Raw genomic sequence first — 57,671 nt, 5'->3', positions numbered from 1 at the left:
GGTGCAGGCGGTGGACGCGTCGGGGAACGCCTCTCAGATGTCGGCCACGGCGAGCACGGCCATCCCGGCGTCGGCAGGTCAAGCCATCCGCATCAACGCGGGCGGCGGAGCGGTGACGACCGGCGGTGTGAACTGGCTGGCCGACACGTATTTCGCGGGCGGCAAGACCTACACCAACCCGTCGGTCACGCAGATCGCCGGCACCGACAGCGATGCGCTCTACTTCTCGGAGCGCAGCGCAACCACCGGTCCGGGAGCGTTCGGGTACAACATCCCGGTGCCTGCCGGGAACTACACGGTCAGGCTGCACTTCGCGGAGATCTACCACGGTGCAACCGGCGGTGGAGCCGGCGGAACCGGCAAGCGTGTCTTCGGCGTCAACCTCGAGGGAGGACCGCAGGAGATCAACAACCTCGATCTCAACGCGGTCGTCAGCCCGATGACGGCCCACATCGTGAGCCAGACCCTGGGTGTCACGGACGGGAACCTCGATATCGACTTCGCGTCGACCGTGGATCAGCCGAAGATCTCCGCGATCGAGGTGATCCGCAACCCCTAGGTAGGAGATCGCGCCTTCCCCGTCCGAGTGTCGGATCGGGAACGTAGATACCGCGAAGGGGGAGGTCCTGGATGGTTCCAGGGCCTCCCCCTTCGCTTGCGGTCAGCGTGGCTAGGCGGACGGGAGGGCAAGCGCTCGGAGGGCCGGGACGATCTGAGCGACCATCTGTTGGTACACCTCGTCGCTGCGTCGGTAGGGGTCGACGACGTCGTCCTGTCCGGGCGCCGCGTGGGCTGACCTCGCGCGAAGTGCCCGGGGGAGGGCTGCTCGCCAGCGGTCAGCCGGCGGCAATGCCTCATCGAGCGTCAGGTGCGGAAGAATCCTCGCGAACTCGCGCAGGGTGAAGGTCTTCCTCAGCATGGACGGTGCCATTTCGACGATACGGCTGCGGTGCTCCCGGGTGAGGGCGAGTGCCAGGTCCGCATCGTGAAGGAGCTCCGGGGTGAGTTGTCTGGAAGAGAAGTTCTCCGCCGAGCCGCCGAACACACGGATAAGTCCCGCTACCTGCGGATCGATCGGATTGCCGACCAGCGCGCCGGTGCCGGCGCTCTCGACGACGAACTCCTCGGGGTAGCGTTCGTCCAGCCCCGCCTGCAGTAGCCGCTCCGCCATGGGGGACCGGCAGATGTTGCCGGTGCAGACCGTGAGGATGCGGAACGGTGTATCGGTTGTCATGGCCTCAAGTCCTGAAAGGTAGTGCCGAGCGGTTAACCGGCGTCACCAGCACGGGAAGCTGCCTACTGAGCCTACCTGCCACGCGTCACCGAACCGGTTGTCCGCGCAGGAGGAGAGGCTACATCGGGTGGCAGGAGAACTCAGGGCTTTCCGATCCCCTTGTAACTCCATCCCGCTGCGCGCCAGGTACTGCCGTCGAGGACGTTGCGCCCGTCGAGGATGTTTTTGGTGCGCACGAGCTGCGCCGAGCGCTCCGGGGTGATGGCCCTGTACTCCTCCCACTCGGTCAGCAGGAGGAGTGCGTCGGCGTCGGACATCGCCTCGTCCAGGTCCCGCTCATAGGCAAGCTCCGGGAAGCGATGCCGGGCCCCGTCGATCGCCTGCGGGTCGGTCACCGTCACGGCTGCGCCTTGCAGTTGCAGCTGGGCTGCGATGTTGAGCGCGGGGGAGTCGCGGACATCGTCACTGTCGGGTTTGAATGCAGCTCCGAGGACAGTGATGCGCTTGCCGAGGAGCGAGCCCCCGAGCAGGCCGCGGGTCAGCTCGACGGCCCTCATGCGGCGTCGCACGTTGATGTCATCCACCTCGCGCAGGAAGGTCAGCGCCTGGTCAGCGCCCAGTTCCCCCGCGCGGGCCATGAAGGCCCGGATGTCCTTGGGGAGGCAGCCTCCGCCGAACCCGATGCCGGCGTTCAGGAACTTGCGGCCGATGCGCTCGTCCAGACCGATGGCGTCGGCGAGGACCGTCACGTCGGCGCCGGTCACCTCGCACACCTCGGCCATGGCATTGATGAAGGAGATTTTTGTGGCGAGGAACGAGTTCGCCGCGGCTTTGACCAACTCCGCGGTGGCGTAGTCCGCAACGAGGCGGTGGGTACCCAGGGAGAGGGGCGTGCTGTATACCTCGTCGAGGGCGGCCGTCGCTCGCGCACCGGGCTCGCCGTCGGGCACTCCGTAGACGAAGCGGTCGGGTGAGAGCGTGTCCTTCACGGCGAAGCCCTCGCGGAGGAACTCAGGGTTCCAGGCGACGATGGAGTCGGGGTGGTGATCGGCCAGGAGCTCGGCAAGTCGTGCAGCGGTTCCCACAGGCACAGTGGACTTCCCAACCACGACGTTGCCTGGTTCGAGGGAGCCGAGAAGGGCGGTGAAGGCGCCGTCGACGTGGCGCATATCCGCTGCGTACTCGCCTTTCCGCTGGGGCGTCCCGACACACAGGAAGTGGACCTGCGCACCCTTGGCATCGGCCATGTTGGGGCTGAACTTCAACCGACCGGTCGCCAGGACCTCACCGAGGAGTTCGGGCAGGCCGGGTTCAAAGAAGGGAACACGACCTGCCTGGAGTTCGCCGATCTTCCACGAGTCCGTGTCGATGCCGACGACGTCGTGCCCGAGCTTCGCCATGCACGCCGCGTGGACCGCACCCAGATAACCGCAACCGATGATCGAAATGCGCATGCTGATGCTCCTCACGACACGGACTGATCCGCGGCCGACGCTAGCGGGACCCGAAAGATTCCCCGTAGGCGCAGGTGGGGAGGAGCTGAATTGCGGGTGAACCTATGGAGTCCGCGACCGGTACCGGTGGAGGGGAGCGGCTCGGTGGTCAGCGAGTGATCCTTCGGGACAGGGCGGGACGGACGGCAGCGCCCGGTCCTGTAGGATGGATCGCGATGCCTAGGCGAGGGAGCGGGCCGGATTGCACGACGTCCGGTCGAACTCCGTGATCGACGGTGGCTAGCGACTTGACTGGTTTCTAGACGACTGCCCCACTCGCGTGTTCCTTCCGCCCCGGCTTGCGTCCCAGTGCTCGCGCATCCACGCGACGAGCCGCAATCGTTCCAGGAGAAGCCATGTCCGAGCAGAAGCTCGCAGCACACGTCCGCACCGAGTTCGGCAAGGGCTCGGCCCGCCAGGCCCGCCGCGCCAACATGATCCCCGCCGTCATCTACGGGCACGGCGCCGATCCCATCCACGTCCTGCTGCCGGCCAAGGCCACCACCCTGGCCGTCCGCACGCCCAACGCCCTGCTGTCGCTGGACATCGCGGGCGAGGACCACCTGGCCCTCGTCAAGGACATCCAGCGCAATCAGCTCAAGCGGATCGTCGAGCACCTCGACCTCCTGACCGTCCGTCGCGGCGAGAAGGTCCAGGTGGACGTCGCCATCCACGTCGAAGGCGAGCCCGTCCCTGACGTCGTCTTCAACCTCGAGGCCACCACGGTCCTCGTCGAGGCCGAAGCCACCCACCTGCCCGAGACCCTCACCGTCAGCATCGACGGCCACGACGTCGGCGAGCACGTCCACGCCTCGGACATCGTGCTGCCTCAGGGCGTCACCCTCCTCACCGACCCCGAGACCCTCGTGGTCAACCTCATGGCCCCCACGGTCCAGGACCTGGGCGAGACCGAGGAGACCGACGTCGACACCGAGGCCACCGCCGAAGGCGCGACCGCCGGCGATGCCGATGCTGACGCCGTCGTTACCGACGCCGACGAGAAGTAAGCAAGAATCGGTGTCCTCTGACACCTGGCTCGTAGTCGGGCTCGGGAATCCCGGGCCCGGCTACGCAGGCAATCGCCACAACGTGGGCCAGATGGTCCTCGACCTGCTCGCCTCCCGGCTGAGCGGTCGCTTCACCTCCTCCAAGGCGCAGGCCGTCACCCTCGAGGCGCGCCTCGGCATCGGCGGTCCGCGCCTGGTCCTCGCGAAGCCGTTCACCTACATGAACATCACGGGCGGCCCGGTCTCCACGCTCGCCCGCTTCCACGACGTGGCACCCGATCACGTGATCGCCGTGCACGACGAGATCGACATCCCCTTCAACACGCTGAAGCTCAAGCTCGGTGGGGGAGAAGGCGGTCACAACGGCCTCCGTGACATCAGCAAAGCTCTCGGCACCAAGGACTACCACCGCGTGCGCGTGGGCGTGGGGCGACCGCCCGGACGCCAAGACGCCGCCGACTTCGTGCTGAAGGACTTCGGCACGGTCGAGAAGAAGGAACTGCCGTTCCTGCTCGACGACGCCGCGGACGCCGTCGAACTCCTGATCCGCGACGGCCTGCTCGAAGCGCAGCAGAAGTTCCACGCCCAGAAGTAGTCGAGCCGAAACCGGTGAGTGCAGGCGATTTCCTTCGCTGTCACCTCATCCAAAGGGCGACCTCCCATCCTGTGCCGCACGGCTCGAAGCCAATTGGCCCACGCCTTCGTGAACGCGGGCCTGCAGCCGGCGGCTGCGTTCTCTTGGAACACTTTCCAGCAGGGGAAGGCTCCCGCTCGCTGGCCGATCCTCGGGTCGGTTACGGTCGGATGGGTGCCGTCAGGCAGGATTACCACCCCCGTATCACCTTCGAGGAGGATATCGACTGTGTACTCGGTGCCGTAATTCCTGAGGGGCGCAAGGAATATCCCGGATTGGACGATTCCGTTGATGATACCGGCGTTCTATGGGCCGTACTGCCAGCCACTCCTATTGATGACGAAATGGGCAGGGCTGTACGGGATAGCAGGGAAGAAGTCAGCGATCGGTGATTCCCACACACCTACCATTACCGCGCCGCCGTTCACAGGGCACCGTTGCGGGGCGTGAACGAGAACGTCGCGCCGACTCGGGTCACTGGCTTGCCGAGGTCGGTCTCGAGGTAAGACTCTATTTGCTCAGACTGGTCGGCGGTGTTGGTGAGCTTTCCATCATCAACGGCATAAGCAAAGCCAAGCGCGGGGTTGCTGATCAAGGCGGTCCTGTACTCGCGGACCTGCTCAGGAATGCCCTGCTCGAATGTCGCGAGAACGCGGGCGTGGACGCGATAATCATGTCCCACCTGTTCCGCGCGAGTGCACCGGTAAGGACCACTTCTGCGATAGCGACCCATCCGAGCAGAACGATCCTGATAAGACGCTTCACCGTTTCCCCGCTGTTCGAGACCTGCCCCGATCCTACCGGCCATAATCCGGCTGCTTCGCAGTAAGGCTTGTTCCTGCACGCGGTTCAGCCTTTTCATTCCTGACTTCCCGGCTGCGTAGTTCCAGCGCCGCCTTTTAGGTAATTGCTCAACCTTCGGAGCGGGTTAAGCGAGTAGGCCTTTTTTGACCCTCGGTAGATCCCACTCGTGCTACTAGCCACCCGTCTTCCTAGTGTGGGATCAGGTCTTTCGCTGCATTCTCTGGGGAACAGGACGGCACTACTGTGGAGTCTCGAACGCACTCTTTCATCGGCGCAGACACGCCCTTCTCCGGTGCGTCCGCGGCCGGCTCGCAGGGGGAGCAGGCCTTCATTGCGGCCCGCGCCGACCTGGTGGAGGCCGTGCTGCGGCGCCTCCAGGCCCCAGGAGGGATCGGCGCCGTGGTCCTCGGCGAGGATGGCAGCGGCAAGACGGCGCTCCTGCGCGCCGTGGCCCACCGTGCTTCCCGTACCCACCACGTGGTGCGGATCTGGGCCTCCAAACGTGCCTCCGCCGAGCCGTACCGGGCCATCGCCTTCCTGCTGGCAGAGCTCGAGTCCCGAGATACCCAGCATCCGGTGGCTATCGTCCGGGGTGTCCGGGCCCTCCTCGAGGAGCAGTCCGACGGCCGCCCCGTGCTCCTCACCATCGACAACGCGGCCCACCTCGACGCCGAATCGGCGACGGTCATCAGCCGGCTCGTGATCGCCGGGACGGCCTCCGTGCTGATCGCCGCCGAGGCACTCCGGGCCATGGACACCTCCTTCGCGGACCTGTGGCGCGACGGCGATCTGGAATGCTTCGACCTCCCGCTCCTGACCCGGCAGCAGATCCGATCCATCGCCGAGGCGACGCTCGGGGCCCCCGTGTCCCCGGACGGCGTCGACCTGCTGGAGCGTTCGAGCGAGGGCAATGCCCGCTACCTGTCGGCCGCCCTCGAGGAGTTGCCCCACCAGGGCCTTCTGCTGGAGGGCGGGGTGTGGGTCACCACGGCGGATCGGGTCCCCGTGCCGTCCGCCGCGCTGGACGTGGCGCGGTCCACGCTCGCTGCCCTGCACGAGCACGAGCAGCGGATCGTGCGAACGCTCGCGTTCGCCGGCTCGCTCCCCTCGCTCGCGGTCCTGCACCTCGCCGGCAGTCGGGAAACGCCGTCGGACGCGCCGGTCCCCGCGCCTCCTCTGCCGGGGGACGAGGCAGCGCATCTCGACGCCCTGCAGTCCCTCGTCGTCACCGGGACCAGCGGGGGAGCCGGGATCGTTTCCCTGCGTTCGGCGCTCTTCGCAGCCGCTGTCCGCGAGCAGACGACCGAGGAGGAGGCCGCGACGCTGTATGCGCTGCTGGTCGGCCGTCCCGGCGCCATCGATCCCGCCGGGCTCGACCCGATGCTGCACGCCGACTGGCTGCTCGCCGCCGGCCTGCCTGTCCCAGCGGATCTGTCCCTCGCGGCGGCGCGTCGCTGCGCGTTCCTCGGGCGCCACGAGCGGGCCCTCTTCTGGACGTCCTTCCACACCGACGACGGCCCGGACCGTGTGCTCGTCGCGGCCGGCGCCGCCCTCGACCTCGGGCACGGCGACCGGGCGGAGGCGCTGCTCGCGGACGGCCCACTGGCCACGGACGGGCCGGCCGTTCCCACTCAGGTGGCGCTGCTCCTGCTGCGCAGCCGCGCCTCACGCCTCACCGGCGGCCCTCCGGGAGCGCGGGCGGCGCTGCTCGACGACGCCGGCCTGCTCCTCGCCCGCGCGGACCAGGAGTCCGGGACGGCGGGGTGTCCGGGGCGGCAGCTCCTGGAGTGCCGCGGGCACCTGATCATCGAGCGGGCCGACGATGCCGCGTTCGCCGGCGACTTCCCGGCCGTCGTCGGGCTCCTGCAGGGGACGGACCGCACCGGGTGGACCCCGGACCAGGAAGCGCTCGCCGATGGGCTGCTGTGCGGGGCCCTCGCGATGACGGACCAGCAGTTGGCCGCCGTCGGGCTGGCCCTCGCCCTGCAGCATCGTGTGGATGCATCAGCGCTCAGCCGGCGGGTGCGCGATGTCACGCGCCTGCGCATCGCCGTTGCCCAGTACGCGGCCGGCAGTGCAGGCCACGCGGGGAAAGGTGGTGGCGCGGCCACGGACGGCCGGGTCGCTTTGTCCGCCGGCGGGTCCGACCTCGTGCAGGATTTCGTCACAGGCGTGGGTGCTGCCCTCCATGGCCGGCCCGACGAGGCGCGCGCGCTCCTCCTGCCCGTGACTCGGCAACTGGAGGTGCTGGACCCGCACGGCCTGCTGCCCTTGGCGTCGGCCGTCCTCGCCTACGGCCACGCCGAATCCGGTGCGGGGGATGGGGCGGTCGGCCACCTGCCCCGAGTACAAGCAGGACGCCCGGCGTCGTGGCTGGCAACCGCGGCGGTCGGTCATCTGCGCGCGGTGTCGGCAGGTCCACGCGACCCGCAGTCGGAGACCGCCGCACGGCTCCGCCTCCTCGCGCAGGCGGCCGAGGCGCAGGGGGCGTCGCTGGCGGTGATGCTGCACCGCCTGGCCGAGGTCCGCTCGGGCAACACCCGGGCTGCCGGAGCCCTGGCGGCCGCGGCTGCGCGTGTCGAGGGTGGCTACGCCGCCACCTGTGAGCTGTATGCGATGGCGATCGGCGCGTCGGACGCGGAGCTGTTCGCCCAGGCGATGGAGAGTGCGGCGCTCGCCGGGGATCTCGGCCTGTCGCGGGAGTGTGCGGCCCAGGCGCTGCAGACGGCGCAGCTCTCCGGCGGCCGCGGAGTCCTCCGGGGCATCCAGCGGCGGGCCCACGGGCTCTTCGGGGACACCTCGGACATGGAGCTGGACGTTGCACTCGAACGCCTCACCCGGCGCGAGCGGGAGGTGGCGCGGCTCGTCGCCGCCGGGGAGAACAACCGGGACATCGCCCTGAGGATCGGCGTCACCACCCGGACAGTGGAGGGGCATCTGTACCAGATCTTCTCCAAGCTCCACCTGAGCACCCGCGGCCAACTCGCGGACCTCGTTCAGGCGGGAGCCCGATGAACTTCCTCCGCACCGACCACCTCCTGCCGTGCCGGCAACCTGTTCTCGACGCGCTGCTCGATGCCCTGGGCCGGGACGACCGGCAGGGGGCCCTGGTCCTCGGGGAGACCGGCCTGGGGAAATCGTGCTTGCTCCGCGCCCTGGAGCGCTCCCTCCCCACCGCTGGGCGATCCCACGTGGTGCGCGCATCCCGTGCGCTGCGTTCCGTGCCCTACGGGGCTCTCGGCGATCTCTTCGCCGGTGTCCCGGCGCAGGACCTCGCTGATCCCATCCCCATGCTGCGTGCCGCCCGGAAGCACCTGCGAGGACCGGACGATGGCCCCGCCGGGACGGTGCTGGTGGACGACGCGCAGTTCCTCGACGAGGAAAGCACCCACGTACTGACACAGCTGGCGGTCTCGGGGGTGATCCGGCTCGTCGCATTCGCCGACCATTCCCTGGCTCCCGCCACCGGGCTCCATGCCTTCGCGAGCGAGGGCTACCTCGACCGGGTTCAGCTCGAACCGCTCGCCGATGCCCCGCTGCGCGCCGCGGCGGAGCACGCGCTGGGACGCCCGCTGGGAACCCGGGCCCTGATGCGCCTCCGCGAGACCACCGGCGGCAACCCGGTGCTCCTCAGGGCGGTGCTCGAACACCTCATATCGACGGCTGTGCCTCCCGTGGATGCCGAGGGATGGGATCTCGATCTCACGCGGCACCCGTCGGCGGGCGCGCTGACCGATCTCGTCGCCTCGATCCTCGCACCGATACCAGAAGCGCAGCGCACGGCCCTGGATCTCCTGGCCCTCGGCGGGGCGGTCCCCGCCGACGACGTCGAACGCATCACCGGGGGCGAGGCCGTCCGCGCTTTGAGGAACCAGCAGCTCGTGGCCGGCCACCCCGCGGACGCCCGCTACCTGTCGCTGCGCCACGGCCTGTACGGCGCGGTGCTCCGGGCCACCCTACCCCTCGGCCGGAAGGCCCTGCTGCATGCACGGCTCTACGACCCCGCGTTCGCCCTCCCGCCGTATGGGTGCCACCGGCTCCGCCACCTCGAGTGGGCCCTCGACGTGGGGGCCTCCGCAGAGGCGGCAGTGCTCCTCGACGCGGCGCGGGTGGCCACCGAGCTGGGTCGGCTGGAGGCGGCGGACCGGTTCCTGCACGCCGTGCCCGCGGCGCACGGGCCGGCCGCCGCCGTCGGCCGCGCACGCCTGCTCACCGCGCGCGGCCGTCCGGCAGAGGCCGTGCGACTGCTCGCCGAGTGGAAGGCCGAGGTAGTAGAGGTAGAGGCCGGTGCGGCCGATGACGGTGCGGGCGACCCCGTGCCGACCGCCGTCGTCGCCCAGGGTGCTGCGATGCGTCTGGCGGGTGCGCCCGCGGCCGACATCGCAGCGCTGTTCGATGGCCTTCCGTCCCGCACGGCCGATGCCGCGGCGGGAGTGGACCTTCTGAGGGCGCAGCTCCTCCTCGATCAGGGAAGGCCCGCGGATCTGCCCCTGACCGGGGACCTGCTCCTCTTCGAGGACGCGGAGCACCTACCGGCATCGCGCGCCGTCGCCCTCGCCCTGCGCGGGGAAGCCCTAGGGCTGCGTGGCCGGGCGGTCGAGGCCGTGCAGTGCACGCACGCCGCGCTCGCCGCCGTCCTCGCCGACCCCTATCGGCTCGCCCACGTGTACGAGGACGTCCTGGCCCGGCACGTCCTCGTCCTCGCGCACGCCGGCGCGGCCGACCAGGCGCTCGCCGTGCTCGGACAGGCCGAGACCGCCGCGCTGCCCTTCGGGCCGGGGGAGGCGCTGCGGGGCATCGTGCTCGTCCGGCGGGGAGATTTCCGGGACGGCCTGCAGGCCCTGGTGCCGGCACTGGCCTCGCTGCGCAGGGTGGACCGGCAACTCCTGCTGCCCTATGCCGTAGGGGTGGCCTCCTGGGGTGCAGCGGTCCTCGGGGAAGCGGAGCAGGCCGCGGCGCTGCTCGGGGAGCACCGGGCGCTGCCGCACCGCGGGCGCCTGGATCTCGAGATCCTGGGCCGCGTGTTCGCCACAGCCGCGGCCTCGCGGGAGCCTCGCGCTCCGCAGCAGCCCACGCCCTTCGCTGCGCTGGTCGACGAGGTGCGGCCGCCCGAGCTCCGGACCTGTGAGAAGGACCTCCTCGTGCTCGCCGTCCTGCTCGGGGTGGCCGGTGCCACGGGCCGCCTGGCCCGGGCGGCCGCCGAGCTGCAGGGCAAGGAGGCCCTGATCCTCGCGGACTTCGCCGGGGCCGCCGGTGCAGGGGATGCCGCCGTGCTCGGGGAGGTCGCGGACCGCGCTGCGGCCGTCGGGCTCCCGCTGATCGCCCTGAATGCGGCCGCACGGGCCTGGGAGCTCCGGGGCGAGTCCGGGGCTTCCTCGGACGGCCGCGTTGCCGCGCGGCGCCTCGGCACGTACGGCGCCCCCTTCGTCGGCACGTCCTTCGAGGTGCCGGGCGGCGCCGGCCGCCTGAAGGCCCTCACGAGAAGCGAGGGCGCCGTGGCGCGCCTCGTCGCGGCCGGGGAGAGCAACCGGGACATGGCGAAGGCACTCTGTGTCTCGGTGCGCACCATCGAGGGGCACCTGCATCGCATCTACGTGAAGCTCGGCATCAGGGGGCGCGCCGATCTTGTGCAGGCTATGCGTGAGCCGGACCTGTTGCAGCCCACTACCTAGGCACCAGCCTTCTCGATCGGGTATGGCGCTCCGCGCAAGAACGGCCTCGACAGGTCACGAGCAGGTACCGAGAGGTCCATCAGGTACCGATGCGGGTAGACAACGATACAAACTCGCGTATTATTCGGCGGGACCGACGTAGTAGCAGCGAGCCCTTCCCGGGGCGGGTGGGGGAGCCGAAGCCCAGTCACGCGGTCAATGGGGATGAGCGATGACGCAGCAGGTGGACACGAGGTGCCGATGTCGCGCGGGCACGTACCGGCCCGGCGCGACGCACAACTCTGGCGCGCTCCATGAATGAGACCGTGGCGACCGGCACCTGGCCCCTGGTGGGCCGCAGTGCCGAGACGGACCAGGTGCGGACCGCTCTCCTGGACCCGGCCTCCTCGGGCGTGCTGCTCGTGGGCGCCGCCGGACAGGGCAAGACGGCGGTGGCCCGGCACGCCGTGACTGCCCTGCCGGCGAAGCAGCAGACCCTGTACATCCGTGGTTCCAGCCTCGGCGCCACCGTGGCCTACAGCGCGCTCACCGTGCTCCTCGTCGATCTCGAGGACGAGGTGACCGGGAACCCGCTGGTGCTGCTCACCGCGCTCCAGTCCCTTTTCGCTGGAATGCCCGGGGACCTGCCCGTCGTCGTCGTCGACAACGTGGCGGACCTGGACCCGGAGTCCGCCACCGCCCTGGCCCATCTCGCCTCCACGGAGTCCGTGCGGCTCGTGGTCATCACCGAGGAGATCCCGAGCACCCCCGAGCCCTTCCTCGAGCTGTGGCGGAACCAGGTGCTGGTGCGGGTGGACATCGAACCGCTGACATTCGACCAGACCCGGGACCTGCTGCGGGAGGTCCTCGGCGGCGAGGTGTCCCGCGCCCTGGCGGTGGCGTTGTGGCGTGCGAGCGACGGCAAGGCCGGTAACCTCCGTACCCTCCTCCCGCTCGCGCTCGAAACGGGCCAGGTGGGACACCGGGACGGGATCTGGATACAGTGCCGCCAGCGGCAGGGGAACGCCCTGTACGGCGCCGACATCGGGACGAACCCGCTCGACGCCGCGACCGGCGTCGAGCGGACGGCCCTCGCCCTCCTGGCCGTGCTCGAGGCGATGCCGCTGCGGATGCTGCTGGACCACATCCCCCGGGAGGAGGTGGACACGCTCAACCAGCGCGGGCTGATCCGCGTGCAATGGGGTGAGCACCCCACCGCGGTCATCGCGGAGCCGTGCGCCGCCGCGGCGTTCAGGGCCGCCCTCTCGCGCTCCCCGGAGCCTGTGATCCTCGCAGTCCTCGACAAGATCGAAGGGCGCGAGGACCTGCCACCCGCCGCCGGCGTCGTCCTCACGGCCTGGCTCCTCGACGCGGGCGTCGCTGTCCCGGAGGAGCGCCTCCTGCGCGCGGCGAAGCACGCGAATCAGCTCGCGCTGCCCGGCGCGGCCCGCCGCTTCCTCGACGCGCTCGACAACTGGCGGCAGCACCTGGCCGGCGTCGTCGAGTACGCGCGGCTGCCCCTCGACGACGCCGCCACCCTGGCCGTCCGCTCCGCCATCGACGCGCTCCTGCAGGATCCCGCCCTGCCCCCGGCGGGCCGGGCGGCGCTGCGCCTGGAAGACGCACGGACGCGGCTGCGCTCCGCCCCCGTGGACGACGCCGTGCTGGAGGTGCTGCACGGGTGCGACGCCGACTGCTCGGCCGTGCAGGGGGCCGCCCGCGAGCCCCTGACGGTGGAGCTGATGCTCCTGCGCGTGGAACTGGGCCTGCTCCAGGGGCGCTACGCGGAGGTCATCCGCGACGCCTCGGGCCTTAACACCTCCATCCTCGACGCCTCGTCCACGGCGATGCGTGCCAAGGGCATGCTCATGATCGCCCTCGCCGCAGCAGGACAGCACGAGTGCGCCGACGTGCTTGCCGAAGTCCTGGTACAGAGCCCGCGCACCGCCTCCCATCCCCGCGACCGGCAGGAGGCGCACCAGAGCGCCGTGCTGGCCCTCGCCCTCGCGGGCCGCCTCGACGAGGCCCTCGAACGCCTGGGCCGGGTCTCGTCCTCACGCGACGACGTCCAGGACGAGGTGTGGGCGGAGAGCCTGGCGGGTATCCTGCTGGCTGCGGTGGGCCGAAGCCGGGAGGCGCTGCGGCTGCTCCTGCCGGCGATGGCCGAACTGGGGGTGGAGGACCGCTCCGGGATGTTGCCCGCGGCGGAGGCCGCCGCAGCGTACGCGTACGCGCTGGACGGCCAGGACGAGCCCGCCCGGAGCCATCTCGACGCCGGACGGCGGCAGAACAGGCGCGGCGGCTGGCCCGCCTGGCGCATCGTCGACTACTTCAGCCTGCTCACGGCGTCCCTGCTCGAGGATCAGGGCGGCGCTGCGCGGGCCATGCTACGCGCCGCGAACGTCGAGCGTGGCCTCGGCAGCAAGGGCCTGGAACTCCTCTTCCTACTGCAGGCCGTGCGGCTCGGTGAGGCCTCAGTGGCCCACCGTCTGCTGGTGCGCTCCGGCGAGCTCCAGGGCCCGCTCGCGCACCTGGCCCGGCTCTTCAGCAGGGGCGTCCTCTCCCAGGACGCGGCGCTGCTCCTCGAGGCATCCGAGGCCTCCCTCGCCGCCGGTGACCACGACCTCGCCGGCTCCTCCTCCCTGCTCGCCGTCCAACTGCGCGCACCCGAGGACGACCCCCTGATCTTCGTCCGCGCGGAACAGATCCTCCGGCAGACCGCCGTGGAGCGGCGCCGGTCCCTGACCCGACAGGCGCTGACGGAGCGCGAGCGCGCGGTGGCCAGGATGGTGGCCCGCGGCGCCTCCAACAAGGACATCGCCGCCGCCGAGCACCTCTCCATCCGCACCGCCGAAGGCTACGTGCACCGGGCGATGTCCAAACTGGGCGTGCACAACCGCAAGCAACTGCGCTCCGTATTCAGGAACCGATGATGGACACCGGAGAGGGGCTGCAGATGCTGGGTGGGAGGGCGGACCTCGTGCGCACGGTCGCCGACGCGCTCGTGGCCCCCGATGCCGTGGGCGTCGTGCTCGTGGGAGAGGCCGGCATCGGGAAGACTGCCATCGCACGGCAGGTGTCCCACCAGCTCAGGGACACGGCCCGGATCGTCCCGGTACGGGGCGGGACTGGGCTCCGCCCCATCCCCTACGGAGCCCTGTCCCGCTACATGGTGGGGCTCGCACCGGCCGACACCGAATCCTCCTCCGCCGTCCTGCGCCACTTCATGCGGCACGTCGCCCCGGAGCCGCGGTCCCAGGTCCCGCCGGTCATCCTCGTCGACGACGCACATACCCTCGACAACGAGTCCGCGCTGCTCATCATGCAGCTGGCCACCGCCCAGAAGGTGAAGATCCTCGCCACCGCACGCCAGGTACCGGGCCCGGTGGGGGAGTTCGCCCGCGCCGCGCAGGACGGCCTCCTGGCACACCACCTGGTGGAGCCGCTCACCCTCCCAGAGGTCCGGGAACTGTGCGGGCAGCTGCTCGGCGGTCCCATCCTCACCGGCGCCGCGCGCATGCTGGCTGCGACCACCCGGGGGAACCCGCGGCTGCTGACCATGCTCATCGAGCAGTTCAGGGCACAGGGCTACCTCGTCGCCAGGAACGGTGTGTGGCGCTCGCGGGGGCCGCGGCCGGCCATCGGCGCACCGCTGGTCGACCTCCTGCTGCACGGACTGGGGGAGCGCAGCCCTGCGGAGATCGAGGCCCTTGAAGCCGTCGCCGCCGTGGGGCGGGTCGCGCTGGCCGACCTCGAAGCAGCCGTGGAGCGCGGAGTCCTGGCCCGGCTGGCCCAGGAGCGCCTGATCGAGCTGGACCCCCTGAGCGGGCAGTTCGTGTCCCTCCGGCATCCCCTGCACGCCGAGGCGCTGCGCGGCAGTCTTTCCCCCGTCCGCGCCCTGGACCGGGCCGACGCCGCCCGCGCCGCGCTGCCCCAACCGCCCCAGGACCCGGACGGACTCGCCGCCTGGGTGGCCTCGGCTCTCAGGACGTCCTCGCCCGTCGAGGACCCCGTGCTGCTGCGGTCCGCGCGGGTGGCGAACCGGCTCCACGATCCGCGTCTCGCGCTGGACACGCTCAGGGCGGTCCGGCAGCCCGCCCCCACGCCCTCCTACCTGCTCGAAGTGGCCTGGGTGCAGGGGACGGCCGGGAACCGGCCGCTCGCCCGGGTGCTCCTCGACGAGGCGCTCCGGACAGTGGAGGACCCCGCCGTCGCACGGGACGGGGCCGCCCTCTCCCTGCACCTGCACCGCCACCTGCCGGAGGGCGGGCGCGCGCTGCATGCCGACGTCGAGCGCTGGGCTCTCCTGCTGGAGACGGACGCCGTCCGCCTGCTCCACACCTCCGTGGAGATCCTCGGCGGAAACCTGAACGGCACCCCTGACCTGGAGGCGGCGCCGGTGGATCCTGGGCTGCCGGAGGAGGTGCGGCTGGGACACCTCACCTTGCTGGCGCACGCCCTGACCCGTTCCGGGAGACCCTTGGCGGCGTCCCGCGTCCTCGAGGAGGCCCAGGAGGAGCTCGAGAAGAATCCCGAGCACCTCCTGACCTACCGCGACGCCGTGTCCGGGGAGCAACTGATGTCCCTCATCGGCACCGGTGCCTGGGACCACGCCCGCGACCGCTTCCACCGGTGTTATCCGCCGGAGGCCGAGAGCGCCTTCCTCCTCAGCGGCTGGCTCGACGTCATCGACGGCAGCAGGAGCCTGCAGACCGGCCGCTTCCGCGACGCGCGCGAGCACCTACTCCTGGCCGTCGAGGCCTTCCGCGACAGCGACGCCCTGCATCTCCTCGACTGGGTCTCCGGTGCCGCGGCCTACGCCTGCGCGCGTTCCGGCGACGAGCCGGACGCCCGGGCCCTCATCGACGCCCGCGGGCCGCTGACGGGCGGGTCCGACGCCGTCGCCCGCCGCATGGGGGACGCCCACGTCGTGGCCGCGCTGGGCTACCTAGGCGAGGAGGACGCCGTGCCGCGCCTCCGGTCGATCGCCGCCCGGGCCCAGGACCGGCGCTCGCTGCTGGTGGCCGCCACCGCCCTCGACCATGCGGCGGTGCTCGGGGACAGATCGGCGCTGCGGCCCCTTGCGGAGGTGACCCGGGCGTTCGATGGCGAGCCGGGCCGCTGCCTGCACCGCTTCGCCGACGCGGCCGCGGCCGGCGACCGCGACACGCTCGTGATCGAGAGCGAGGCGTCCCGGCAACGGGGGTTCCTGCCGCTGGCAGTCCGGTGCTTGGAGGAGGCCGCGCTGGTGGGACCTGCCGGTGCGACGGCCCGCGGCATCGACCGGCAGCTGGCGGCCCTGCGCACGGAACTCCGCGTGGTGCCCGGCGGCGGCGGCGCGCCGCCGGCCCACGGGGCCAGGTTGACGCGCGGGGAGCAGGTGATCGTGAAGCTGGTCGCCGAAGGGCACACCAACCGGGAGATCGCGGAGATCCGGGGGATCTCCACGCGCACCGTCGAGGGGCACCTGTACCGCATCTTCGCGAAGCTGGGCATCAGCCGGCGCGAGGTCCTGCAGCAGCCGAATGCGGTCCCGTCCTCGCTGCCGGGGCGGCCCACCCGCTGACCGTCCCGACTTAGGCAGCACTGGGGTGCCCCGGGGCGCCCGGAGTGGCAGGATTACAGCAGAGAAGCCTTGCGTAATTGGCGTGAGGTCTGCCGGCTGATCCGTCGGCCGCCTGATCCGAGGAGTCCGAAGTGCCCGTGGTCGACACACCCGTCACGCTCACCCCGTCCGACGCCGTGCTGACCGACGCCGAGGTGCACCGCATCCGCAACGACTTCCCGATCCTCGGCACCGAGGTCAACGGCAAGCCGCTCATCTACCTCGACTCCGGCGCCACCTCCCAGAACCCGGTGAGCGTGCTGGAGGCGGAGCAGGAGTTCTACGAGCAGCGCAACGCGGCCGTGCACCGCGGGTCCCACTCGCTCGCCGTGGACGCCACCGACGCCTACGAGGACGCCCGCGCCGCCGTCGCCCGGTTCATCGGCGCACGGACGGACGAGCTGGTCTGGACCTCCAACGCCACCGAGGGCATCAACCTCGTGGCCTACGCGATGTCCAACGCGAGCCTCGGGCGCGGGGGAGAGGCGGCGCGCCGCTTCGCCCTCGGCCCCGGGGACCGGATCGTGGTCACGGAGATGGAACACCACGCCAACCTGATCCCCTGGCAGGAGCTCGCGGCCCGCACCGGCGCCGAGCTCCGCTTCATCCCCGTGGCCGACGACGGCACGCTGCGCCTCGAGGAGGCCGCGGCCGTCATCACGCCCGCCACGAAGCTCGTGGCCTTCTCCCATGCCTCGAACGTCCTCGGCACTATCAACCCGGTGGCCCACCTGGTGCGGCTCGCGCAGGGTGTGGGTGCCCTCACCCTGCTGGACGCCTGCCAGTCCGTGCCGCACCTCCCCGTGGACGTGAAGGCCCTGGACGTCGACTTCCTCGTGTTCTCCGGCCACAAGATGCTCGGGCCCACCGGCATCGGGGCGCTCTACGGGCGCGCCGAACTGCTCAACGCCCTGCCGCCCTTCCTGACGGGCGGCTCGATGATCACCACCGTGACGATGGAGCGGGCGGAGTACCTGCCCTCCCCGAACCGCTTCGAGGCCGGCACCCAGCGCATCTCCCAGGCCATCGCCCTCGGCGCCGCAGCGAACTACCTCGCCGAGACCGGCATGGAGCGCATCGAGGCCTGGGAGGAGACGCTGGGCGCGCGCCTCGTGCGGGGACTCGGCGCCATCGAGGGCATCCGCGTCCTCGGCCCGGACGCCGGCCGCCCCCGCATCGGACTGGCGTCCTTCGACGTGGACGGTGTGCACGCCCACGACGTGGGGCAGTTCCTCGACGACAAGGGCATCGCGGTGCGCGTGGGCCACCACTGCGCGCAGCCGCTGCACCGTCGCCTCGGGCTCACCGCGACCACCCGCGCGAGCACCTACCTGTATACGACGACGGACGAGGTGGACGCCTTCCTGGACGCCGTCGCGCTGGTCCGTCCCTTCTTTGGAGCACACCGATGAGCACGGGCCTCGAACAGCTGTACCAGCAGATCATCCTCGACCACGCCAAGGCGCGGCACGGTTCGCCGCTGCGGGAGCACGACGGCGTGGGCCGCGTGGGCGAGTCCCACCAGCTCAACCCGGTGTGCGGCGACGAGATCACCCTGCGCGCGGGCGTGGCCGACGGCGCCGTGACCGCTGTGAGCTGGGACGGCGCCGGGTGCGCCATCTCCATGGCCTCGGCCTCCGTGCTGACCGACCTGGTGCAGGGGCTGCCGCGGGACGAGGTGATCGGCCTCGTGGACAGCTTCCGCGAGGTCATGCGCTCGCGCGGCAGGATCGAGGCGGACGAAGAGGTGCTCGGCGACGCCGCCGCGTTCTCCGGCGTCTCCCGCTTCCCGGCCCGGGTGAAGTGCGCCATGCTCGCGTGGGTGGCCCTCGAGGAGTCCCTCCTGGCGGCCAACGCCTAACCAGCCGAGGGCGCCGGCTGGGGGATGGTCATGCTGAAGCAGGTCCCCACGCCCGGCTCGCTCGTCACGGTGATGGACCCGCCGTGCTCGTTCACGATGCTCCGTGTGATCAGCAGGCCCAGCCCCACCCCCGGCACGGAGGACGAGCGGACCGACGAGGACCTGAAGAACCGGTCGAAGACCTGGTGCAGCTCCTCGGCCTCGATGCCGATCCCGGTGTCCTCCACCCGGACCGTCAGGCCGTCATCGCCGACGGATGCGTCGAGCGTGATGCTGCCGCCGCGCCGGTTGTACTTGACCGCATTGCTGAGCAGGTTGTCCACGGCCTGCGCGAGCCGCACCGGGTCGGCCACGGCCGGCAGGCCCGCCGGCGCACGGTTCACGAGCTGCACTCCCGCGCGGGTGGCCCGCACCAGGCCCGACGACGCCGCCTCCGCCAGGATCCTGCCGACGTCGGTGGGAACGGGGTGCACCTGGAACGTCCCCGCGTTGATCGCGAGCAGGTCCTCCACGAGCCGCTCCAGGCGCAGGGCGTTGCGCCGCGCCACCTGGACGAAGCCGGTCACGTCCTCGGGCAGGCTCCCGCGGCGCTCCACGGTGAGCTCCAGGTAGCCGAGGATCGACGTCAGGGGCGTCCGGAACTCGTGGGAGACGTTGGAGAGGAAATCGTCCTTGGCGTGCAGGGCGCGCAGCAGCTCGGTGACGTCGTTGAAGGACACGACGGTCCCCGTGAACGCGCCCTCGTCGTCGTGCATGGACCGCGAGGAGATGCTGAGGGCGCGCTGGGACCGACCCGTCCCCACCCACACCTGTTCGCCGTCGAGGTCCTCGCCGCCCACCGCGCGGAGGACGGGGCGCCGATCCGGCGGGACGGGCGTGACCCTGTCCTCGCCGAAGATCAGCAGCTCGGCCTCGGTGGGATCGTCGTTGCCCGGTGGCGCTGCAGCGGCGTGGCCCTCCCGCTGCCGGGCGTTCATGAGGATGTCGTGACCGTGGGCGTCGACCGCCAGCACCCCCACGCTCACGGTGTCCAGCACGGTCCCGAGCAGTCTCTCGCGTGCCCGCCCGGCCTCCACGCTGTCGCGCAGCGCGCCCTGCGAGGCCTGGAGGGCCGCCTGCCGCCGCCGGTTGTCCTTCGTCAGCTCGCTGACGAACCAGGCCAGGCCGGTGAGCATGATCGGGAGCAGGATCGGGTCCACGACGGTGTCGAGGGTCACCGGGCCCGGCTGGGCGAGGACCGGGAACCAGATGATCGCCAGGGAAGCGACGACGGTGATGGCGACGGCCGCGGCCGTCCGCACCCGGGAGGCGGCGATCCATACCACGGGGAAGGCTGCCAGCAGGCCGACGCCGGAGAGGGCGTCGCCCGCGGCCGCCCGGGCCAGGCCGACGGCCACGAAGTCCAGGAGCGGCATCAGGATGACCCAGCGGCCGGAGATCCTGGACCACGGCAGCGTGCAGCACAGCACCAGGACCACGAGATTGAGGGCCCACCCCGTGAGGAAGAGGGCCGTCGAGTCGAGGGCGTCGCGCTGGGCGAGGCCCAGTCCAACCGCGAGGGTGAAGGTGACGGTGAGGGCGAGCTCGCTGAGGATGATGCGCCGGCGGCGGTTCCGGGACCGCCCCGCCCCGGGGCGGTCCTCCCGTTCCCCCGACCCGCCGGTGTCCGTCATGGACCGATCCTAGTTGCCGCGCTCCTCGAAGACGTCCGGGATGCCGTCGGCGTCGGAGTCCACCTTCTCCTCCTCGTCGATCCGCCGGTAGCGCTTGTTGCGGGCGCGCAGCACCACGCTCGCCAGGAGCGCCGCCAGCACGGACGCGGCGAGGATGGCGACCTTCGCGTGGTCGTCGTGCTCGCTGCCCGCGCCGAAGCTCAGATCGTTCACCAGCAGCGAGACCGTGAAGCCCACACCGGCGAGGATCCCGACGCCCAGCAGGTCCCACCAGCTCAGCCCGGGGTCGAGGTTGGCGCGGGTCAGCTTCGTGACGACGAACGTGGTCAGCAGGACGCCGATGGGCTTGCCGAGGACGAGGCCGAGCACGATCCCGATGAACACCGGATCGGTGACCGCCGAAGCGAACCCCGCGGCACCGCCGATCGCCACACCCGCCGAGAAGAAGGCGAAGACCGGGACGGCGAAACCGGTGGAGAGCGGACGGAAGCGGTGTTCCAGCACCTCGGCCAGGCCGGGCTTGTCCGGGCGGGGCAGCACGGTCTTCCCGCCGGACCTGCGCAGGACGGGGACGCAGAAACCGAGCAGCACACCCGCAACCGTCGCGTGGACGCCCGACGCGTGCATCAGGGCCCAGGTGGCGATGCCGAGGGGCAGGAGGATCAGCCACGGGCCGCGCGTTGTGCTGCCGAAGAACTTGGGCAGGCGCTGCGCGAGCAGCGCGAACAGCCCGAGCGGCAGGAGCATCCACAGCAGGAAGACGAAGCTGACGTCCTCCGAGTAGAAGAACGCGATGATCGCGATCGCGATGAGGTCGTCGACCACCGCGAGGGTCAGCAGGAAGATGCGCAGGGCCCCGGGCAGGTGCGAGCTGATCACCGCGAGCACGGCCAGCGCGAAGGCGATGTCCGTCGCGGTGGGGATGGCCCAGCCGCGCAGGGTGTCCGGGGAGGACAGGTTGACGGCCGTGTAGATCAGCGCGGGCACGACGACGCCGCCGAAGGCCGCCGCCACGGGGACGATCGCGCGGCTGATCCGCCGGAGGTCACCGGCGACGAACTCGCGCTTGAGCTCGAGTCCCGTGAGGAAGAAGAACACCGCCAGGAGGCCGTCCGACGCCCACTGGCCGACGGAGAGCTTCAGGTGCCACGGCTCGTAGCCGAACTCGGCATCGCGGATGGCGAAGTAGGAGTCGGAGAACGGGGAGTTGGCCCAGATGATCGCGAGGCTCGCGGCGATCAGCAGCAGGATGCCGCCGACGGTCTCCTTGCGGAGGATCTCCGAGATGCGCAGGTACTCGGGATAGCTGGAGCGCTGCAGGATCACCGGGTGGGAGCCGGCTGGCTTCGGGGACTCGTCGTGGGCCATGGGGTCTCCTGGGTGGGGCGGGCTGCGGCGGGTGCCGCTAGGCGACCAGGGCGCGGACGCCGATGACGGCGGTCGCCGCGCCGAGGATCATCGACGTGGAGATGAGCATCATGTGCACGGTGAGGAACCGCGTGGCGGCTCCGTTCTCGTCACGGGCGCGCGGGTCCTTGAGGATGCGCCGCAGGAACGGCGGCCAGACGACGAGCGTCCAGACGCCGGCGAGGATCAGGATGAGGGCGAGGGGCGTGGGCAGGTGCATGGCGTGCGCGGAACTCTCGGGTCGACGGGGAGGGTGCGGGTGGCGTGGCCGCGGTCAGCGGTTCGCGAGCCATTTCCGGGCCTCGACGGCCTGGACGTTCAGCGCCTTGCCGATCATCGGCTCGGCGGCGCCTGCGATCTTGCCCCCGAGGAACGGGATGGACGAGGTGACGTTGCCCTGCAGGTCGACGACGGTGTCCGTGCCCTGGGTGATCAGGCGCTGGACGGCGGCGACGTTCAGCGGGACGCCCGCGACCGTCATCTCGAGCTTCGCCTCGCGTGAGCCGTCCGCGGACGGCGCGCTCCACTGCTCGGTCTGCGTGACGGAGAGGGTCTCTCCGACGAACTTGCGGGCCATGTCCGGGAGCCGGTCGGTGGGCATGGTGCGGACGGCCGTCAGGGTGAAGGGACCGGAGGTGTCGCCGTCGACCGTGAGGGACTCGAGGGTGCCGCCGACGTACTCGCTCATGTGGCGCACGAAGCCCTCGTCCGTGAAGACGCCGAGCACCGTCCGGGTGTCGTAGGGGAGCGTGGTGGACGCGTTCAATGCCATGGTTCCTCCGAAGGATGCACAGGTGGTGCCGCGGGGCGGCAGGTCAGGGGTCTCCCGCAATCCTACGGCCTGGCCTCGCCCGGTGTGCCGCCGATTACACGCCACGGGGAGCGTCGGCGGGGCTTGGTAATGTGGAAGCATCCCCGGGAACGCGTCTTGGTTCCGGGCTTTCGTGCTGTCGTCACCCCGTTCTCCACCCCCGTTGCCCGAGGAGTCCCACCAGATGAGCCTGAACGGATTGCGCGCAGCGCTCGCCGAGGATGCGTCCTATGCGCGCGTGCTGACCAACGCGTCACGCCCGGTCGAGGAGCGGAGCCCCGACCTGCAGATCGGGGCTCCCGCCGGGATGCGCGCGCCCCTGATCGCCGAGATGGTCGACGGCCTGGACGCCGTCCCGGCCTCTCCGGGAGATGCCGGCAGTGCCGAGCCGGTGGTCCTGGCGATCACCGCGACGGGTCGGGAGGCGGAGGACCTGGCGGCCGCGCTGCGCAGCTACCTGCCGGAGAGCGCCATCGAGGAGTTCCCCAGCTGGGAGACCCTGCCCCACGAGCGGCTCTCGCCGCGCTCCGACACCGTGGGTCGGCGCCTGTCCGTGCTGCGTCGGCTGGCCCACCCGGAGGGGAACCCCGTGCGGGTCATCACCGCGCCCATCCGCGCCGTCGTGCAGCCGCTCGTCGCGGGGCTCGGCGACCTCGAACCGGTGTCGCTGAAGGTCGGCGACGAGGTCGCGTTCTCCGACGTCGTCCGTGCCCTCTCCGACGCCGCGTACGCGCGCGTGGACATGGTCACGCACCGCGGGGAGTTCGCCGTCCGCGGCGGCATCATCGACGTCTTCCCGCCCACCGAGGACCACCCGGTCCGCGTGGACTTCTTCGGCGACGAGGTGGACCAGATGCGCTGGTTCGCTGTCGCCGACCAGCGCTCCCTCACCTCGGGTGAGCCGCCGACCGCCCTGTACGCCCCACCGTGCCGCGAGATCCTCATCACGCCGTCGGTGATGTCCCGGGCCGCGAAGCTGCAGTCCGAGCTGCCGGCGGCGGCGTCCATGCTGGAGAAGATCGCCGGCGGGATCGCCGTCGAGGGCATGGAGTCCCTCGCCCCCGTGCTCGTGGACGCCATGGTGCCGTTCATGGGCGAACTGCCGGCCGGCTCGATCGCCGTCGTCCTCGAGCCGGAGAAGGTCCGCACCCGCGCGCACGACCTCGCCGCCACGAACGAGGAGTTCCTCGCGGCCGCGTGGTCCACGGCGTCCGACGGCGGCGCCGCACCGCTGGACCTCGGCGGCGCCCTGGGCACCGACCTGCAGGAGGCGAGCTTCCGGTCCCTCGCCGACACGCGGGCCACGGCGCTCGCCCACGCGGTGGCCTGGTGGGGCATCACGTCCTTCGGGGCCGATGAGGAGCTGGCCGACGTCGACAGCTTCACGCTGCATGCCCGCGAACCGCGCGGCTACCAGGGCGACGTCGCCGAGATGATGGACTTTATCGGCGGGCGGGTCCGCGACCAGTGGCGCGTCGTCGTCGCCACGGAGGGCCCCGGCCCGGCGCAGCGCCTCGCGGAGCTCTTCCACGACAATGACATCCCGACGAGCCGCGTCGACTCCCTCGACGCCGCGCCGCAACCGGGCATCATCGAGATCACGACGGCGTGCGCGGGCCGCGGCTTCGTGGTGGACGGGCTCAAGCTGGGGCTGCTCACCGAGGCCGATCTCCTCGGCCGCACGAGCGCCTCCGGGACCCGCGACATGCGCAAGATGCCCTCGCGGCGCCGCAACGCCGTCGACCCCCTGCAGCTCAAGGAAGGCGATTTCGTGGTGCACGAGCAGCACGGCGTCGCGAAGTTCGTCGAGCTGCTGCAGCGCTCCACCGGGGCGGGGCCCACCCGGACCACGCGAGAATACCTCGTGCTCGAGTACGCGCCGTCCAAGCGCGGGGCCCCCGGGGACCGCCTGTTCGTGCCCACGGACCAGCTGGACCAGGTGACCCGCTACGTGGGCGGGGACGCCCCCGCGCTGAGCAAGATGGGCGGCTCCGACTGGAGCAAGACCAAGAACCAGGCCCGCAAGGCCGTCAAGGAGATCGCCGGCGAACTCATCCGGCTCTACTCCGCCCGCATGGCGTCCAAGGGCTACGCCTTCGGCCCCGACACCCCCTGGCAGCGCGAGCTGGAGGAGGCGTTCCCGTACGTCGAGACGCCCGACCAGCTGACCACCATCAACGAGGTCAAGGCGGACATGGAGCGCGAGGTCCCCATGGACCGGCTGGTCTCCGGCGACGTCGGCTACGGCAAGACGGAGATCGCCGTCCGCGCCGCGTTCAAGGCCGTGCAGGACGGCAAGCAGGTGGCGGTGCTCGTGCCCACCACGCTCCTGGTGCAGCAGCACTTCGAGACCTTCTCGGAGCGGTTCTCCGGCTTCCCGGTACGCGTGCGCGCGCTCTCACGGTTCCAGACGGCCAAGGAATCGCGTGAGACGGCGGCGGGCCTCACCTCGGGGGCGGTCGACGTCGTCATCGGCACGCACCGCCTGCTGTCGAAGGAGATCGCCTTCAAGGACCTCGGGCTCGTGATCGTGGACGAGGAGCAGCGCTTCGGCGTCGAACACAAGGAGGCGCTGAAGAAGATGCGCACCAACGTGGACGTCCTCGCGATGAGCGCCACCCCCATCCCGCGCACGCTCGAGATGTCCCTGACCGGCATCCGCGAGACCTCCACGCTCGCCACACCCCCGGAGGAGCGCCACCCGGTCCTCACCTACGTGGGGCCCTACACCCACAAGCAGGCCTCCGCCGCGATCCGGCGCGAACTCATGCGCGAGGGCCAGGTGTTCTTCGTGCACAACCGTGTCTCATCGATCGACCGCACGGCCGCGCAGCTCCGGGAGCTCGTGCCCGAGGCGCGTGTCGCCGTCGCCCACGGCCAGATGACGGAGTCCCGGCTCGAGCAGATCATCGTGGACTTCTGGGAGAAGCGGTTCGACGTCCTGGTCTGCACCACGATCATCGAGACGGGCCTGGACATCTCCAACGCGAACACGCTGATCGTGGACCGCGCCGACTCCTACGGGCTGTCCCAGCTGCACCAGCTCCGAGGCCGGGTGGGCCGTGGACGGGAGCGGGCCTACGCCTACTTCCTGTACCCGTCGGAGAAGCCGCTCGGCGAGGTGGCCCTCGAGCGACTGAAGGCCGTGGCGTCCCACAACGAACTCGGCGCGGGCATGCAGCTGGCCATGAAGGACCTCGAGATCCGCGGTGCCGGCAACATGCTGGGCGGCGAGCAGTCCGGGCACATCCAGGGCGTCGGGTTCGACCTCTACATCCGGCTGGTCGGCGAGGCCGTCGCGAACTTCCGCGGCGAGGCCGAGGAGAAGGCGGCGGAGATGAAGATCGAACTGCCGATCAACGCGCATCTGCCGCACGACTACGTGCCGGGGGAGAGGCTCCGCCTCGAGGCCTACCGGAAGCTGGCCTCCGCCATCACGGACGAGGCGATCGACGCCGTCGTCGCCGAACTCAAGGACCGCTACGGGGAGCCGCCGGCGGCCGTGGAGAACCTCATCTCCGTGGCGCGCTTCCGGGTGTCCGCCCGGGCCCTGGGCCTCACGGACGTGGCGCTGCAGGGCAACTTCATCAAGTTCGCCCCGGCCGAACTGCCGGAGTCCAAGCAGATGCGCCTCACGCGGATGTACCCGGGGGCCGCGGTGAAGCCTGCGCTCAACGCGGTGCTGGTCCCGAAGCCGAAGACCGCGAGGATCGGCGGCCGGGACCTCGTGGACGCCGAGATCCTGGACTGGGCGAAGAACGTGCTCGACGCGGTGTTCACCGCGTAGGCGGATCCCGGACCGGCGTGGGCGGGATCACGGGCGGGAAACGCGGGAAGGCCGCCCCCGGAGGGGCGGCCTTCCCGCGGAATGCGTGGATCTGCGCGGTCGTTACGAGCTGACGCCCGCGGAGGTCTCCTTCTCGTCCGTCTGCTTGCCCTCGGCGAGGTTGTAGCCGGTGTCCGAGCGGCCCAGGATCCCCTGCGGGATGAAGAACGCGAGGAACGCGAGGACCACGATGGCGGTCATCGGCCAGACGGTGTCGAGGGTCAGCCAGTTGAGCAGGTAGATGCCCAGCAGGAAGGCGCCGAAGATGAGCACGAACACCACGACGTTCTCGACGAGGTGGCCTTCGCCGGCGTGGGAGGGCTGCTTCTCGACGTTGGCTTCGTGTGACATTGGGTCTCCTTGACTGCGTTCGTGCGTGCCGGGTCTACTGCTGGGTGTGCTGGTAAATCTGCTGCGGGGGCCGCGGGCCGGGCTCCTGGTGGTCAGTAGCCCGATGCGCCCTGTTCACCCTTAACGATAGCGACTCCCGAGCTCGCCCCGATACGCGTTGCGCCGGCGTCGATCATGGTGCGCGCATCCTCGAGGGACCGCACGCCGCCCGACGCCTTCACCCCGAGGTCCGGGCCCACGGTCTTCCGCATGAGGGCGACGTCCTCGACCGTGGCGCCGCCGCCGTTGAAGCCGGTGGACGTCTTCACGAAGTCAGCGCCCGCCTCGACGGCGGCCTCGCAGGCGAGCACCTTCTGCTCGTCCGTGAGCAGGGAGGTCTCGATGATGACCTTGAGGATGGCACCGTGCTCGTGGACGGCCTCCGCGACGGCGAGGATGTCCTGGACGAGGAGGTCTCGGTCCCCGGCGCGCGCGGCCGCGATGTTGATGACCATGTCGATCTCGTCGGCGCCGTCGGCCACTGCGCCCTGGGCCTCGAAGACCTTGACCTCGGTGGTGGTGGCGCCGAGGGGGAACCCGATGACGGAGCAGGTGAGGACACCGGTGTCCTTCACCGCCGTGCGCACGGTGCTGACCCAGACGGGGTTCACGCAGACGGACTTGAACGAGTACTCGACCGCCTCGCGGCAGACGGTGAGGATCTGCTCACGGTCTGCCTCGGGCTTCAGCAGGGTGTGGTCGATGTAGGAGGCGAGGGATACGTCGTTAGGCATGCTCCCCATCCTTCCATGTCCGCACCGTCGAGCCCGCCGCCGCGGGGGCAGGAATGGCCGGGATTCGCGCCCAGGACCGGTCTTTCCTGCCGTCCGGGCCAGGGGTCAGAGGCCGAGGGCCCCGGCGACGTCGTGCTTGACCGCCTCGAGGCGCACGCGGGCGGTCTCCTTCGCGTCCCCGAGGCCGCTCGCGGACCCGACCGGCTCCACCACCTCGAGGTAGCACTTGAGCTTCGGCTCCGTGCCGCTGGGCCGGATGATGACGCGCGTCCGGTCCTGCGTGAGGTAGAAGAGCCCGTCGGTGGGCGGCAGGTGCGCCGAACCCCGGGCGAGGTCCTCGGCGACGCCGACGGCGGAGCCGGCGAAGGACGACGGCGGGTTCTCCCGGAGCCGGCCCATCATGGCGCCGAGCAGGCCGAGGCTCTCCACGCGGATTGAGAGCTGGTCCGCGGCGTGCAGGCCGTGCACCAGGAAGGCGTCGTCGAGCAGGTCGAAGAGGGTGCGGCCGGCGGCCTTGGTCGCGGCGGCGAGTTCGGCGAGCAGCAGCCCGGCGGAGATGCCGTCCTTGTCCCGCACCAGCTCCGGGGCCACGCAGTAGCCGAGGGCCTCCTCGTACCCGAAGGAGAGGTCATGGACGCGGGCGATCCACTTGAAGCCGGTCAGGGTCTGCTCGTGATCGATGCCGGAGGCCGCGGCGATCCTGCCGAGCAGGCGGGAGGAGACGATCGAGTTCGCGAAGACCCGGGTCCGGGCGGCGCCGGCGGCCCCGTCGGCGGCCGTCCCCCTTGCGAAGCGGGCCGCCAGGTGCAGGCCGAGCAGCGTGCCCACCTCGTCGCCGCGCAGCATGCGCCATGCACCGGTGGAGGGTTCGCGTGCCGCGAGGGCCACGCGGTCGGCGTCGGGGTCGTTGGCGATCACGAGGTCCGCACCGACCTGCGCCGCGGTCTCGAGGGCGAGGTCCAGGGCGCCGGGTTCCTCGGGATTGGGGAACGCGACGGTGGGGAAGTCGGGGTCCGGCTCGGCCTGGCGTTCGACGACGGTGACGTCGTCGAACCCGGCGGCCGCCAGTACCGCCCGGGCGGCCCGGCCGCCCACCCCGTGCAGCGGCGTGAGGACGATCTTCAGGTCCCGCTCCGTCAGGGCCGGATCGGCGAGGGCTGCGACGGCGTCCACGTAGTCGGTCTCGATGGCGTCCGGGAGGATCGTCCAGCCGGAGGCCGCGAGCGGGGTGTCCCGGACGGCGTCGATGCGGGCGGCGATCCCGGCGTCGTGCGGGGCCACGATCTGGACGCCGCGGGCGTCCTCCTCCACGGCGCGCCCGCCGAGGTAGACCTTGTACCCGTTGTCCTGCGGCGGGTTGTGGCTCGCGGTGACCATGATGCCCACCTCGCACCCGAGGGCACGGATGGCGTAGGCGAGCACCGGCGTCGGCAGCTCGCGGGGCATGAGGAACGTCTCGATCCCGGCGGCGGTGAGGATGGCCGCGGTCTCCTCGGCGAAGATGCGCGAGTTGTGGCGGGCATCGAAGCCGACGACGGCGCGGGGCGCGTAGGCTCCGGCCGCGAGGTCCAGCGCATGGGCGGCGACCCCCGCGGCGGCCCGGCGGACCACCACGCGGTTCATGCGGTTGGGGCCCGCACCGAGGGCCGCCCGCAGCCCGGCGGTGCCGAACAGGAGCGGACCCGAGAAGCTGTCCTGCAGCTCCTGCTCCGCGGCGGTGTCGCCGGACCGCACGAGTCCGGTCAGGGTCCTGAGTTCCTCCGCCGTCCGCGGATCCGGGTCGGTGGCCGCCCAGGCGTCGGCGGCGGCGAGGAGGGTGTCCAGGGCGGGGGTGGTCATGCGGGTCCCTTACGTGGGTGGATCGAAGGCGGGGGAGCGGCGGCGGCGCTGCGGTGGCGGCGCCGGGCCGGGGTGCGGCTAGAGCGCGGCGACGATGTCGGCGAGCAGGCGGGAGATGCGGGGCCCGGCCGCCTGGCCGGCCTCGAGGACCTCGGTGTGGCTAAGCGGGACGGGGCTGATCCCGGCCGCGAGGTTCGTCACGAGCGAGAGGCCGAAGACCTCCATGCCGGCGTGCCGGGCCGCGATGGCCTCGAGCGCCGTGGACATGCCCACGAGGTCGGCGCCGATGCGCTTGGCGTACCGGACCTCGGCCGGCGTCTCGTAGTGGGGTCCGGTGAACTGCGCGTACACGCCCTCCTCGAGGGTGGGGTCCACCTGGCGGGCGAGGTCGCGCAACCGCGGGGAGTACAGGTCCGTGAGGTCCACGAAGGTTGCACCCTCGAGCGGCGAGGACGCCGTCAGGTTGATGTGGTCGCTGATCAGCACCGGCGTGCCCGGCTTCCAGTGCTCCTGCAGGCCGCCGCAGCCGTTGGTGAGGATCATCGTCGTCGCGCCCGTCGCGGCCGCGGTGCGGACGCCGTGCACCACGGCCCGCACGCCCTTGCCCTCGTAGAAGTGCGTGCGGGCGCCGAGGACCAGCGCGCGCTTGCCGGCCGGCGTGAGGACGGAGCGGATGGTGCCGGTGTGGCCGACGACGGCGGGGGCCGAGAAGCCGGGGATGTCCGCGGCATCGAGGGTGTGGGTGGTCTCGCCGATGAGCTCGGCGGCCTCCCCCCAGCCGGAGCCGAGGACGAGCGCGGTGTCATGCCGGTCGATGCCGGTGGCGCGGGCGATGTGGCCGGCGGCGTCGCGGGCCAGGTCAAAGGGATCAGAAGTCACCGCTACAACTTACCCTCTATTTCCCGCGCGTCAGTGGCATGCGCGATGATGGGGCGGTGACCAACCAACTCGATTTCAGTTCACTGCGTCTCGCGATCCTGGGCGGCGGCCCCGGCGGCTACGAAGCGGCGCTGGTCGCCGCGTCGCTCGGCGCGAACGTCACCGTCGTGGAGCGCCAGGGCCTCGGCGGGTCGGCGGTCCTCACGGACGTCGTGCCGTCCAAGACCCTCATCGCGACGGCGGACACCATGACGCGCTTCACGGACGCTAGCGGACTCGGCGTCCGGTTCTCCGAGGACAGCAAGGTCTACGCTGACCTGGACAAGGTCAACCAGCGGCTCCTGAAGCTCGCCGTCGAGCAGTCCTCCGACATCCGCGCCACTCTGGAGCGCCTCGGCGTGCGGGTCATCATCGGCACGGGGAAGCTGCTCGACGACCACCGCCTCGAGGTCCAGTCCGGTGGAGAGACGAGCATCGTCGAAGCCGACGCCGTGCTCCTCGCGGTCGGTGCCACGCCGCGCGAGCTGCCGAGCGCCATGCCCGACGGCGAACGCATCTTCAACTGGACGCAGCTCTACAACCTCCGGGAGATCCCGGACCACCTGATCGTCGTCGGGTCCGGCGTCACCGGGGCGGAGTTCGCCAGCGCCTACAACGGGCTGGGCTCCAAGGTCACCCTCATCTCCAGCCGGGACCGCGTGCTGCCGGGCGAGGACGCCGACGCCGCCGAGGTCCTCGAGGGCGTGTTCAAGGACCGAGGCATGACCGTCCTGTCCAAGTCCCGCGCCGAGGCGGTGGACCGCACGGACGACGGCGTCCTCGTGCGCCTGGCGGACGGCCGGACGGTGGAGGGCAGCCACTGCCTCGTCGCGGTCGGCGCCGTCCCCAACACCGACGGCATCGGCCTCGAGGAGGCCGGCGTCGCCGTCAACGAGTCCGGGCACATCACCGTGGATGGCGTCTCCCGCACCACGGCGCCCAACGTGTACGCCGCCGGCGACTGCACGGGGGTCTTCGCGCTCGCCTCGGTGGCGGCGATGCAGGGCCGGATCGCCATCGCCCACCTCATGGGGGATTCCGTGAGCCCCATCAAGCTCAAGCAGGTCGCCTCGAACATCTTCACCTCGCCGGAGATCGCCACCGTGGGCGTGACGGAGGAGGACATCGAGTCCGGCCGGTACCAGGGGGACATCGTCAAGCTCTCCCTGCACACCAACGCGCGGGCCAAGATGATGAACGTCAAGGACGGCTTCGTGAAGGTGATCTCCCGCAAGGGCTCCGGCACGGTCATCGGGGGCGTCGTCGTCGGCCCCCGCGCGTCCGAACTCATCTTCCCCCTGGCGCTTGCGGTGACGAAGAAGCTGCACGTGGACGACGTCGCCAACACGTTCACCGTGTACCCGTCGCTGACGGGGTCCATCTCCGAGGCGGCACGCCGCCTGCACGTGCACATCTGACCCTCGGGTCCGGGCCGGATATCGGGTTCCCGGTGTCCAGATGGTGGACAGGCTTATCCACCTGATGGACGCCGGTGGTCAGATGTTGGCATTCATCTGTTGCACGGACGCCGTGCTGCGGGAGCCACGGGCTCCCGCGGAGGCGCCTCGTTTCAAGAAAGCCGACGCCCATGACCTCCTCCACGTCCGCCAGTGCCGGCGGAACCACCAAGCCGCTGAACTCCCGGGGCAGGGTGATCTTCGCCAGCCTCATCGGAACGACGGTCGAGTTCTACGACTTCTACATCTACGCCACGGCCGCGGTGCTCGTGTTCCCCGTCCTGTTCTTCCCGAACCAGACCTCCGCGAACCAGCTGCTCAGCTCCTTCGCCGTGTTCGGCGTCGCGTTCGTCGCCCGGCCGCTCGGGTCCATCGTCTTCGGCCACTTCGGCGACAAGATCGGGCGCAAGGCCACTCTGGTGGCATCCCTGCTCACCATGGGGATCGCGACCTTCCTGATCGGCCTGCTGCCCGCGGCGACCAATGACGGATGGGTCTTCCTCGCCCCGCTGCTGCTCGTGGTGCTGCGCTTCCTCCAGGGATTCGCACTGGGTGGGGAGTGGAGCGGCGCAGCCCTCCTGGCCACCGAGAACGCCCCCGAGGGTAAGCGCGCGATCTACGGGACGTTCCCGCAGCTCGGCGCGCCCATCGGCTTCATCCTGGCCAACCTGCTGTTCGTCCTGCTGAGCACCACCCTCAGCCCCGAGGAGTTCCTCGAGTGGGGCTGGCGCGTGCCGTTCCTGCTGAGTGCGGTCATGGTGATCATCGGCCTCTACGTGCGGCTCAAGCTCATCGAGAGCGCGTCCTTCCAGAAGGTCCAGACCGAGGGCAAGGTCGTGAAGGTGCCGCTCGGCACCACGTTCCGCCTGCACTGGCGTGCCCTGATCCTCGGCACGTTCATCATGTTCGCGACCTACGTGCTCTTCTACTTCATGACCGCCTTCACACTGACCTACGGGACCGCGCCGTCGAGCGAAGAGCAGGCGCGGGCCAACGCCGAGGCGGCGGGCCGCGTGTTCACCGACGCGGATGCCGCGGCGTTCGTGCCCGGCCTGGGCATGGCGCGCACCGATTTCCTCTGGATGCTGATTCTCGGCGTCGTGTTCTTCGGCATCTTCACGCTCGTGTCCGGTCCGCTGGCCGAGCGCTTCGGCCGGCGCAAGATGCTCCTCGGGACCACCGTGGGCATCGCCGTCTTCGGGCTCCTGTGGGCTCCCCTGTTCGGCGCGGGGACCGTGGGTGCCATGGCGCTGCTGATCATCGGCTTCATCCTGATGGGACTCACCTTCGGCCCCATGGCCGCGGTGCTGCCCGAGCTCTTCCCCGCCAACGTCCGCTACACGGGCTCGGCGGTCGCCTACAACGTGTCGAGCATGATCGGTGCCGCCCCGGCCTCCTTCATCGCCGTGGCTCTGTGGCAGGCCGCGGACGGAAGCACCGTGCTGGTGGGCGCCTACCTGAGCCTGGCCGCCGTCGCCACGTTCATCGCGCTCTGGATCTCGCGGGAGACCCGGGACAAGGACTACGAGAACAACGTGGCCTGATCACACCGGTCCTCCCGGAACCGCGTCCGACGGCGCCGCACCCATCCGGGTGCGGCGCCGTCGGCCTGTGCGCTCTCAGAGCGGCAGCGGGTGTCGCAGCACTCCCACGGCGGTTCCCCGGCCGGAGAGGATGCGGCAGGCATCGATGGCGTCGATCTCGAGCGGATCCGCCCCGGAAGCTACACGCCGGATGAAGGTTCCACCGGCGGGTCCGGTCAGATCCAGATGGAACGGGTCCGTGTGGCTGGTCGCCCATTCGGCGATGATGTCCTCGACGATGCGCCCGTCGTGGAAGAGGTAGCCCAGCGGCTGCCATCCGGCGTCCAACCCGTCCACATCGCCCAGGGGCAGCAGTCGTAGCGCCCTTATCGGAAAGGCCGTCGGCGGGTTCGCGCAGGGCATCGCCCGCGCCGTGGTCGGGATCGGCAGCATGTCGCGCCGCGCCGCGCCGCGCCGGCCCGACCGCGCGCACGACGACACCGCTTCCCCCCGGGCCCGGCAGGCCCCGTACACTGGATGGAAAGTCGGCTTATCAAATCCCCGGACGTGCGCGGATCGCGCATGCCCGGAAGCCGCACAGCGGGGTAGTGGAAGCGGGTGGCATTGGAGCAGCAGGCACTGGCCGGGCGGTACGCCCTCGGGGAGCGGGTCGGCACCGGCGGGATGGCGGAGGTCTTCTCGGCCCGGGACACGAGGCTCGAGCGGGACGTGGCCGTCAAGCTCTTCCGGCCGGGCATCGCCGACGGCATCGAACGGGGCTCCGCGGAAGCGCGGATGCTCGCCGGGCTCGACCACCCAGGCCTGGTCCGCGTCCTGGACATGGACAGCGGCGACGACACCGGGGACAACGCCTACCTGGTCATGGAACTCGTCGACGGACCCGACCTGGGCGTACTGCTGCGCTCCGGCGGTCCGCTCGACAGCGAGGACGTCCGCCTCCTGGCGCTCGACCTCGCCCGCACCCTCCAGTACATCCACGGCCGCGGGATCGTGCACCGTGACCTGAAACCCTCGAACGTCCTGACCCGGCAGGCGGAGGCGGACAGCGGCGTCTTCCGCTTCCTGCTCACCGACTTCGGCATCGCCCGTTTCTTCGACGGCAGCCGGATGACCGCCACGGGCCAGGTGATCGGCAGTGCCGCGTACTTCAGTCCCGAACAGACACGGGGCGACGGCGTGGGCCAGCCCTCGGACATCTATTCCCTCGGCCTCGTGCTGATCGAGGCCCTGACGGGGGAGCGGGCCTTCCCCGGAACCGGTGTCGAAGCCGCCCTGGCGCGCCTGCACCGCAGCCCGTCCATCCCGCACTCGGCCGGCCCCGCCCTCTCGGCGCTCCTGGTGTCCATGATGCTCGACGAGCCGGCCGACCGGCCCGATGCCGGCCGCGTGGTCCGGGCCCTGATGGCCATGGGCCCGCAGAACGATCGCGCGAACGCGGCCACGGTCATGCTGCCCGCAGGTGTGGCACGCACGACGACGATGCCTCCGGGCGGCGCCGCGCCGCGCTCAGCCGCGGCGGCATCGGACACGGCAGCCTTCGGTGGCGTGGCGTCCCGAACGGCGGGGACCGGGGGTGCGGCATCCCCTACGGCGTCGGACACCGCGGCCCGCACGGCGGCCACATCCACGGAGGCTACTCGGACTGCGGCTGACACGGTGCCCGGCCCGATGGTCGAGCCCGCTGCTCCCGCTATCGCGGTGTCCGACCACCGGGGCGTGTCGGCGACAGTTCCCCACCCGGCGGACCGGGGTCCTACCGCCCCACGGCGGCAGCCGGCCGGAGCCCGTCCCTCCGGACGCCGGCGGCACGTGCTCCCGTGGCTGGTCACGCTGCTCGTCATCGGGCTTGTCACGGCCGCCCTGTGGGCCTTCACCACCACGACCGCTCCCGAGCCGGGATCCGGGATCGAACCCCTGCCGGCAGTCCCCGGCGAGACAGGCGAGAAATTGCAGGAACTCTACGACAGCGTGCAGCCATGACCGCCCTCCGCAGGCAGATGCTGCCCCTCCTGGTCGGCGCGGCGCTCCTCCTCACCGCCTGTGGGAACGAGGCCCTGGACGCCGGCACGGCCGGGGACTTCCAGGCCGAGGTCCGAGCCATCGCCACGTCGGCCGCCGCCGGTGACGCCGACGGCGCCGTCGTCCTGGCTCAGCGGCTGAAGGACCGCGTGGACGGCGCCCGGAGCGACGGCAGCGTCACCGAGGACCGTGCTGCCGTGATCAGCACGCGCATCGACGCCCTGATCGCCTCGCTCGACGCGGGACAGGTCCCCGTCGTGACTCCGGGGGAATCGATCGAGGCGCCGGCCGAAGCGCCGTCGGACACCTCGACGCCGGTGGTCCCGGATGACGTTCCTGCGCCCGCGCAGCCTGTGCCCACTGAGGCGCAGCCCACTCCCGCCGACGAACCCCCGGCCCTGCCCGCTCCTGCTCCGGACCCCGACGACGGCACGGTCCCTGATGGCACGGAGCCCAACGAGACGGAGCCCGACGAGACCGAGCCCGACGAGACCGAGCCTGACGAGACGGATGCCGACGACGACGTCACGGGCGACGATGCCGGCAGCGACGATCCGAGTGGCGAGGACGCCCCCGGTCAGGGCGCACGGGAGAACAGTGGAGGCCCGGCCGCCGAGAAAGCAGCCCAGAAGGCTGCCGAGCAGCAGCGCAAGGCCGAGGACAAGGCCAGGGAAGCCGCCCAGCGCGGGGAGAAGAGCCCTCCCGGGAACGGCAAGGGCAACGAGGCCGGCTAGCGCTCCCGCATCGCGCGCCCGTCAGTGCGCGGTGTCCCTGTGGGGTAGGTCGCCGCTGCTGATGAGGTGCTCGGCGACGTTCCAGAGCTTCAGGTGGGTGCGCTGGCTTGCCATGGACAGCACGATGAAGGCCTGCTCGCCGGTGATCTTGTGGCGTTCCATGAGGATGCCCTTGGCCTGACCGATGGCGTCCCTGGAATCGATGGCCTGGTGGAGTTGCCGGCTCTTCTCGGCCTCGGCGAACGCCACCGCCGCGTGGGAGGCGACCAGCAGGCCCACATTCTCCGACTCGTCCGTGAACGCGTCGGCCTCGTACGAGTAGAGGTTCAGCGCCCCCAGGTCGTCGCCCTGGACCCACAGCTGGATGGAGAGCATCCCCTTGGCGCCGGCCTCGGCGGCCCGCGGCGCGAACAGCGGCCACCGCTGCTCATGCGCCATGTCGGGGACCCGCACGGTCCGGTGCTCGTACGCCGATTCCAGGCACGGGCCCTGCCCGGTCTCCATCTGCAGTGCGTCGATGCGCCTCGGTAGTTCCCCGGAGGGGGCGTGGGCGCCGATGTGCTTGCGCCCGAGGACAAGACTGACGGAGCCTTCGTCGACCCCGGGGATCAGGTCGAGGGCCGCGTGGACGAAGCCGGCGAGGATCGCGTCGGAGTCCGGTTCCCCCTGCAGTTCGCGAGCCAACTCGGCCAGTTCCGTGGCGAGATCGCGTACCCGCACACTGCCGCCGTGCTGCGGCGACAACCCACCCCTGAGTTCCTCGCTCATGCTTCGCACATCCCGGCCGCGGCACGTCGATGGGTCGGGGCAGTGCTGTGCTCGCTATATCCCTTGTCGTTTCGTACGTGTGCCATGGGGCTCCCCTGGTGGAACGGCAGTAGCGGTCCTCCGCCAGGGTCCGGGGCGAGAACCCCAAGCGTGCTCGTTTATCGGGGAGAAGTCAACAGCAGTGGACCCCCGTCAGGAAGCCGAGACCGAGTTGCTCCCTTCGGTCTCGACGACCGGGTCACCGGTCCGATAGGTGATGGTGTTGTCGTTGCCTTCGACGTCGATCGCGCGGGTCTCGCCGACCTCGACGGTGTTGCCGTCACCGTCGACGCTGATCTCCTCCACGGCGTCTGCTTCTGCCGTGTTGCTGTTGCCTTCGATGTCGATCATGTCGGCGGAGCCACCGGAAATCGTATTGTTGTCGCCGTCGATCTCGATGTCCTCGCAGTCACCGGTGACGGTCACCTCCACGTTATTGCTCTCGACGTCGATGTCGCCGCCACTTGAGCACTCCACCGTGACCGGCGTGGTGGAGCTGGTGATCGTGTGCTCGTCGCCCGCTCGCAGTGTGATGGTGGTTGTACCGGCCCCTGCGCTGGGAGTCGCTGACGCCCCGGACCCACCGGCAGCACCCGAAGGGCTCGCACTGGCAGACGAACTGGCAGACGAACTGGCAGACGAACTGGCAGACGAACTGGCAGACGATCTCGCAGACGGACTGGCCGACGAACCGGCAGCGGGACTCGTTGCCGCACCGCCGTCATCGGTCTGCGTCGCCGTGGTAGCGGGGTCTGGGCTCGGTTCCGCCGAGCATCCGGCCAGCAGCAGAATGGCTGCAGCGAGAAGTCCTGCACGCGTCACGGGGTGGTTCTGGAAACTCATCGATCTCTCCCTGGCTGCCGAGTAAACTTCTGCGCCGATCCGTGGTCGGGCGTACCAGCGAGGACCACTGGACTTGCAAGGCTAGTGGCCGGCGGGTTCCGGAGCGAAGATCCGACGGCGATCGGAGGCGCTTGAACGTCCGTACTCATTCATGCCCCACGGTTCTGCCGGTGGCCGACATCGCGCCGTCCGGGAGAAGAGGCACGTGGTGGTCGTGCTCCAGCACGACCACCACGTGAGGTCGGGACGTCGGCGCTCCCGGCCCTGGCGATCTAGAAGGTCAGCACCAGCCGACCGCGGACGCCTCCTGCTTCGAGACGACGGTGCGCTTCGGCGGCGTCCTCGGCGGCCAGTGTGTCCGCCACGCGCGCCGTGAGGATGCCGTCCTCCACCGCCTGGCGGAGGCCGTCGAGCTTGGCGGCGGAGAGGTACTCGTCGAACACCCAGACAGCCTCGAAACGGATGTCGCGGGTAGGTCGATCGCCCTTCCAGCCCCGGACCGAGACGAAGACTCCCTGATCGCGCACCGCGGGTACGACGTCGCCGTGCAGCAGCGCTGTGTCAGCAACGGCGTCGACGCCGTCGGGAAAGATCTCCCTGATGCGCTCGGCGAGGTCCGCGCCCCGATCGAGGACGTGATCGGCTCCAAGACCCTCCACCAGGGGACGATCCTTCGGTGCTGCGTCCGTGATCACGACCAGGCCCTGCTGCTTGGCGAGCTGGATCGTGTAGTTGCCCAGCGTCCCGGCCCCACCCGTGACGGCGAGGACCTGTCCGGGCTGCAGTGCTGCGAGTTCGAGGATCTGCACGGCGGTGAGGCCGTTCATGGGAAGGGTGGCGGCTTCCTCGAGCGTGGTGTTCGCGGGGATCCGCGCGATCGAGTCGTCGGGTGCCACGAGGTATTCGACGTATGCGCCGCCGTGGTGCCCCAGGGGCAGCGCGATCGCCATGACCGCGTCGCCGACGGACCACGTGCTGCCGTCGCCCACTTCGTCGATGACACCGGCGGCATCCATCCCCGGCATGTAGGGCGGCTCGGACCGGCTCATGTCATAGGCGCCCGTGCGGACGTTCGTGTCGGTGGGGCTGACGGCGGCAGCCCTGACCCTGATGCGTACTTCCTTCTCACCGGGATGTGGCTCGGGAAGATCCTGAACGGTCAGGACCTCGGGGCCGCCGAACTCCGTGACTCCGATTGCTTTCATGACGAACCAACTCCGTGACATTTTGTGGCTTGTGGAAACTACCGACAGTTCCAGAACGGAGATCAGGGCGGAGTCATTCCACGGCAGGACGGCTAGTCGCGGATGGTGGCGAGGACCGAGCCGGCGGACACGGTGTCGCCGGGCTTCGCCGTCAGGCCGGACAGCTTGCCCGATTTGTGCGCCGTGAGCGGCTGCTCCATCTTCATGGCCTCGAGCACCATGATGAGATCGCCCTCGGTCACCTTGTCGCCGTCGGACACCGCGACCTTCACGATGGTGCCCTGCATGGGGGACGTCAGCTCGTCGCCGCTCACCGCCGTCTTGGCGGCCCGGGCGCGCGAGGACTTCTTGGATTTCGCCGGTGCGGCCGGCTTGCCGTTCGGCGTCGCGCCCAACCCGGCGGGCAGCACCACCTCCAGGCGGCGCCCGCCGACCTCCACGGTGACGCGCTGGCGGACATCGTCGTCCGCGGTGGGTTCGGCGGGCCCCTTCCACGGCTCGATGGTGTTGGTGAATTCCGTCTCGATCCAGCGCGTGTGCACCGAAAAGGGGCCGTCGACGGGCGCGAACGCGGGATCCTCGACGACGGCGGCGTGGAACGGGAGCACGGTCGGCATGCCCTCCACGACCATCTCCCTGAGTGCCCGGCGTGCGCGCTGCAGGGCCTGGTCGCGGGTGGCGCCGCTGACGATCAGCTTGGCGAGCATGGAGTCGAAGTTGCCGCCGATCACCTCGCCGGCTTCGATGCCGGAGTCCACGCGGATGCCCGGCCCGGTCGGGAGGGTGAGCGTCTGCACGGTGCCGGGTGCGGGCATGAAGCCGCGGCCGGCGTCCTCGCCGTTGATGCGGAACTCGAACGAGTGGCCGCGGACCTCGGGGTCCCCGTATCCGAGTTCCTCACCGCGGGCGATGCGGAACTGTTCGCGCACGAGGTCGAGGCCCGTGACCTCCTCGGAGACGGGGTGCTCCACCTGGAGCCGCGTGTTCACCTCGAGGAAGGAGATGGTGCCGTCCTGGCCCACGAGGAACTCGCAGGTGCCCGCCCCCTGGTACGCCGCCTCGCGCAGGATGGCCTTGGAGGCCTCGTAGAGCTGGGTGTTCTGTGCGGCGGAGAGGAAGGGGGCGGGCGCTTCCTCCACGAGCTTCTGGTTGCGGCGCTGCAGGGAGCAGTCGCGCGTGGAGACCACGACGACGTTTCCGTGGGCGTCCGCGAGGCACTGCGTCTCGACGTGGCGCGGGGCGTCGAGGAATCGCTCCACGAAGCACTCACCGCGGCCGAAGGCCGCCGTCGCCTCGCGCACGGCGGAGTCGAACAGCTCGGGGATCTCCTCGTGGCTGCGGACCACCTTGATGCCGCGTCCGCCCCCGCCGAACGCCGCCTTGATCGCGATGGGAAGCCCGAACTCGGTGGCGAAGTCGATGACTTCCTGGACGGACTCCACCGGGTCCGTGGTGCCCGGGACCAGCGGCGCGCCGACGCGCTGTGCGATGTGCCGCGCCTGGACCTTGTCGCCGAGCTGCGCGATCGAGTGCGGGGAGGGCCCGACCCACGTGATGCCGGCATCGAGGACCCGCTGCGCGAACTCGGCGTTCTCCGACAGGAAGCCGTAGCCGGGGTGGATGGCGTCGGCGCCGCTGCGCTCCGCGGCCTCCAGGATGCGGTCCATGACCAGATAGGACTCCGCGGCGGTCTCCCCACCGAGCGCGAACGCCTCGTCGGCCATGCGGACGTGCAGGGCATCGCGGTCCGGCTCCGCATACACCGCGACCGACGCGATTCCCTCGTCACGGGCGGCGCGGATGACCCGGACGGCGATCTCCCCCCGGTTGGCGACCAGGACCTTCGTCACCCGGCGGTGCTGCCGGGGGTCGGTGCCGGCGCTGTGGGCGTTCGCAGGGGTGGACTCGGACGGGCTGAGGGGGGACTGGCTCATGGGGGGTGGGGCTCCTTCTTCTCTCGTGGGAGCCTAGCCCGGTTTGGTGGCTTCCGCCCATGGATCGTGCCGAACGGGAGTGTTGTGCGGTGATCCTTTGTAGGGAACCTACAAGGAGGCCGTGGGCGACCAGAGGTCCGTCACGGAGACGCCGGCCGAGAGCAGGAGCGCGCGGAGCGTGGAGATGCTGAGCCCGACCACGGCGTGCGGATCGCCGTCGACGCGCTCGATGAAGGCGCCGCCCAAGCCGTCGATGGTGAAGGATCCGGCGCAGTGCAGGGGCTCGCCGCTGGCCACGTACGCCTCCACCTCGGCGTCGGACATCGCGCCGAAGTGGACGGTCGCCGAGGAGACCGCCCCGACGGTCGCCCCGGAGCCGCCGGCGCGCGTGTCCACGAGCCAGTGGCCCGTGTGCAGGACGCCGGAGCGGCCGCGCATGCGGCTGATGCGTTCGATCGCGACCGCCGGTTCGTAGGGCTTTCCGTGCGCCTCGCCGTCGAACTCGAACACGGAGTCGCACCCGAGGACGAGGGCGTCGTCCGCCTCCTCCAGCGCCGCGACGGCCTCGGCCTTGGCGCGCCCCAGCAGCAGCGAGGTGTCGTGCGCGTCGAGGTCGCCGTAGGCGGCGACGACGGCGGGCTCGTCGACGTCGGAGACGAGCACCGAGTGCCGGATGCCGGCGTCGTCGAGGAGTCGGGTGCGGGCAGGGGACTTCGACGCGAGGATCAGGCGGAGGGTCATGCACCAAGCCTAGGTGCCTCTGCGGCACCCGGTTCCACCGCGCGGTTCCACCGGCGGGAGCCGCCGGCCGCGTCACCTTCCGGGGGCGCGACCGGCAGGATCGTCACCAGCGGTGCGCGACGTCGATCACCACCCTCGACCCGGCACCGGGGCCGGGTACCACGAAGACCCGCATGGGAAGGCGTGCCCTCACCCCGATCCCCAAGCTCGTATATCCCTCGTAGCTTCCGCCGAATGCGACCTGGCGGAAGGTGGTGTAGCCCGCGACGTTCACGACCCTCCTGGGGTTGGCGGGCTGATAGGCGGCCTGCCCGGCGCTGTTGTAGGCCGGAGCGTGCACCGACACGGACAGTCGCGCGCCGCCACTGAGGGCGATCGGCAGCCCGGACCCGATGCCGGTGAACTGGGAGACGTACCGGACGTCGTATCCGACTCCGCGTCCCCGCGCGTCGATGACCAGCCGGTCGAAGCACGCGTGTCGGCCCGCGCGGACGTTGGTGACGGGAGCCGGGGACATCGTGGAGGCGACTTTCGCCGTCGAGCCCCATGTGATGCCGCAGTATGCGGCGGATGCCGGAGGTCCCCCTGCGAGGCCGAGGCCTGCTGCGAGGGCGAGAGCGGCGAGTGTGGCGGAGAGCTTCCCCGTCATGCGCGATTTGTTCACGGCGCACCACCTGGTCGAACTGGATAGGGAGGTCAATCGTCCTCCCGTATCCGGTGGAAAGCGCCGTCGCTGCCCGGAACGGCGCCGAATCGTTAGCGCAGACGCAGGTCGGCCCGCTCCCGGGCGGATGCCGGGGCGGGCCGTCGCTGCAGCGGGCGGGACCTAGCGGGTCACGGACGCCGAGATGCCGTCGTTGGGGGCGGCGGCCGCGTCGGCTGCGTCGGTCACGCTGTCATCGGCGAACGGGTCGCCGGTGCGCTGGGCGTTGTAGAGGTCGAGGTCCAGCAGGCCCTCGCGCCGGGCGACGATCGTCGGGACAAGGGCCTGGCCCGCCACGTTCACGGCGGTGCGACCCATGTCGAGGATGGGGTCGACGGCGAGGAGCAGGCCGACGCCGGCCAGGGGCAGTCCCAGCGTGGAGAGCGTGAGCGTCAGCATGACGACGGCGCCGGTGGTCCCGGCGGTCGCCGCGGAGCCGAGCACGGAGACGAGAGCGATCAGCAGGTACTGGGTGAGGCTGAGGTCGATCCCGAAGAACTGGGCCACGAAGATCGCGGCGATCGCCGGGTAGATGGCCGCGCAGCCGTCCATCTTCGTCGTCGCGCCCAGGGGCACGGCGAACGACGCGTACCCGCGGGGTACTCCGAGGTTCCGCTCCGTGACGCGCTGCGTGAGCGGCAGCGTGCCCACCGACGAGCGCGAGACGAAGGCCAGCTGGATGGCGGGCCAGGCGCCGGAGAAGTACTGCCTGACCGACAGCCCGTGCGCCTTGATGAGCACGGGGTACACCGCGAACAGCACGAGGGCCAGGCCCACGTAGATGGCCAGGGTGAACTTCCCGAGCGAGCCGATGGTGTCCCAGCCGTAGACGGCCACGGCGTTGCCGATGAGGCCGATCGTGCCGAGCGGGGCGATCCGGATGATCCACCAGAGGACCTTCTGGATGACGGCCAGGGCGGAGGCGTTGACGGCGAGGAACGGTTCGGCCTGCTTGCCCACCTTCAGGGCGGCGATGCCGACGGCCACGGCGACCACGAGGACCTGCAGCACGTTGAAGTTCAGGGCCGTGGTGACGGCTCCCGACTCGGCGACGGCCGAGGAGGCCTGGAGGCCGAGGAAGTTGGCGGGGATGAGCCCGGTCAGGAAGGCCCACCAGCTTCCCGTGTTGCCGGTGTACTCGGCGGGCTGGGTCGCGTCCGTGCCGGCGCCGGGCTGGAAGAGGACACCGAGGCCGATGCCGATGACCACGGCGATCAGGGCGGTGATGGCGAACCACAGCAGGGTCTGGCCGGCGAGCCGTGCAGCGTTGGTGACGGCGCGGAGGTTCGCGATGGAGCTCACGACGGCGGTGAAGATCAGGGGGACGACGGCGGCGCGGAGCAGGGCCACGTAGCTCGAGCCGAGGGTGGCGAGCGTGGTGCCGAGGCCGGTGGGCGTCTCCTGGGTGTGCCCCGTGTACTTGGCGATGAGGCCGAGGGCCAGCCCGACGACCAGGGCTGCGATGATCTGCGGTCCGAAGGAGGTCGCCCAGCGGGGCAGCCTGCGCCGGGTGGGCGGGGAGCTGGTTTCAGTAGACACGCCCGAAACTCTAGGGATGCCGTATACCAAGGCGAAGCGGAAGTTGCGGAATGTTACGGAGCGGCCAATCGCCGTCGTCGCCGATGCCGCGGGACTTCCGCGGAATGCCGCCACCGCCGCGGGCGGACCGGGGGAGCGCCCCGGCCCGCCTGTGACGAACGTCTACGTCAGGAGACCAGGGCGCGGCGCAGCGTATCGAGTCCCACGGAGCCCAGGTTGAGGGCCCGTGTGTGGAAGGCGCGGAGGTCGAACGCCTCACCTTCGGCCGCCCGGACCTCGTCGCGGATCTGTTCCCAGAGCCGCTGGCCGATCTTGTAGGACGGCGCCTGCCCCGGCCAGCCGAGATAGCGCGTGAACTCGAAGCTGAGCTGCCCCTCGCTGATGGCGATGTTCTTCCTCAGGAAGTCGTAGCCCTTCTCCGGCGTCCAGGTGCCTTCGCCCCACCGCTCGGGGATCTCCAGTTCGAGGTGGACGCCGAGGTCGAACACCACGCGCGCGGCGCGCATGCGCTGGGCGTCGAGCATCCCGAGGCGGTCACCGGGATCGGACAGGAACCCGAGTTCCTGCATGAGGCGTTCGGCGTACAGGGCCCAGCCCTCGCCCTGCCCGGACACCCAGATGGCGTTGCGGCGCCAGGGGTTCAGCAGCGCGCGCTGGTACGTCGCCGTCGCGACCTGCAGGTGATGCCCCGGGACCCCCTCGTGGTAGACGGTGGTCGTCTCCTTCCAGGTGGTGAAGGAATCCTCGCCCTCGGGCACGGACCACCACATGCGGCCGGGGCGCGAGAAGTCGTCGCTGGGGCCGGTGTAGTAGATGCCGCCCTCGTTGGTCGGGGCGATCCTGCACTCGAGGCGCCGCATCACGTCGGGGATGTCGAAGTGGACCCCGGCCATGGCGTCCACCGCCCTGTCGGAGAGTCCCTGCATCCAGGCCTGCAGCGCCTCGGTGCCCCGGAGCTGGCGGGCGGGGTCCTCGTCGAGGATGCGGATGGCCTCCTCGATCGAGGCGCCCTCCCGGATCTCGTTCGCCACAGCCTCCTGCTCGGCGATGACGCGGTCGAGCTCTTCGACGCCCCACCGGTACGTCTCCTCGAGGTCGACGGCGGACCCGAGGAAGACACGCGACATCAGGGCGTAGTGCTCGCGGCCGACGGCGTCCTTCTCGGGGGCGGAGGGGAGGAGGTCGTCCTGCAGGAAGGACGCAAGGGTGCGGTAGGCGCCGCGGGCGGCCTCGGCACCGGACCGCAGCCGGTCGCGGACACCCTCGGGCAGCTCGCCGTCGTCCGCGGTGGCGGTCGCGCCGAGGGCGTCGAAGAATCCGCCGTCCTCCGCGTACTTGGTGGACTGTTCGATCACGATGGCGACCTGGCGGCGTGCGGCGACCAGGCCGCGCTCCCGACCGGCGCGGAGGGAGGAGATGTAGCCGTCGATCGCGCCGGGCACGTTCGCCATGCGTCCGGCGATGTGATCCCATTCCTCCGCGGTGGCGGTGGGCATGAGGTCGAAGATCGCGCGGATGTTCTGGGCGGGGCAGGCGATGTTGTTCAGCTCGGAGTAGCCGAACCCGGCGTCGTGGATCTCGAGGTCCAGTCCGAGCCTCTCCCGCATGGCGTCCAGCGTGACGGCGTCGACGTCGTCGGTCGGCTGCAGGTCCTCGAGCCGGCGCAGGGTGGTGCGGGCGGCTTCGGCGAGGGCCTCGATCCCGGCGGGCGAGTAGTCCTGGTACTCCGTCTCGTGGCCGGGCAGGCCGAGCTCGGTGGCGAAGTTGGGCATCAGCTCGAGCAGGGTCTCGTAGTACGACGTGGCGACGGCGTCGATGGCCGTGGCCTGCCGCGCGGGCTGCTCGCTGGAGGACGGGGAGGGGGCTGGGGTGTCGTGGGTCACGTTCCGAGCCTAGCGGCAGACCGTTGCCGGAGGCTACCGAGTGGGTGGTGCCGGTGTGGCTCGGACGGACGGCCACACCGGCGGATCCCGGGATCAGGGGGACGCGAGCAACTCCTTCATCTCGTCGATCTCGGCCTGCTGCGTCGTCACGATGGTCTCGGCCAGCTCGATCGCGTCCGGATTCTCGCCGTTCCCGATCTCGTCCTGCGCCATCTCGATCGCGCCCTCGTGGTGGACCGTCATGGACTCGAGGAACAGGCGCGAGGCCTCGGTGCCCTCGGCGCGCTCGAGCTCGGCCATCTCGTCCTCGTTGAGCATCCCCTCCATGCCTTCCATGGGGCCAGACCCGGATCCCATGCCGTCTCCGTCGCCCATGCCTTCCATGTCTCCCATGTCGTGGCTCTCCATGCTGTCCGGACCCATGGCGTTGTCCCAGGTCTCCAGCCAGCCCTTCATGGTGGCGATCTCGGGCGCCTGTGCGTCCCTGATCTGTGTCGCGAGGTCGCTGATCTCGGGGCTGGTGCCGTCCTTGGCGAGCATCAGCTCGCTCATCTCCACCGCCTGCTCGTGGTGGGGGATCATCATCCGGGAGAACATCACGTCCGCCTGGTTGTGCTCCTCGGATACGGTGCCGGCGCTGGCCGGCGACGTCGTCGAGCCTGCGCCGGTGCCTGCGTCGGTGCCTGTGGTGACGCAGGCGGAAAGGGTGAGGGCGGCGGCGAGGCCCAGTGCTGCCATGGAAAGGTTCTGCTTCATGATGCTCAGGTCCTTCAGTGTTCGGTGGTGGTCGACGGGGTGTGGATCCGCTCCGGGCGGAGGTCGATCCGCCGCAGCAGCTGCGCGTTCAGGGCTACGACGATCGTGGACACGCTCATCAGGACCGCGCCCGCAGCGGGGGAGAGGAGGATCCCCGCGAAGGCCAGCACCCCTGCTGCGAGGGGCACGGCCACCACGTTGTAGCCGGTGGCCCAGACGAGGTTCTGGATCATCTTGCGGTAGCTCGCGCGGGACAGGTCGATCATCGCCAGCACTGATCGGGGGTCGTTCCCCGCCAGGACCACGCCCGCCGATTCCATGGCGACATCCGTGCCTGCCCCGATCGCGATGCCCACCTCGGCGCGCGCGAGGGCCGGGGCGTCATTGACGCCGTCCCCCACCATCGCGACCCTCAGGCCGCGCGCCTGCAGTTCGGCGACCTTCGAATCCTTGTCCTGCGGCAGGACCTCGGCGAACACCTCGTCGACCCCCAGGTCCGCTGCGACGGCGTCGGCCACCTGGCGTGCATCGCCAGTGATCATGGCGACCTTCACCCCGCGGGACTGCAGGGCCGTCACGGCGGCACGGGATTCCTCGCGGACCCTGTCCTCGAGCCTCACCGCACCGATCACGGCGCCGTCGCTGATGACGTGCAGCACGGAGGCGCCGCGGCCCACCCATGCCCGGACGGTACCCCCGATGTCCGGCGGAGTACCGAGGCCGAGTTCCCGGAGCATCGCGGGCCCGCCCACCGCGACGTCATGGCCGTCGACGGTCGCCCGGACGCCGCGGCCGGTCAGGGAACTGAAGCCGGTTCCGGCGTAGGCGAGATCCGCCGCAGCGGGGTCGGCCTGTGCGGCGGACACGATGGCCCGCGCCACGGGGTGCTCGCTGTCCGCTTCCGCGGCTGCGGCCAGGGCCAGCAGTTCCCCCTCCGGGACGCCGCCGACGGCGGTGGTCGCCGTGACCGCGGGGCGGCCCTCGGTGAGGGTTCCGGTCTTGTCGAAGAGCACGACGTCGACCGTGCGCATTCGTTCGAGGGCCATCCGGTTCTTGATGAGCACCCCGGCCTTCGCGGCGCGTTCGGTGGAGATCGCGATGACCAGCGGGATCGCCAGTCCCAGGGCGTGCGGGCAGGCTATCACGAGGACCGTGACGGTGCGGATCACGGCATCGTCCGGGCTCCCGAGGAGCATCCAGGCGACGAAGGTCAGGATGCCGGCGCCGAGCGCGAAGTAGAACAGCAGTGCGGCGGCCCGGTCCGCGAGGGCCTGGGCCTTCGAGGAGGATGCCTGCGCCTCGGCGACCAGGCGCTGGATGCCGGCGAGCGTCGTCTCGGAGCCGACGGCGGTCACCTCCATACGGACCGCGGTGTCGGTCGCCACCGTGCCGGCGACGACCGTCTCGCCGATCGTGCGGGAGACGGTGCGGGATTCCCCGGTGATCATCGATTCGTCGAACTCCGCGGTCCCGTCGACGATCCTCCCGTCCGCCGGGACGCGTGCGCCGGAACGGACCAGGAGGACGTCGCCCGTCGCCAGGGTGCTGACCGGCACGGTCTCGACCCCGGCAGCGGTGACCCGGTCCGCCTCGTCGGGGAGCAGCGCGGCCAGGGCGTCGAGGGCTCCGGCGGCCGACCCGAGGGCCCGCATCTCCATCCAGTGCCCGAGCAGCATGATGACGATCAGCAGGGCGAGCTCCCACCAGAAATCGAGGTCGAACCCGCCGATGCCGAGGGTGGTGATCCACGAGGCGGCGAACGCGACGCTGATGGCCATCGCGATCAGCAGCATCATGCCCGGCTGCCGGGATCTCAGCTCCGCCACCCCGCCCTTCAGGAACGGGGTGCCGCCGTAGACGAAGATCACCGTGCCGAGGATCGGGGCGATCCACGCCGAGCCGGGGAATTCCGGCGGCATGGACCCCAGGAGCATGGTGAACATGGGGCTGAACGCCAGGACGGGGATCGCGAGGGCGAGGCTGATCCAGAAGCGCTGCCTGAACATCGCCGTGGAATGGCCGGCGTGCTCGCCCTGGGAGTGGACCTGGTGATCCTCGTCCACGCCATGACCCTCGTGTTCCGCAGGTGGCGGAGCTGTGGTGGATCGATTCCTGTCCATGATGTCCTCTCCTTCTCCGATGCCCGTAAACATATACCCCCCAGGGGTATACGTCAAGGGCGGGTTCCGCTTCCCGCCCCATGGTCAATTCCCGGGCCCGCGCCTACCGTGGGGGAATTACGCGAGGGGGATTTCCATGAAGCAGTTCAGGGCGCCTGTGGCGCGCATCGTCGTCGAACCGGAACGGTATGCCGACGCCGAGGAGGCCCTCCGACGCTCGGCCTTCCGGCTCGGGGTGGCCCTCACCGCGCGCCCCGACACCAACCAGGTCTCCAGCCCGGTCAGCGCGCTCTATGCCCTGTCGATGCTGCGCGCCGGCGCGGGCTCGACGACGGCGGCTGAGATGGACGCGGTCCTGGGGCTCCCGGACGAGCACCACGCGGCGATGAACGCGCTCCTCGCGACGGTGCAGTACTTCGACGGCGACCCCGTCAGCGTCGACGAGGAGGATCTGCCCGGGCAGCCCCTCGTGCACCTCGCCAACGCGGTCTTCGTCCCCGAGGGCGGGGAGATCGGGGAGGCGTTCCTCGCCACGCTCGCCCGGTACTACGGTGCGGGGGTCCACCCGGTGGACTTCGCGGACCCCGCCACGCCGGGGCTGATCGACGACTGGGTGTGGAGGGAGACCGGCGGCCGCGTCGCCAGGGCCCCGCTGGCGGTCGGCGCGGACACCGGGCTGTCGATGTTGAACGCCGTGTACTTCGCCGCGGCCTGGGATGAACCGTTCGATGCCTCCGGAACGGGCCAGGACCCCTTCACCCTGGTCACCGGCACGCGGGTCCTCGTCCCGACGATGCACGGCTACCGCTGGGTCCGGTACGCCGTGGGGCCCGACTGGCAGGGCATCGACCTGCCCTACGGGGGCGGTTTCTTCCTGCGGCTCGTCCTGCCTGCCGAGGGGGTCCCGCCCGCCTGGGACGAACAGGAGCTGGCCGGCATCGCGGACGGACTCGACGCGGCGGAGAGCATCCGCGTGGATCTCTCGCTGCCGACGTGGGAGCACAGCCTCCATCTGGACCTGATCGGGGTGCTGGCGGGTCTGGGGCTGGCGAAGACCGTAGGTCCGGGCGCCGACTTCGACGCCATCCATCCCGGGCTCCGCGTCTCGGGGGCTGCCCAGGCCGCGACCATCACGGTGGCCGAGAAGGGCACCATCGCCGCGGCCGTCACCCAGCTGGCCATGATGACGAGCGCTCCAGTGCCTCCCGAGGTCAGCATCGCCTTCGACCGGCCGTTCGGCTACCAGATCATCCACGAGGACACGGGGCTGCCGCTCTTCCTCGGCACGGTCGCCGATCCGCGCTGACGAGGCCGGGCGTCCGCCGCACGGTGGGGGTCAGCGGACGCTGCGCCGCCAGGATCCGGGGCCCGGCGTCGGACCCAGCCGCAGCAGTGCCCGCCGCACCCAGGACCGCCCATGGTTCCGGGCGTCGTACCCGGTGCCGCTTCCCTGCAGGGCGGCGACGACGGCGGTGAGCGCCGCGAGTTCCTCGTCGGTGGGGTTGCCGGACACCACCGAGAGGACCACGGCGTCGTCCGCCGCCGGGCTGTCGCCGGAGGCGTCGTCGAGCGGGTCGTGGCCGGTCACAGCGGGATGTTCCCGTGCTTCTTGGCGGGATTGGCCGAGCGCTTGTCGCGCAGGGCGCGGAGGCCGCGCACGATCTGCAGGCGCGTCTCGGACGGTGCGATGACGGCGTCCACGTAACCGAGGGCGGCCGCCTGGTACGGGTTGAGCAGTTCCTCCTCGTACTGCTGGACGACGTCGGCGCGTGCGGCCTCGACGTCCCCGCCGGCCTCGGCGACGGCCGACAGGTGCCCCCGGTACAGGATGTTGACGGCTCCCTGCGCGCCCATCACCCCGATCTGCGCGGTGGGCCAGGCGAGGTTGAGGTCCGCGCCGAGCTTCTTGGACCCCATGACGATGTACGCGCCGCCGTAGGCCTTGCGCGTGATGACCGTCAGCTTGGGGACCGTCGCCTCGGCGTAGGCGTAGAGCAGCTTCGCGCCGCGGCGGATGATGCCCTGGAACTCCTGGTCCTTGCCGGGCAGGAAGCCCGGCACGTCGACGAGGGTCAGGAGGGGGATGTTGAAGGCGTCGCAGTGGCGCACGAAGCGCGCGGCCTTCTCCGAGGCGTTGATGTCGAGCGTCCCGGCGAACTGCAGGGGCTGGTTGGCGACGATGCCGATGGTGTGGCCCTCCACGCGGGCGTAGCCGGTGATGATGTTCGGCGCGTACAGCGCCTGCATCTCGAGGAAGTGGGCGTCGTCCACGACCGCTTCGATGACGGCGTGCATGTCGTAGGGCTGGTTCGCGGCGTCGGGGATCAGGGTGTCGAGCGCGAGGTCCTCATCCGTCTCCTCGGGTTCCTCGACGAACGCCGTCAGCGGGGCCTCCGCGAGATTGTTGGAGGGCAGGAAGTCGAGGAGTTCGCGGACGAAGCCGATGGCGTCCGCCTCGTCCGTGGCGAGATACGCGGAGGTGCCCGTCGTCGTGTTGTGCTGGCGCGCACCGCCGAGGGTCTCCATGTCCACGTCCTCGCCGGTCACGGTCTTGATGACGTCCGGGCCCGTGATGAACATGTGCGAGGTCCTGTCCACCATGACCACGAAGTCGGTGAGCGCGGGGGAGTAGGCCGCCCCGCCGGCGCACGGGCCCATGATCAGGGAGATCTGCGGGACCACCCCCGAGGCATGGACGTTGTTGCGAAAGATGTCCGCGAACATCGCCAGCGACGCCACGCCCTCCTGGATGCGGGCGCCCCCGCCGTCGTTGATGCCGATCACGGGGCAGCCGTTGCGCAGTGCGAACTCCTGCACCTTGACGATCTTCTCCCCGTTCACCTGGCTCAGCGAACCGCCGTAGACGGTGAAGTCCTGGCTGTAGACGGCGACCAGCCGGCCGTCGACGGTCGCGTACCCGGACACGACGCCGTCGCCCAGGGGCTTCTTCTTCTCCATGCCGAAGGCCGTGGAGCGGTGCACCGCGAGGGCGTCGAACTCGACGAAGGAGCCCTCGTCCACGAGCAGGTCGATGCGCTCGCGCGCCGTGTTCTTGCCCCGGGCGTGCTGCCGCTCGATCGCCTCGGGTCCCGAGGGCTGCTCCGAGAGCTCCTTGCGCCTCCGGAAGTCGGCGAGCTTCCCGGCCGTCGTGGTGAGGTCGGGCTGCAGGTCCTGATGCATGAATACTCCGGTCGGCGGGTCGAGGAGGGCGGGCGCCACCGGGGGAGCCCCAGCCGTGACTGGAGGTTTCCGACAACGGACGGCGCGTTTCCCTCAGTCTAGTGAGGATCCGGGGGCGCGCCGTTGTAGGACGTCTACAGTTTCCGCCGTCATCGCTTAGCCGGGCCACCGATGTTACCCGCGGGTAACATCGGTGCGTCGCGGGCCGTCCGGGGCTCACCGCTGCTTATGGTGGAGCCATGACCGAACGCAACGAAGCGCAGGAACCACAGGCCCCGGCCACGCTCGCCGGACGCACCATCCTCATGTCCGGCGGAAGCCGGGGCATCGGCCTGGCCATCGCCCTCCGCGCCGCCCGTGACGGCGCGAACGTGGCCATCATGGCCAAGACCGGGGAGCCTCACCCGAAGCTCGAGGGCACCGTGTACACCGCCGCGGAGCAGATCGAGGCCGCGGGCGGGATGGCCCTGCCGATCGTGGGGGACGTACGGAACGACGACGACGTCGCCTCCGCCGTGGACGCGACCGTCGAGGCGTTCGGCGGCATCGACGTCGTCGTGAACAACGCCTCCGCGATCGACCTGTCGAAGACACCCGACGTGGACATGAAGCGGTACGACCTCATGGCCGACATCAACGTGCGGGGCACCTTCATGCTCAGCAAGTTCGCGCTCGAGGCGCTCCGGGCCTCGCCGAACCCGCACATCCTGACGCTCTCCCCGCCCCTGAACCTCGCGCCGAAGTGGGCGGGCCTGCACCTCGCCTACACCATGGCGAAGTACGGGATGAGCCTGACCACCCTCGGCCTCGCGGAGGAGCTCGAGGACGACGGCGTGGCCGTCAACTCGCTGTGGCCCGCCACCCTGATCGACACCGCGGCCATCCGCAACATGCCCGGCGGGAGCCGCCTCGTACAGGCGGCCCGCAGCCCGGACATCGTCGCCGACGCCGCCCACGCCGTCCTCGTCCGTCCGTCGCGCAGCTGCACCGGGAACTTCTACACGGACGAGCAGGTGCTGCGCGAGGAAGGCGTCACCGATCTGACCCGGTACAGCCTCGGCGTCCCGGAGGACCGGCTGGTCCCCGACATCTTCCTCTGACGCCCCGGCCGGTGCACGCGGGGCCGGATAGGATCGATGTCATGTCCTCCCCCTACTCCAATCTCGAGCGCCCCGGCCTGAACCTCGGCGCGCTGAGGACAGCCCTGTGCATGCCGGCCGGTCCGTTCTCGCGGCTCGACGTCCTGGCCACGACCGGGTCCACCAACACCGACCTCGTAGAGCACGCCCAGGTGGAGGCGGCCGGGTGGCCGGACCTCAGCGTGCTCGCGGCGGAGACGCAGACCGCGGGGCGCGGCCGGCTGGACCGCAGCTGGGTGGCACCGGAACGCTCCTCGCTCTTCGTGAGCGTGCTCCTGCGCCCCTTCAACCGGCACGGCCGGCCCGTCCCCACCGGCGCCTACTCGTGGCTCTCCCTGCTCGCCGCACTCGCGGTCGCGGAGAGTGTCGAGGAACGCACCAAGATCTCCCCGCAGCTGAAGTGGCCCAACGACGTCACCGTGGACGGGCGGAAGCTCGCCGGTGTCCTGGCCCAGTTCGTGCCGGGGGCGGGCGCCGAGCCGCCCGCCGTCGTCGTCGGGGTGGGGCTGAACGTCAGCCTCACCGACGACGAGCTCCCCGTCCCCACCGCCACGAGCCTGCTCCTCGAGTACGCCGGGACCACGGACCGCAACGTCCTGCTGAAGTCCTTCCTGCGCACGTTCGCCGACCACTACCGTGCCTTCTGCGACGTCGACGGCGACGCCGGCGCGGCATGGGACTCCGGGCCGTCGCTGCTGGAGCGCATCGGCGCCCGCATGGCGACGCTCGGCCGGGACGTCCGCGCGGAGCTGCCCGGCGGCGTCGTGGTGGCCGGACGCGCCCTGTCCCTCGACGCGCACGGCGGGCTCGTGGTGCGCGACGACGACGGCGAGCGCCACACCATCTCCGCCGGCGACGTGGTGCACGTGCGCCCGCAGGTGTAGCCCGTGCGGATCAGGCTGCTGCCCGGGGAGCGTGTCCTCGTCCGTACCCGGCCCAACCCCCTGCCGCTCGCCGGGCCGGTCGTCGCTGGGTTCCTCCTCCTCGCCGTCGGGAGTTTCGGGCTCGGCTACCTCGCCCGGCCCGATCTCCCCGCAGGCGTGGCCGAGTGGCAGCCCGTGCTCCTGCCGGTGGTGTTCGGCGTCGCGGTGCTGGTGTTCCTGTGGGTGGTGGGGCGGCCACTGCTCCGGTGGGCCGGCAACCGGTACGTCCTCACGAGCATGCGCCTCATCCACCGGTCGGGGACAGGGCGGCGCACCGAGCACCAGATCAACCTGTCGGCGATCTCGCAGCTCCAGACGGACCAGGGGCTGATGCAGCGGATGGTGGGCAGCGGGACGCTCATCGCGGACCTCGGATTCGACCGGGCGCACGCCTACCGGCACGTTCCGCAGATCGCAACGTTCAAGGACTACGTGGTCCAGGCGATCGGCGAGCTCCCGCTCACGCGCATGTTCGACGGAGTAGACATGGAAATCGATCCGCAGTACGCCCGCGGCGGGACGCCCCGGGTGCAGCAGGAATGGAGGGACACGCAACCGTGACAGTCGAGCACCGCCGTGAGGCCGGGCAGCCCGAAGACCCGGAGGGCGCCGCAGGCGAGGCCATCCGGGCGTCCGGGCAGACCGGGAACGCCCCCGACGCCGCAGCCTCGACGTCACCGAAGGCCGTGTGGCAGCTCCAGTCCGACATGGCGACCGGAGGCGGCCCGGAGGATGCTCCGTCGAGCGGGGCGCCGATCGAACTGGACCGTGAGACGATCCGCCGCCTGGAGCGCGAACTCCTCGGGGCCGAGCGCACCCTCAAGCGCCGCGACATCGCGGCGGGCGCGGGCGTGTCCCTGCTGTCCGCCCGCAAGCTGTGGCGCGCCATGGGCTTCCCCAACATCGGGGACGACGACGTCGCCTTCACCGAGAAGGACCTCGGCGCCCTCACCACGATCATCGACCTGGTGCGCCAGGAGCAGCTCACCGAGGACGCCGCCATCTCGATCACGCGGGCCGTCGGCCAGATGACGGACCGCATGGTCGTCTGGCAGATCGAGGCGATCGTGGAGGAGATGGTGGCGCAGCGCGGGCTCTCCGACGCCGACGCGCGGAAGACCCTCGTGTCCGAACTGCCGGACCTCATCGATCCGCTCGAGAAGACGCTGGTCTACGCGTGGCGCCGCCAGATGAACGCCGCGGTCCAGCGGCTGGCGCTCCGCGCCGAATCAGGCCTGGCCTCGAGCGAGACGGGCCGCGCCGGGGACGAGCAGGACGCCCCGCTGCCGCTCGCGCGCGCCGTGGGCTTCGCCGACCTCGTCTCCTACACGAGCCTGTCCCGGCAGATGAACGAGCGGACGCTCGCGCAGCTCGTGCAGCGGTTCGAGAACAAGAGCGCCGAGATCATCTCCGTGGGCGGCGGCCGGCTCGTGAAGACGATCGGCGACGAGGTCCTCTACATCGCCGAGTCGCCGGAGGCCGGGGCCGAGATCTCGCTGGCCCTGGCCAAGGCCTTCTCCGAGGACGAATTCCTCCCCGCCGCCCGCTGCTCCCTCGTGTGGGGCCGCGTGCTCTCGCGGCTCGGCGACATCTACGGGCCGACGGTCAACCTCGCGGCGCGCCTCACCGCGCTCGCGGAACCGGGCGAGGTCCTCGTGGATTCCGGCACCGCCGCGACGCTCTCCGCCAACGAGAGGTTCGTCCTCGTGCCGCACGAGCCGCGGCAGGTCCGCGGCTTCGGGGAGGTGCAGCCGGTGACCCTCGCGCGGGGGACCGGCACGGGGATCATCCTCGACTGACTTCACGACCTCGCGGGTCCTGCGGCGGCGCTTCGGCGTCTCCGAGCGGGCAGAGGGCAGAATGGGGACATGACTGACCAGCAGGGCTGCATGCCCCTCACCCCGGCCCGTCCCCTCCGCACGTCGCGAGGAACGGCATGAGCGAACCGCGAGCGAACGGCTCACACGCCGTCGACGTCGGGCCCACCTCCGAGGGCAGCTCCGCATCCACCTCCGGTTCCGCCCCCCGGCAGCAGGACGCCGGGACGGCACCCGGTCTCGGTGTCCGGCTGACCTACGGCTTCGGCACCGACCGCGGGCTGCGCCGTGAACTGAACGAGGACTCCTTCCTCGCCGTCGAGCCGGTCTTCGCCGTCGCGGACGGGATGGGCGGACATGAGGCCGGCGAGGTGGCCAGCAGCGTCGTCGTGCGCACCCTGGAGGGCAGCAGCCTCGCGGGGACGCGCATGCCCAAGCTCACGGCGACCGACCTCGAGGAGATCATCCAGCAGGCCGACCAGCGCATCCGGAGCGAGGCCGGCGGGCACGCGGGCACCACCCTGACGGGCGTCGTGCTCGTCGAGGAAGCCGGTGCCCCCTCCTGGCTGTTCTTCAACGTGGGGGACTCCCGGGCGTACCGGTTGAGCAGCGGCACCTTCGGGCAGATCTCCGTGGACCACTCCGAGGTCCAGGAACTCGTGGACCTCGGGAGCATCACCGAGGACGAGGCCAGGACCCACCACCGCCGGCATGTGGTGACCCGCGCCCTGGGGACCGGGGACGACGCCGACCCGGACTTCTGGCTGATGCCGGTCGAGGACCGCGACCGCATCCTGCTCTGCTCGGACGGATTGAGCGGCGAAGTGACCGACGAGGACATCTACACGATCCTGGCCACCGTCCCGGACCCGCAGGAGGCGTGCGACGAGCTGATCGCGGCGGCCCTCCGGTCCGGAGCCCGCGACAACGTGACCGTGATCGTCGTCGACGCCTCCGATCCCGACGCCTCGGATCCCGACGGCCCGGATCGGGACGGGGACAGGCCGCGCTCCGGTGCCGCTGCGGGTGGCCGGTTCGTCGCGGACGGCGACCGCTGGCCGGTGTCGGAGCCGTAGGGCAGGATGAGGAAAGTGACCCCAGGACTCGAGAGTGCATCGGTAGACGCCACCCCCGCCGGGCAGGGCGGCCCCCCCAGCGACGAGCTCCGTGAGGAGTACGCGCAGCTCGCCGAGGACGTCCGTGTGCACCGTGCCGCGTACTACCAGGACGCCGCGCCCACCATCTCCGATGCCGAGTTCGACGCCCTGTTCCGCCGCCTCGAGGAGCTCGAGGCGCTCCACCCGGAGCTCGTCGCGAACGATTCGCCGACGCAGGAGGTGGGCGGCGAGGTGTCCGCGGCGTTCACCCCCGTGAACCACCTGGCCCGCATGTACAGCCTCGAGGACGTCTTCTCCCTCGACGAGCTGACGGCCTGGCTGGATCGCGCGAGCGCCGGCGTCGAGCAGCGCAGCCCCGGCGCGACGGTCGAGTGGCTGACGGAACTCAAGATCGACGGCCTCGCCGTGAACCTGCTCTACCGCAACGGGGAACTGGTGCGCGCCGCGACGCGCGGTGACGGCGTCACGGGCGAGGACATCACCCACAACGTCCTCACGATCGCCTCCATCCCCCGGCACCTCGCGGGCACGGACCACCCCGAGGAGGTGGAGATCCGGGGCGAGGTGTTCTTCCCCACGAAGGAATTCGGCCAGCTCAACGAGCGCATGGTGGCCGCGGGGAAAGCGCCCTTCGCCAACCCGCGGAACGCCGCCGCCGGCTCCCTGCGCCAGAAGGACCCGGCCATGACGGCGGAGAGGCCGCTGGACATGTACGTGCACGGCATCGGTGCCCGGACGGGGCTGTCGGCCGGGACGCAGTCGGAGACCTACGAGCTGCTGAAGGGGTGGGGCCTGCCGACGTCCCCCTACTACCGGGTGCTCCACAGCCAGGCCGAGGTCGTCGACTTCATCGCGCACCACGGCGACCACCGCCACGACCTGCTCCACGAGATCGACGGCATCGTGGTCAAGGTGGACAGCTTCGCGCTGCAGCGCGCCCTCGGCCACACCTCCCGCGTGCCTCGCTGGTCGGTGGCGTACAAGTACCCGCCCGAGGAGGTGAACACGAAGCTGCTCGACATCCTCGTGAACGTCGGCCGGACGGGCCGCGTCACGCCGTTCGGGCTGATGGAGCCGGTCAAGGTCGCCGGGTCCACGGTGGGGATGGCCACGCTGCACAACCAGGAGGTGGTCAAGGCCAAGGGTGTGATGATCGGCGACATCGTGGTGCTCCGGAAGGCGGGCGACGTCATCCCGGAGATCGTGGGCCCGGTCATGGCCCTGCGCGACAAGCAGGACCCGCCGGTCCGCGAGTTCGTGATGCCCACCGAGTGCCCGTCCTGCGGGACCCCGCTGCAGCCGGCGAAGGAGGGCGACGTCGA

Annotated in this window: 45 protein-coding genes (2 of these 45 cut by a window edge); 21 read left to right on the top strand and 24 right to left on the bottom strand. The window is 70.8% G+C overall.

Annotation, left to right across the window (positions count from 1 at the left end; genetic code table 11):
- Positions 1 to 559, top strand: partial view of a PA14 domain-containing protein gene (locus tag AC4D2E_RS09195; RefSeq protein WP_490952407.1) — the final stretch only. 10,295 nt of this gene lie to the left of the window's left edge; the window shows 559 of its 10,854 coding nt (coding positions 10,296-10,854); its start codon lies beyond the left edge, outside the window; it ends in the stop codon at positions 557 to 559.
- Positions 560 to 670: 111 nt separating this feature from the next.
- Here the strand turns inward: AC4D2E_RS09195 and AC4D2E_RS09190 are convergent, their stop codons facing one another.
- Both AC4D2E_RS09190 and AC4D2E_RS09185 read right to left on the bottom strand, forming a co-directional pair.
- On the bottom strand, positions 671 to 1,234 hold the full coding sequence (locus AC4D2E_RS09190; RefSeq protein ID WP_490952406.1) for an arsenate reductase/protein-tyrosine-phosphatase family protein: 564 nt from the start codon (positions 1,232 to 1,234) through the stop codon (positions 671 to 673).
- A 140-nt stretch (positions 1,235 to 1,374) separates the two neighbouring features.
- A complete protein-coding gene (locus AC4D2E_RS09185; protein ID WP_490952405.1) occupies positions 1,375 to 2,688 on the bottom strand; it encodes a UDP-glucose dehydrogenase family protein in 1,314 nt (437 codons plus the stop codon).
- Positions 2,689 to 3,083: 395 nt separating this feature from the next.
- Between AC4D2E_RS09185 and AC4D2E_RS09180 the strand changes: the two genes are divergently transcribed.
- Together AC4D2E_RS09180 and pth are read left to right on the top strand one after the other, a co-directional pair.
- Positions 3,084 to 3,734: a 50S ribosomal protein L25/general stress protein Ctc gene (locus AC4D2E_RS09180; RefSeq protein WP_490910726.1), complete on the top strand. Its 651-nt coding sequence runs from the start codon at positions 3,084 to 3,086 to the stop codon at positions 3,732 to 3,734.
- A 10-nt stretch (positions 3,735 to 3,744) separates the two neighbouring features.
- Entirely contained in the window at positions 3,745 to 4,329 is a 585-nt protein-coding gene (pth, locus tag AC4D2E_RS09175) for an aminoacyl-tRNA hydrolase (RefSeq protein ID WP_490910725.1), read from the top strand.
- Between the two features lie 463 nt (positions 4,330 to 4,792).
- On the opposite strand, the gene AC4D2E_RS09170 is transcribed toward pth, so the two are convergent.
- A complete protein-coding gene (locus tag AC4D2E_RS09170; protein ID WP_490952404.1) occupies positions 4,793 to 5,212 on the bottom strand; it encodes a hypothetical protein in 420 nt (139 codons plus the stop codon).
- A 203-nt stretch (positions 5,213 to 5,415) separates the two neighbouring features.
- On the opposite strand from AC4D2E_RS09170, the gene AC4D2E_RS09165 reads away from it, so the two are divergent.
- From AC4D2E_RS09165 to sufU, 6 genes are all read left to right on the top strand, one after another.
- Positions 5,416 to 8,187 (top strand): helix-turn-helix transcriptional regulator, encoded by a 2,772-nt coding sequence (locus tag AC4D2E_RS09165; RefSeq protein ID WP_490952403.1) that lies wholly within the window; start codon positions 5,416 to 5,418, stop codon positions 8,185 to 8,187.
- Positions 8,184 to 10,844 carry a helix-turn-helix transcriptional regulator gene (locus AC4D2E_RS09160; RefSeq protein WP_490952402.1) on the top strand — a complete coding sequence of 887 codons (2,661 nt, stop codon included), beginning with the start codon at positions 8,184 to 8,186 and terminating at the stop codon, positions 10,842 to 10,844. Before AC4D2E_RS09165 ends, AC4D2E_RS09160 begins: the two co-directional genes overlap by 4 nt.
- Before the next feature lie 293 nt (positions 10,845 to 11,137).
- Positions 11,138 to 13,756: a helix-turn-helix transcriptional regulator gene (locus AC4D2E_RS09155; RefSeq protein ID WP_490952401.1), complete on the top strand. Its 2,619-nt coding sequence runs from the start codon at positions 11,138 to 11,140 to the stop codon at positions 13,754 to 13,756.
- Positions 13,753 to 16,389, top strand: coding sequence for a LuxR C-terminal-related transcriptional regulator (locus tag AC4D2E_RS09150; protein WP_490952400.1), 2,637 nt, complete (start codon positions 13,753 to 13,755; stop codon positions 16,387 to 16,389). The genes AC4D2E_RS09155 and AC4D2E_RS09150 overlap by 4 nt, the downstream gene beginning before the upstream one ends.
- 131 nt (positions 16,390 to 16,520) lie before the next feature.
- Positions 16,521 to 17,840 (top strand): aminotransferase class V-fold PLP-dependent enzyme, encoded by a 1,320-nt coding sequence (locus AC4D2E_RS09145; RefSeq protein ID WP_490952399.1) that lies wholly within the window; start codon positions 16,521 to 16,523, stop codon positions 17,838 to 17,840.
- Positions 17,837 to 18,289, top strand: a complete 453-nt coding sequence (sufU, locus tag AC4D2E_RS09140) for a Fe-S cluster assembly sulfur transfer protein SufU (RefSeq protein ID WP_104168385.1) — start codon at positions 17,837 to 17,839, stop codon at positions 18,287 to 18,289. Before AC4D2E_RS09145 ends, sufU begins: the two co-directional genes overlap by 4 nt.
- Here the strand turns inward: sufU and AC4D2E_RS09135 are convergent.
- The 4 genes from AC4D2E_RS09135 to AC4D2E_RS09120 are packed head-to-tail and all read right to left on the bottom strand — an operon-like array spanning position 18,286 to position 22,141.
- Positions 18,286 to 19,962, bottom strand: coding sequence for a sensor histidine kinase (locus tag AC4D2E_RS09135; protein WP_490952398.1), 1,677 nt, complete (start codon positions 19,960 to 19,962; stop codon positions 18,286 to 18,288). The genes sufU and AC4D2E_RS09135 overlap by 4 nt on opposite strands.
- A 9-nt stretch (positions 19,963 to 19,971) precedes the next feature.
- Positions 19,972 to 21,330, bottom strand: a complete 1,359-nt coding sequence (nhaA, locus tag AC4D2E_RS09130) for a Na+/H+ antiporter NhaA (RefSeq protein WP_490910717.1) — start codon at positions 21,328 to 21,330, stop codon at positions 19,972 to 19,974.
- A gap of 37 nt (positions 21,331 to 21,367) precedes the next feature.
- Complete coding sequence (locus tag AC4D2E_RS09125) at positions 21,368 to 21,589, bottom strand: SCO4848 family membrane protein (protein WP_104168382.1); 222 nt, start codon at positions 21,587 to 21,589, stop codon at positions 21,368 to 21,370.
- Between the two features lie 54 nt (positions 21,590 to 21,643).
- On the bottom strand, positions 21,644 to 22,141 hold the full coding sequence (locus AC4D2E_RS09120) for a DUF2505 domain-containing protein (protein ID WP_104168381.1): 498 nt from the start codon (positions 22,139 to 22,141) through the stop codon (positions 21,644 to 21,646).
- 223 nt (positions 22,142 to 22,364) lie between these two features.
- Between AC4D2E_RS09120 and mfd the strand changes: the two genes are divergently transcribed.
- Complete coding sequence (gene mfd, locus AC4D2E_RS09115) at positions 22,365 to 25,967, top strand: transcription-repair coupling factor (RefSeq protein WP_104168380.1); 3,603 nt, start codon at positions 22,365 to 22,367, stop codon at positions 25,965 to 25,967.
- Between the two features lie 102 nt (positions 25,968 to 26,069).
- Here mfd and AC4D2E_RS09110 read toward each other — a convergent pair whose 3' ends face one another.
- The 4 genes from AC4D2E_RS09110 to AC4D2E_RS09095 form a co-directional block, all read right to left on the bottom strand.
- Positions 26,070 to 26,357 carry a hypothetical protein gene (locus tag AC4D2E_RS09110; RefSeq protein ID WP_258069955.1) on the bottom strand — a complete coding sequence of 96 codons (288 nt, stop codon included), beginning with the start codon at positions 26,355 to 26,357 and terminating at the stop codon, positions 26,070 to 26,072.
- 92 nt (positions 26,358 to 26,449) lie between these two features.
- A complete protein-coding gene (deoC, locus tag AC4D2E_RS09105; protein WP_490910715.1) occupies positions 26,450 to 27,130 on the bottom strand; it encodes a deoxyribose-phosphate aldolase in 681 nt (226 codons plus the stop codon).
- Positions 27,131 to 27,235: 105 nt separating this feature from the next.
- On the bottom strand, positions 27,236 to 28,969 hold the full coding sequence (locus tag AC4D2E_RS09100) for a phospho-sugar mutase (RefSeq protein ID WP_490952397.1): 1,734 nt from the start codon (positions 28,967 to 28,969) through the stop codon (positions 27,236 to 27,238).
- Between the two features lie 78 nt (positions 28,970 to 29,047).
- Entirely contained in the window at positions 29,048 to 29,848 is an 801-nt protein-coding gene (locus AC4D2E_RS09095) for a purine-nucleoside phosphorylase (protein WP_104168377.1), read from the bottom strand.
- Between the two features lie 56 nt (positions 29,849 to 29,904).
- On the opposite strand from AC4D2E_RS09095, the gene AC4D2E_RS09090 reads away from it, so the two are divergent.
- Both AC4D2E_RS09090 and AC4D2E_RS09085 read left to right on the top strand, forming a co-directional pair.
- Positions 29,905 to 31,305 carry an NAD(P)H-quinone dehydrogenase gene (locus AC4D2E_RS09090; RefSeq protein WP_490952396.1) on the top strand — a complete coding sequence of 467 codons (1,401 nt, stop codon included), beginning with the start codon at positions 29,905 to 29,907 and terminating at the stop codon, positions 31,303 to 31,305.
- 170 nt (positions 31,306 to 31,475) lie between these two features.
- Positions 31,476 to 32,888, top strand: coding sequence for an MFS transporter (locus AC4D2E_RS09085; protein WP_490952395.1), 1,413 nt, complete (start codon positions 31,476 to 31,478; stop codon positions 32,886 to 32,888).
- Positions 32,889 to 32,963: 75 nt separating this feature from the next.
- Here the strand turns inward: AC4D2E_RS09085 and AC4D2E_RS09080 are convergent, their stop codons facing one another.
- Positions 32,964 to 33,224: a hypothetical protein gene (locus AC4D2E_RS09080; RefSeq protein WP_490952394.1), complete on the bottom strand. Its 261-nt coding sequence runs from the start codon at positions 33,222 to 33,224 to the stop codon at positions 32,964 to 32,966.
- Positions 33,225 to 33,485: 261 nt separating this feature from the next.
- Between AC4D2E_RS09080 and AC4D2E_RS09075 the strand changes: the two genes are divergently transcribed.
- Entirely contained in the window at positions 33,486 to 34,868 is a 1,383-nt protein-coding gene (locus tag AC4D2E_RS09075; RefSeq protein WP_490952393.1) for a serine/threonine-protein kinase, read from the top strand.
- Positions 34,865 to 35,641: a hypothetical protein gene (locus AC4D2E_RS09070; RefSeq protein ID WP_490952392.1), complete on the top strand. Its 777-nt coding sequence runs from the start codon at positions 34,865 to 34,867 to the stop codon at positions 35,639 to 35,641. The genes AC4D2E_RS09075 and AC4D2E_RS09070 overlap by 4 nt, the downstream gene beginning before the upstream one ends.
- 21 nt (positions 35,642 to 35,662) lie before the next feature.
- Here AC4D2E_RS09070 and AC4D2E_RS09065 read toward each other — a convergent pair whose 3' ends face one another.
- The 10 genes from AC4D2E_RS09065 to AC4D2E_RS09020 form a co-directional block, all read right to left on the bottom strand.
- Entirely contained in the window at positions 35,663 to 36,409 is a 747-nt protein-coding gene (locus tag AC4D2E_RS09065; protein WP_490952391.1) for a GAF and ANTAR domain-containing protein, read from the bottom strand.
- 192 nt (positions 36,410 to 36,601) lie between these two features.
- Entirely contained in the window at positions 36,602 to 37,291 is a 690-nt protein-coding gene (locus AC4D2E_RS09060; RefSeq protein ID WP_490952390.1) for a DUF3060 domain-containing protein, read from the bottom strand.
- Positions 37,292 to 37,563: 272 nt separating this feature from the next.
- Positions 37,564 to 38,496, bottom strand: coding sequence for an NADP-dependent oxidoreductase (locus AC4D2E_RS09055; RefSeq protein WP_490952389.1), 933 nt, complete (start codon positions 38,494 to 38,496; stop codon positions 37,564 to 37,566).
- Positions 38,497 to 38,588: 92 nt separating this feature from the next.
- Positions 38,589 to 40,430, bottom strand: coding sequence for an acetyl/propionyl/methylcrotonyl-CoA carboxylase subunit alpha (locus AC4D2E_RS09050; protein WP_490952388.1), 1,842 nt, complete (start codon positions 40,428 to 40,430; stop codon positions 38,589 to 38,591).
- A 108-nt stretch (positions 40,431 to 40,538) separates the two neighbouring features.
- Positions 40,539 to 41,171, bottom strand: coding sequence for a Maf family protein (locus AC4D2E_RS09045; protein WP_104168367.1), 633 nt, complete (start codon positions 41,169 to 41,171; stop codon positions 40,539 to 40,541).
- A gap of 103 nt (positions 41,172 to 41,274) precedes the next feature.
- A complete protein-coding gene (locus tag AC4D2E_RS09040; RefSeq protein WP_490952706.1) occupies positions 41,275 to 41,820 on the bottom strand; it encodes an AMIN-like domain-containing (lipo)protein in 546 nt (181 codons plus the stop codon).
- 177 nt (positions 41,821 to 41,997) lie between these two features.
- Positions 41,998 to 43,413, bottom strand: coding sequence for a dicarboxylate/amino acid:cation symporter (locus tag AC4D2E_RS09035; protein WP_490952387.1), 1,416 nt, complete (start codon positions 43,411 to 43,413; stop codon positions 41,998 to 42,000).
- 167 nt (positions 43,414 to 43,580) lie between these two features.
- Entirely contained in the window at positions 43,581 to 45,296 is a 1,716-nt protein-coding gene (locus AC4D2E_RS09030; protein ID WP_490910703.1) for a DUF885 domain-containing protein, read from the bottom strand.
- A 93-nt stretch (positions 45,297 to 45,389) separates the two neighbouring features.
- Positions 45,390 to 46,052: a DUF305 domain-containing protein gene (locus AC4D2E_RS09025; RefSeq protein WP_490952386.1), complete on the bottom strand. Its 663-nt coding sequence runs from the start codon at positions 46,050 to 46,052 to the stop codon at positions 45,390 to 45,392.
- A gap of 14 nt (positions 46,053 to 46,066) precedes the next feature.
- Positions 46,067 to 48,172 (bottom strand): copper-translocating P-type ATPase, encoded by a 2,106-nt coding sequence (locus AC4D2E_RS09020; protein ID WP_490952385.1) that lies wholly within the window; start codon positions 48,170 to 48,172, stop codon positions 46,067 to 46,069.
- A gap of 136 nt (positions 48,173 to 48,308) precedes the next feature.
- Between AC4D2E_RS09020 and AC4D2E_RS09015 the strand changes: the two genes are divergently transcribed.
- Positions 48,309 to 49,478, top strand: a complete 1,170-nt coding sequence (locus AC4D2E_RS09015; protein ID WP_490952384.1) for a serpin family protein — start codon at positions 48,309 to 48,311, stop codon at positions 49,476 to 49,478.
- Between the two features lie 30 nt (positions 49,479 to 49,508).
- On the opposite strand, the gene AC4D2E_RS09010 is transcribed toward AC4D2E_RS09015, so the two are convergent.
- Together AC4D2E_RS09010 and AC4D2E_RS09005 are read right to left on the bottom strand one after the other, a co-directional pair.
- Positions 49,509 to 49,760, bottom strand: coding sequence for an acyl-CoA carboxylase epsilon subunit (locus AC4D2E_RS09010; protein ID WP_104168361.1), 252 nt, complete (start codon positions 49,758 to 49,760; stop codon positions 49,509 to 49,511).
- Positions 49,757 to 51,340, bottom strand: a complete 1,584-nt coding sequence (locus tag AC4D2E_RS09005; protein ID WP_104168799.1) for an acyl-CoA carboxylase subunit beta — start codon at positions 51,338 to 51,340, stop codon at positions 49,757 to 49,759. Before AC4D2E_RS09005 ends, AC4D2E_RS09010 begins: the two co-directional genes overlap by 4 nt.
- 251 nt (positions 51,341 to 51,591) lie before the next feature.
- On the opposite strand from AC4D2E_RS09005, the gene AC4D2E_RS09000 reads away from it, so the two are divergent.
- From AC4D2E_RS09000 to ligA, 6 genes are all read left to right on the top strand, one after another.
- Entirely contained in the window at positions 51,592 to 52,452 is an 861-nt protein-coding gene (locus tag AC4D2E_RS09000; protein WP_490952383.1) for an SDR family oxidoreductase, read from the top strand.
- A gap of 41 nt (positions 52,453 to 52,493) precedes the next feature.
- Entirely contained in the window at positions 52,494 to 53,375 is an 882-nt protein-coding gene (locus AC4D2E_RS08995; protein WP_490952382.1) for a biotin--[acetyl-CoA-carboxylase] ligase, read from the top strand.
- A 3-nt stretch (positions 53,376 to 53,378) separates the two neighbouring features.
- Positions 53,379 to 53,975 carry a PH domain-containing protein gene (locus tag AC4D2E_RS08990; RefSeq protein ID WP_490952381.1) on the top strand — a complete coding sequence of 199 codons (597 nt, stop codon included), beginning with the start codon at positions 53,379 to 53,381 and terminating at the stop codon, positions 53,973 to 53,975.
- Positions 53,972 to 55,213, top strand: coding sequence for an adenylate/guanylate cyclase domain-containing protein (locus AC4D2E_RS08985; RefSeq protein ID WP_490910697.1), 1,242 nt, complete (start codon positions 53,972 to 53,974; stop codon positions 55,211 to 55,213). Before AC4D2E_RS08990 ends, AC4D2E_RS08985 begins: the two co-directional genes overlap by 4 nt.
- Positions 55,214 to 55,350: 137 nt before the next feature.
- Complete coding sequence (locus tag AC4D2E_RS08980; RefSeq protein ID WP_490952380.1) at positions 55,351 to 56,307, top strand: PP2C family protein-serine/threonine phosphatase; 957 nt, start codon at positions 55,351 to 55,353, stop codon at positions 56,305 to 56,307.
- Positions 56,308 to 56,313: 6 nt separating this feature from the next.
- Positions 56,314 to 57,671, top strand: the 5' portion of a protein-coding gene (gene ligA / locus AC4D2E_RS08975) for an NAD-dependent DNA ligase LigA (protein WP_490952379.1). It continues 970 nt past the right edge of the window; only the first 1,358 of its 2,328 coding nucleotides appear in the window; its start codon is at positions 56,314 to 56,316; its stop codon lies beyond the right edge, outside the window.

The organism is Arthrobacter sp. TJ-265 (assembly GCF_058269135.1).
This window is presented reverse-complemented; position numbering and strand designations above follow the sequence as displayed.

Coding starts and splice junctions, on each gene's coding strand:
- AC4D2E_RS09190 (WP_490952406.1), bottom strand. CDS start 1,234: ATGACAACCGATACACCGTTCCGCATCCTCACGGTCTGCACCGGCAAC.
- AC4D2E_RS09185 (WP_490952405.1), bottom strand. CDS start 2,688: ATGCGCATTTCGATCATCGGTTGCGGTTATCTGGGTGCGGTCCACGCG.
- AC4D2E_RS09180 (WP_490910726.1), top strand. CDS start 3,084: ATGTCCGAGCAGAAGCTCGCAGCACACGTCCGCACCGAGTTCGGCAAG.
- AC4D2E_RS09160 (WP_490952402.1), top strand. CDS start 8,184: ATGAACTTCCTCCGCACCGACCACCTCCTGCCGTGCCGGCAACCTGTT.
- AC4D2E_RS09155 (WP_490952401.1), top strand. CDS start 11,138: ATGAATGAGACCGTGGCGACCGGCACCTGGCCCCTGGTGGGCCGCAGT.
- AC4D2E_RS09150 (WP_490952400.1), top strand. CDS start 13,753: ATGATGGACACCGGAGAGGGGCTGCAGATGCTGGGTGGGAGGGCGGAC.
- sufU (WP_104168385.1), top strand. CDS start 17,837: ATGAGCACGGGCCTCGAACAGCTGTACCAGCAGATCATCCTCGACCAC.
- AC4D2E_RS09135 (WP_490952398.1), bottom strand. CDS start 19,962: ATGACGGACACCGGCGGGTCGGGGGAACGGGAGGACCGCCCCGGGGCG.
- nhaA (WP_490910717.1), bottom strand. CDS start 21,330: ATGGCCCACGACGAGTCCCCGAAGCCAGCCGGCTCCCACCCGGTGATC.
- AC4D2E_RS09125 (WP_104168382.1), bottom strand. CDS start 21,589: ATGCACCTGCCCACGCCCCTCGCCCTCATCCTGATCCTCGCCGGCGTC.
- AC4D2E_RS09120 (WP_104168381.1), bottom strand. CDS start 22,141: ATGGCATTGAACGCGTCCACCACGCTCCCCTACGACACCCGGACGGTG.
- mfd (WP_104168380.1), top strand. CDS start 22,365: ATGAGCCTGAACGGATTGCGCGCAGCGCTCGCCGAGGATGCGTCCTAT.
- AC4D2E_RS09110 (WP_258069955.1), bottom strand. CDS start 26,357: ATGTCACACGAAGCCAACGTCGAGAAGCAGCCCTCCCACGCCGGCGAA.
- deoC (WP_490910715.1), bottom strand. CDS start 27,130: ATGCCTAACGACGTATCCCTCGCCTCCTACATCGACCACACCCTGCTG.
- AC4D2E_RS09100 (WP_490952397.1), bottom strand. CDS start 28,969: ATGACCACCCCCGCCCTGGACACCCTCCTCGCCGCCGCCGACGCCTGG.
- AC4D2E_RS09085 (WP_490952395.1), top strand. CDS start 31,476: ATGACCTCCTCCACGTCCGCCAGTGCCGGCGGAACCACCAAGCCGCTG.
- AC4D2E_RS09070 (WP_490952392.1), top strand. CDS start 34,865: ATGACCGCCCTCCGCAGGCAGATGCTGCCCCTCCTGGTCGGCGCGGCG.
- AC4D2E_RS09065 (WP_490952391.1), bottom strand. CDS start 36,409: ATGAGCGAGGAACTCAGGGGTGGGTTGTCGCCGCAGCACGGCGGCAGT.
- AC4D2E_RS09060 (WP_490952390.1), bottom strand. CDS start 37,291: ATGAGTTTCCAGAACCACCCCGTGACGCGTGCAGGACTTCTCGCTGCA.
- AC4D2E_RS09055 (WP_490952389.1), bottom strand. CDS start 38,496: ATGAAAGCAATCGGAGTCACGGAGTTCGGCGGCCCCGAGGTCCTGACC.
- AC4D2E_RS09050 (WP_490952388.1), bottom strand. CDS start 40,430: ATGAGCCAGTCCCCCCTCAGCCCGTCCGAGTCCACCCCTGCGAACGCC.
- AC4D2E_RS09045 (WP_104168367.1), bottom strand. CDS start 41,171: ATGACCCTCCGCCTGATCCTCGCGTCGAAGTCCCCTGCCCGCACCCGA.
- AC4D2E_RS09040 (WP_490952706.1), bottom strand. CDS start 41,820: ATGACGGGGAAGCTCTCCGCCACACTCGCCGCTCTCGCCCTCGCAGCA.
- AC4D2E_RS09025 (WP_490952386.1), bottom strand. CDS start 46,052: ATGAAGCAGAACCTTTCCATGGCAGCACTGGGCCTCGCCGCCGCCCTC.
- AC4D2E_RS09020 (WP_490952385.1), bottom strand. CDS start 48,172: ATGGACAGGAATCGATCCACCACAGCTCCGCCACCTGCGGAACACGAG.
- AC4D2E_RS09015 (WP_490952384.1), top strand. CDS start 48,309: ATGAAGCAGTTCAGGGCGCCTGTGGCGCGCATCGTCGTCGAACCGGAA.
- AC4D2E_RS09000 (WP_490952383.1), top strand. CDS start 51,592: ATGACCGAACGCAACGAAGCGCAGGAACCACAGGCCCCGGCCACGCTC.
- AC4D2E_RS08995 (WP_490952382.1), top strand. CDS start 52,494: ATGTCCTCCCCCTACTCCAATCTCGAGCGCCCCGGCCTGAACCTCGGC.
- AC4D2E_RS08980 (WP_490952380.1), top strand. CDS start 55,351: ATGAGCGAACCGCGAGCGAACGGCTCACACGCCGTCGACGTCGGGCCC.